The organism is Rhodococcus oryzae (genome assembly GCF_005049235.1).
Taxonomy (GTDB): domain Bacteria; phylum Actinomycetota; class Actinomycetes; order Mycobacteriales; family Mycobacteriaceae; genus Rhodococcus_G; species Rhodococcus_G oryzae.
In genome coordinates this window covers 1-56,299 of the sequence record NZ_SUMD01000012.1, presented here as the reverse complement: position 1 = coordinate 56,299, position 56,299 = coordinate 1, and the positions used below count along the sequence as shown (strand labels likewise).

Annotated in this window: 54 protein-coding genes (1 of these 54 cut by a window edge); 35 read left to right on the top strand and 19 right to left on the bottom strand. The window is 69.2% G+C overall.

From position 1 onward, the window contains the following. Positions 1–268: the 5' portion of a thioredoxin gene (gene trxA / locus FCG67_RS21280; RefSeq protein ID WP_077041823.1), read on the bottom strand. It extends 95 nt beyond the left edge of the window; only the first 268 of its 363 coding nucleotides appear in the window; the start codon lies at positions 266–268; its stop codon lies beyond the left edge, outside the window. Between the two features lie 94 nt (positions 269–362). After that, complete coding sequence (locus FCG67_RS21275) at positions 363–875, bottom strand: 2'-5' RNA ligase family protein (protein WP_136911635.1); 513 nt, start codon at positions 873–875, stop codon at positions 363–365. A 19-nt stretch (positions 876–894) separates the two neighbouring features. On the opposite strand from FCG67_RS21275, the gene FCG67_RS21270 reads away from it, so the two are divergent. The 6 genes from FCG67_RS21270 to FCG67_RS25095 all read left to right on the top strand — a co-directional run bounded on the left by FCG67_RS21270 (position 895) and on the right by FCG67_RS25095 (position 5,874). Continuing rightward, positions 895–2,016: an isocitrate/isopropylmalate dehydrogenase family protein gene (locus FCG67_RS21270; protein WP_246045203.1), complete on the top strand. Its 1,122-nt coding sequence runs from the start codon at positions 895–897 to the stop codon at positions 2,014–2,016. A 158-nt stretch (positions 2,017–2,174) separates the two neighbouring features. Further along, positions 2,175–3,047: an ABC transporter substrate-binding protein gene (locus FCG67_RS21265; protein ID WP_136911712.1), complete on the top strand. Its 873-nt coding sequence runs from the start codon at positions 2,175–2,177 to the stop codon at positions 3,045–3,047. A 20-nt stretch (positions 3,048–3,067) separates the two neighbouring features. Further along, a complete protein-coding gene (locus tag FCG67_RS21260) occupies positions 3,068–4,057 on the top strand; it encodes an amino acid ABC transporter permease (protein WP_136911633.1) in 990 nt (329 codons plus the stop codon). Then, positions 4,054–4,815, top strand: coding sequence for an amino acid ABC transporter ATP-binding protein (locus FCG67_RS21255; protein ID WP_136911632.1), 762 nt, complete (start codon positions 4,054–4,056; stop codon positions 4,813–4,815). Before FCG67_RS21260 ends, FCG67_RS21255 begins: the two co-directional genes overlap by 4 nt. A 47-nt stretch (positions 4,816–4,862) precedes the next feature. Further along, complete coding sequence (locus FCG67_RS21250) at positions 4,863–5,708, top strand: SPFH domain-containing protein (RefSeq protein ID WP_097213232.1); 846 nt, start codon at positions 4,863–4,865, stop codon at positions 5,706–5,708. Between the two features lie 4 nt (positions 5,709–5,712). Continuing rightward, positions 5,713–5,874, top strand: a complete 162-nt coding sequence (locus FCG67_RS25095) for a type II toxin-antitoxin system antitoxin (protein ID WP_169310583.1) — start codon at positions 5,713–5,715, stop codon at positions 5,872–5,874. Positions 5,875–5,885: 11 nt separating this feature from the next. Here the strand turns inward: FCG67_RS25095 and FCG67_RS21245 are convergent, their stop codons facing one another. Beyond that, complete coding sequence (locus tag FCG67_RS21245) at positions 5,886–6,779, bottom strand: class I SAM-dependent methyltransferase (protein WP_136911631.1); 894 nt, start codon at positions 6,777–6,779, stop codon at positions 5,886–5,888. A gap of 186 nt (positions 6,780–6,965) precedes the next feature. Here FCG67_RS21245 and rpsA point away from each other — a divergent pair, with 186 nt between their 5' ends. Then, positions 6,966–8,441, top strand: coding sequence for a 30S ribosomal protein S1 (gene rpsA, locus FCG67_RS21240; RefSeq protein ID WP_097213234.1), 1,476 nt, complete (start codon positions 6,966–6,968; stop codon positions 8,439–8,441). A gap of 74 nt (positions 8,442–8,515) precedes the next feature. Here rpsA and FCG67_RS21235 read toward each other — a convergent pair whose 3' ends face one another. Both FCG67_RS21235 and FCG67_RS21230 read right to left on the bottom strand, forming a co-directional pair. Further along, a complete protein-coding gene (locus FCG67_RS21235; RefSeq protein ID WP_077041818.1) occupies positions 8,516–8,761 on the bottom strand; it encodes a hypothetical protein in 246 nt (81 codons plus the stop codon). A 125-nt stretch (positions 8,762–8,886) separates the two neighbouring features. After that, positions 8,887–9,099 carry a hypothetical protein gene (locus FCG67_RS21230; RefSeq protein ID WP_027502000.1) on the bottom strand — a complete coding sequence of 71 codons (213 nt, stop codon included), beginning with the start codon at positions 9,097–9,099 and terminating at the stop codon, positions 8,887–8,889. 124 nt (positions 9,100–9,223) lie between these two features. Here FCG67_RS21230 and coaE point away from each other — a divergent pair, with 124 nt between their 5' ends. After that, on the top strand, positions 9,224–10,444 hold the full coding sequence (coaE, locus tag FCG67_RS21225; RefSeq protein ID WP_136911630.1) for a dephospho-CoA kinase: 1,221 nt from the start codon (positions 9,224–9,226) through the stop codon (positions 10,442–10,444). Positions 10,445–10,483: 39 nt separating this feature from the next. Here the strand turns inward: coaE and FCG67_RS21220 are convergent, their stop codons facing one another. Beyond that, positions 10,484–10,993 carry a ribonuclease FAU-1 family protein gene (locus FCG67_RS21220; protein ID WP_136911629.1) on the bottom strand — a complete coding sequence of 170 codons (510 nt, stop codon included), beginning with the start codon at positions 10,991–10,993 and terminating at the stop codon, positions 10,484–10,486. Positions 10,994–11,073: 80 nt separating this feature from the next. On the opposite strand from FCG67_RS21220, the gene uvrB reads away from it, so the two are divergent. Together uvrB and FCG67_RS21210 are read left to right on the top strand one after the other, a co-directional pair. Beyond that, complete coding sequence (gene uvrB, locus FCG67_RS21215; RefSeq protein ID WP_136911628.1) at positions 11,074–13,236, top strand: excinuclease ABC subunit UvrB; 2,163 nt, start codon at positions 11,074–11,076, stop codon at positions 13,234–13,236. A gap of 69 nt (positions 13,237–13,305) precedes the next feature. Continuing rightward, on the top strand, positions 13,306–14,172 hold the full coding sequence (locus tag FCG67_RS21210) for an SCO6745 family protein (RefSeq protein WP_136911627.1): 867 nt from the start codon (positions 13,306–13,308) through the stop codon (positions 14,170–14,172). A 15-nt stretch (positions 14,173–14,187) separates the two neighbouring features. Here the strand turns inward: FCG67_RS21210 and FCG67_RS21205 are convergent, their stop codons facing one another. After that, positions 14,188–15,099 carry an ABC transporter permease gene (locus tag FCG67_RS21205; RefSeq protein ID WP_246045202.1) on the bottom strand — a complete coding sequence of 304 codons (912 nt, stop codon included), beginning with the start codon at positions 15,097–15,099 and terminating at the stop codon, positions 14,188–14,190. After that, positions 15,096–17,909 carry an alpha/beta fold hydrolase gene (locus tag FCG67_RS21200; protein ID WP_136911626.1) on the bottom strand — a complete coding sequence of 938 codons (2,814 nt, stop codon included), beginning with the start codon at positions 17,907–17,909 and terminating at the stop codon, positions 15,096–15,098. The genes FCG67_RS21205 and FCG67_RS21200 overlap by 4 nt, the downstream gene beginning before the upstream one ends. 148 nt (positions 17,910–18,057) lie before the next feature. Here FCG67_RS21200 and FCG67_RS21195 point away from each other — a divergent pair, with 148 nt between their 5' ends. Continuing rightward, positions 18,058–18,510: a universal stress protein gene (locus FCG67_RS21195; protein ID WP_077041811.1), complete on the top strand. Its 453-nt coding sequence runs from the start codon at positions 18,058–18,060 to the stop codon at positions 18,508–18,510. A gap of 70 nt (positions 18,511–18,580) precedes the next feature. Here the strand turns inward: FCG67_RS21195 and FCG67_RS21190 are convergent, their stop codons facing one another. The 4 genes from FCG67_RS21190 to FCG67_RS21175 all read right to left on the bottom strand — a co-directional run bounded on the left by FCG67_RS21190 (position 18,581) and on the right by FCG67_RS21175 (position 23,046). Further along, positions 18,581–20,881: a HelD family protein gene (locus FCG67_RS21190; RefSeq protein ID WP_136911625.1), complete on the bottom strand. Its 2,301-nt coding sequence runs from the start codon at positions 20,879–20,881 to the stop codon at positions 18,581–18,583. Positions 20,882–20,999: 118 nt separating this feature from the next. Next, positions 21,000–21,413, bottom strand: coding sequence for a DUF4440 domain-containing protein (locus FCG67_RS21185; RefSeq protein WP_211243290.1), 414 nt, complete (start codon positions 21,411–21,413; stop codon positions 21,000–21,002). Further along, a complete protein-coding gene (locus tag FCG67_RS21180; RefSeq protein WP_136911624.1) occupies positions 21,410–22,303 on the bottom strand; it encodes a DoxX family protein in 894 nt (297 codons plus the stop codon). The genes FCG67_RS21185 and FCG67_RS21180 overlap by 4 nt, the downstream gene beginning before the upstream one ends. 53 nt (positions 22,304–22,356) lie before the next feature. Then, positions 22,357–23,046, bottom strand: coding sequence for an MBL fold metallo-hydrolase (locus FCG67_RS21175; RefSeq protein ID WP_136911623.1), 690 nt, complete (start codon positions 23,044–23,046; stop codon positions 22,357–22,359). A gap of 170 nt (positions 23,047–23,216) precedes the next feature. Between FCG67_RS21175 and uvrA the strand changes: the two genes are divergently transcribed. Further along, positions 23,217–26,141, top strand: a complete 2,925-nt coding sequence (gene uvrA / locus FCG67_RS21170; protein ID WP_136911622.1) for an excinuclease ABC subunit UvrA — start codon at positions 23,217–23,219, stop codon at positions 26,139–26,141. 769 nt (positions 26,142–26,910) lie between these two features. Here uvrA and FCG67_RS21165 read toward each other — a convergent pair. After that, positions 26,911–27,330 (bottom strand): DUF1801 domain-containing protein, encoded by a 420-nt coding sequence (locus tag FCG67_RS21165; RefSeq protein WP_246045201.1) that lies wholly within the window; start codon positions 27,328–27,330, stop codon positions 26,911–26,913. 72 nt (positions 27,331–27,402) lie between these two features. Beyond that, entirely contained in the window at positions 27,403–27,747 is a 345-nt protein-coding gene (locus tag FCG67_RS21160) for a DUF1844 domain-containing protein (protein WP_077041805.1), read from the bottom strand. Positions 27,748–28,042: 295 nt separating this feature from the next. On the opposite strand from FCG67_RS21160, the gene infC reads away from it, so the two are divergent. From infC to FCG67_RS21115, 9 genes are all read left to right on the top strand, one after another. Next, positions 28,043–28,747 carry a translation initiation factor IF-3 gene (infC, locus tag FCG67_RS21155; protein WP_097213247.1) on the top strand — a complete coding sequence of 235 codons (705 nt, stop codon included), beginning with the start codon at positions 28,043–28,045 and terminating at the stop codon, positions 28,745–28,747. A gap of 53 nt (positions 28,748–28,800) precedes the next feature. Then, positions 28,801–28,995 (top strand): 50S ribosomal protein L35, encoded by a 195-nt coding sequence (gene rpmI / locus FCG67_RS21150; protein ID WP_027503190.1) that lies wholly within the window; start codon positions 28,801–28,803, stop codon positions 28,993–28,995. Between the two features lie 67 nt (positions 28,996–29,062). Further along, complete coding sequence (gene rplT, locus FCG67_RS21145; protein WP_027503191.1) at positions 29,063–29,452, top strand: 50S ribosomal protein L20; 390 nt, start codon at positions 29,063–29,065, stop codon at positions 29,450–29,452. A gap of 23 nt (positions 29,453–29,475) precedes the next feature. After that, entirely contained in the window at positions 29,476–30,288 is an 813-nt protein-coding gene (locus FCG67_RS21140; protein ID WP_136911620.1) for a TrmH family RNA methyltransferase, read from the top strand. A gap of 64 nt (positions 30,289–30,352) precedes the next feature. Beyond that, complete coding sequence (gene pheS, locus FCG67_RS21135) at positions 30,353–31,423, top strand: phenylalanine--tRNA ligase subunit alpha (RefSeq protein ID WP_136911619.1); 1,071 nt, start codon at positions 30,353–30,355, stop codon at positions 31,421–31,423. 34 nt (positions 31,424–31,457) lie between these two features. Next, positions 31,458–33,944: a phenylalanine--tRNA ligase subunit beta gene (gene pheT, locus FCG67_RS21130; protein ID WP_136911618.1), complete on the top strand. Its 2,487-nt coding sequence runs from the start codon at positions 31,458–31,460 to the stop codon at positions 33,942–33,944. Positions 33,945–34,056: 112 nt separating this feature from the next. Next, positions 34,057–34,530, top strand: a complete 474-nt coding sequence (locus tag FCG67_RS21125) for a hypothetical protein (protein WP_136911617.1) — start codon at positions 34,057–34,059, stop codon at positions 34,528–34,530. A gap of 32 nt (positions 34,531–34,562) precedes the next feature. After that, complete coding sequence (locus FCG67_RS21120; RefSeq protein WP_246045200.1) at positions 34,563–35,117, top strand: DUF2332 family protein; 555 nt, start codon at positions 34,563–34,565, stop codon at positions 35,115–35,117. Positions 35,118–35,162: 45 nt separating this feature from the next. Then, positions 35,163–35,351 carry an adenylate cyclase gene (locus FCG67_RS21115; RefSeq protein WP_136911616.1) on the top strand — a complete coding sequence of 63 codons (189 nt, stop codon included), beginning with the start codon at positions 35,163–35,165 and terminating at the stop codon, positions 35,349–35,351. Between the two features lie 57 nt (positions 35,352–35,408). On the opposite strand, the gene FCG67_RS21110 is transcribed toward FCG67_RS21115, so the two are convergent. Both FCG67_RS21110 and FCG67_RS21105 read right to left on the bottom strand, forming a co-directional pair. Beyond that, the gene (locus FCG67_RS21110) at positions 35,409–37,061 is read right to left on the bottom strand and encodes an acyl-CoA dehydrogenase family protein (protein ID WP_136911615.1); all 1,653 of its coding nucleotides are present in this window, start codon (positions 37,059–37,061) and stop codon (positions 35,409–35,411) included. 29 nt (positions 37,062–37,090) lie between these two features. Further along, the gene (locus tag FCG67_RS21105; protein WP_136911614.1) at positions 37,091–37,711 is read right to left on the bottom strand and encodes a TetR/AcrR family transcriptional regulator; all 621 of its coding nucleotides are present in this window, start codon (positions 37,709–37,711) and stop codon (positions 37,091–37,093) included. Positions 37,712–37,838: 127 nt separating this feature from the next. On the opposite strand from FCG67_RS21105, the gene FCG67_RS21100 reads away from it, so the two are divergent. The 12 genes from FCG67_RS21100 (at position 37,839) to FCG67_RS21045 (ending at position 51,939) form a co-directional block, all read left to right on the top strand. Continuing rightward, positions 37,839–39,371 carry a class I adenylate-forming enzyme family protein gene (locus FCG67_RS21100; protein WP_136911613.1) on the top strand — a complete coding sequence of 511 codons (1,533 nt, stop codon included), beginning with the start codon at positions 37,839–37,841 and terminating at the stop codon, positions 39,369–39,371. 97 nt (positions 39,372–39,468) lie between these two features. Continuing rightward, positions 39,469–39,957: a DUF420 domain-containing protein gene (locus FCG67_RS21095; RefSeq protein ID WP_136911612.1), complete on the top strand. Its 489-nt coding sequence runs from the start codon at positions 39,469–39,471 to the stop codon at positions 39,955–39,957. 56 nt (positions 39,958–40,013) lie between these two features. Further along, on the top strand, positions 40,014–41,087 hold the full coding sequence (argC, locus tag FCG67_RS21090; RefSeq protein WP_136911611.1) for an N-acetyl-gamma-glutamyl-phosphate reductase: 1,074 nt from the start codon (positions 40,014–40,016) through the stop codon (positions 41,085–41,087). Then, complete coding sequence (argJ, locus tag FCG67_RS21085) at positions 41,084–42,322, top strand: bifunctional glutamate N-acetyltransferase/amino-acid acetyltransferase ArgJ (RefSeq protein ID WP_077041795.1); 1,239 nt, start codon at positions 41,084–41,086, stop codon at positions 42,320–42,322. Before argC ends, argJ begins: the two co-directional genes overlap by 4 nt. Continuing rightward, on the top strand, positions 42,319–43,230 hold the full coding sequence (gene argB / locus FCG67_RS21080; RefSeq protein WP_136911610.1) for an acetylglutamate kinase: 912 nt from the start codon (positions 42,319–42,321) through the stop codon (positions 43,228–43,230). The genes argJ and argB overlap by 4 nt, the downstream gene beginning before the upstream one ends. Beyond that, positions 43,230–44,408, top strand: a complete 1,179-nt coding sequence (locus FCG67_RS21075) for an acetylornithine transaminase (RefSeq protein ID WP_136911609.1) — start codon at positions 43,230–43,232, stop codon at positions 44,406–44,408. Before argB ends, FCG67_RS21075 begins: the two co-directional genes overlap by 1 nt. Continuing rightward, a complete protein-coding gene (gene argF / locus FCG67_RS21070) occupies positions 44,405–45,358 on the top strand; it encodes an ornithine carbamoyltransferase (protein ID WP_136911608.1) in 954 nt (317 codons plus the stop codon). The genes FCG67_RS21075 and argF overlap by 4 nt, the downstream gene beginning before the upstream one ends. A gap of 14 nt (positions 45,359–45,372) precedes the next feature. Continuing rightward, positions 45,373–45,873 (top strand): arginine repressor, encoded by a 501-nt coding sequence (locus FCG67_RS21065; protein WP_037178083.1) that lies wholly within the window; start codon positions 45,373–45,375, stop codon positions 45,871–45,873. A 69-nt stretch (positions 45,874–45,942) separates the two neighbouring features. Further along, on the top strand, positions 45,943–47,142 hold the full coding sequence (locus FCG67_RS21060; RefSeq protein WP_136911607.1) for an argininosuccinate synthase: 1,200 nt from the start codon (positions 45,943–45,945) through the stop codon (positions 47,140–47,142). A gap of 2 nt (positions 47,143–47,144) precedes the next feature. Then, positions 47,145–48,572, top strand: a complete 1,428-nt coding sequence (gene argH, locus FCG67_RS21055; protein ID WP_136911606.1) for an argininosuccinate lyase — start codon at positions 47,145–47,147, stop codon at positions 48,570–48,572. Positions 48,573–48,675: 103 nt separating this feature from the next. Next, complete coding sequence (locus tag FCG67_RS21050) at positions 48,676–51,651, top strand: acyl-CoA synthetase (protein WP_136911605.1); 2,976 nt, start codon at positions 48,676–48,678, stop codon at positions 51,649–51,651. 69 nt (positions 51,652–51,720) lie between these two features. Further along, positions 51,721–51,939 (top strand): Trm112 family protein, encoded by a 219-nt coding sequence (locus FCG67_RS21045; RefSeq protein ID WP_136911604.1) that lies wholly within the window; start codon positions 51,721–51,723, stop codon positions 51,937–51,939. A 1-nt stretch (position 51,940) separates the two neighbouring features. On the opposite strand, the gene FCG67_RS21040 is transcribed toward FCG67_RS21045, so the two are convergent. From FCG67_RS21040 to FCG67_RS21030, 3 genes are read right to left on the bottom strand one after another with little or no spacing between them, the layout of a single operon-like run. Then, a complete protein-coding gene (locus FCG67_RS21040) occupies positions 51,941–52,555 on the bottom strand; it encodes a TetR/AcrR family transcriptional regulator (protein ID WP_136911603.1) in 615 nt (204 codons plus the stop codon). Further along, positions 52,552–53,307, bottom strand: coding sequence for an ABC transporter permease (locus FCG67_RS21035; RefSeq protein WP_136911602.1), 756 nt, complete (start codon positions 53,305–53,307; stop codon positions 52,552–52,554). The genes FCG67_RS21040 and FCG67_RS21035 overlap by 4 nt, the downstream gene beginning before the upstream one ends. Continuing rightward, on the bottom strand, positions 53,304–54,047 hold the full coding sequence (locus tag FCG67_RS21030; RefSeq protein ID WP_136911601.1) for an ABC transporter ATP-binding protein: 744 nt from the start codon (positions 54,045–54,047) through the stop codon (positions 53,304–53,306). Before FCG67_RS21030 ends, FCG67_RS21035 begins: the two co-directional genes overlap by 4 nt. A gap of 109 nt (positions 54,048–54,156) precedes the next feature. Here FCG67_RS21030 and FCG67_RS21025 point away from each other — a divergent pair, with 109 nt between their 5' ends. After that, complete coding sequence (locus FCG67_RS21025) at positions 54,157–54,783, top strand: DNA-3-methyladenine glycosylase (RefSeq protein WP_136911600.1); 627 nt, start codon at positions 54,157–54,159, stop codon at positions 54,781–54,783. Further along, on the top strand, positions 54,780–56,054 hold the full coding sequence (gene tyrS / locus FCG67_RS21020) for a tyrosine--tRNA ligase (RefSeq protein ID WP_136911599.1): 1,275 nt from the start codon (positions 54,780–54,782) through the stop codon (positions 56,052–56,054). The genes FCG67_RS21025 and tyrS overlap by 4 nt, the downstream gene beginning before the upstream one ends. Positions 56,055–56,299: the final 245 nt, after the last annotated feature.

The following is a 56,299-nucleotide window of genomic DNA, read 5'->3' as shown; positions in this document are numbered from 1 at the left end:
CACCGGGCTGCGAGAAGACCAGGATGCCCTCACGGAAGGCCATGATCGTCGGGATCGATCGGATGTTGGCCGCGGCCGCGAGTCCCTGCTCGGCTTCGGTGTCCACCTTCGCGTGCACCACGTCGGGATGCTGCTCGGCGGAGGCCTCGAAGGTCGGGGCGAAGTTGCGGCACGGTCCGCACCACGACGCCCAGAAGTCGACGAGGACGACATCGTTCCCGCCGATGACTTCGTCGAAGTTCTGCTGGGTCAGGGTCTGCGTGGGCATCTGAATCCTCTCGTCAATGCGTATCGACCGGGTTCAACGCGGCCGCGTGTCCGATTCTTCCCGCCAGGGGCGCGCATGTGTGGGAGAACCCGGCTCAGGCGATGAGCCATTCCCGCTTGGCCTCGCCGTCCCACCGCCTGATCGAGACCGCGTGTCCGGTCAGATGGGTGGCCGAGACGGCGCAGATCGCGGTCCCGATCTGCTCGGGCAGCACCCGTCTGGCCAGTGTGACGTGCGGCGTCCAGTCCCCGGGATGGGTGTGCGCGGGTATCCCCTCGCTGTGGCGCATCAGGCGGAAGACGGTCCGTTGCAGCGACAGCAGACCGGCGGTCGGGACGACCAGGTGTGCCAGCGTCTTTCGATGACCGCCGAACACGACAAGGCCGCCGAGGGTGACCTGGAGGGCGGGGGCGAGCAGTCCCCGCTGCAGTTCGAGTTCGGTCTCGGGGTCGATGTGCTGGGCCACCGCGAGCGTGATGTGCGGGCGGTTCGAGACCTGCCGGACCGCGTCCTGCCCGCGGATCCCGGTTCCGGATACCTGGCGCCACTCACGGCGCACCGCTGCGTCGAGGCGGTCGTCGAGCAACAACTCCACGGACTGCACCATGGTGAGCAATGATTGTCGGGTGAACCCGACGAGCGCAATCACATCGGAGCCGGCCCGGCAGGCGACATCGGAGCCGACCCGCTTGGGCCTGCTGGTGGGAGACGGGATCGGCCACGAGATCGTGCCCGCGGCTCAGCGGATCGCGGACGCCGCCGTCGCGGCGGTGGGCGGCACGCCGGTGGCCTGGGTGCCCCTGGACGTCGGCCTCGACGCCATCGGCGAGCACGGCACGCCGATGCCGGAGTCGACCCTGGTGGCGCTCGCCGACCTCGACGGCTGGGTGCTCGGCCCGCACGACAGCGCCTCCTACCCGGATCCCTTCCGCGGTCAGTTGACTCCCGGCGGAACGATCCGGAAGCGATTCGACCTGTTCGCCAACATCAGGCCCGCACGTGCCTTTGCCGGGGTGCGCGCGGTGTCGCCCGAGATGGACCTGGTGATCGTCCGCGAGAACACCGAGGGCTTCTACGCGGACCGCAACATGTTCACCGGCAGTGGCGAGTTCATGCCCACACCCGATGTGGCGATGGCGGTCGGGGTGGTCACCAGGCGGGCCACCGAACGGATCGCCCGCGCCGCCTTCGAACTCGCCTCCAGGCGCCGCGGCCGGGTCACGGTGGTGCACAAGGCGAATGTGCTCGCGCTGACCACCGGACTGTTTCGGGATGTGTGCCACGAGATCGGGACGCAGTACCCGGGCGTCGAGGTGCGAAACGAACACGTCGACGCGATGGCGGCACACCTGGTGCGGCGGGGCGAGGACTTCGATGTGGTGGTCACCGAGAACATGTTCGGTGACATCCTCTCGGATCTGGCTGGGGAGCTGTCCGGTTCGCTCGGCACCGCGCCGTCGCTCAACGCGTCCGAGACCAAGGCGATGGCGCAGGCGGCACACGGGGCCGCCCCCGACATCGCGGGCCGCAACCGCGCCAATCCGACCGCGATGATCCTCTCGACCGCCATGCTCTTCGACTGGTTGAGCTCCCGCGGCGGCGACCCCGCGCTCGGTCGGGCCGCGGAGCGGATCCAGTCGGCGGTGGCGAACACCCTCCAGGCCGGGGTCGCGACCGCGGACCTCGGCGGGTTGGCGTCGACCGCGGAGTTCGCAGAGACGGTGACCGCCAGGGTGGTCCGGCACTGATCGCGGCGGCCGGTGTCGCCGTCGGGTGACGGCGGCGACCCGACCTTTCGTCCGGTTGGCTCCCGACCCAGTACTCTTTCCTGGTGATTCCTCGATCCAACTCGTGTTCCGCGGCGCCCGTTCGGGCCGGCCGCCAAGCACGCAGACGCACCAGGGGCATCGGTGCGGTCGTCGGGGCAACGCTCCTAGCGCTGGTGCTGTCCTCGTGCGTGACCAACAACGAGGGGCTGATCCCGGTCGCGGACAACGTGCACGTCGATCGGGTCGACGAGATCGCCGCGGACCTGCCGCGCGAGGTCGCCGCGTCCGGTCGGTTGATCGCCGGAACGAACATCCCGTACGCGCCCAACGAGTTCAAGGACGAGGCGGGCAATATCGTCGGCTTCGACGTGGACCTGCTGAACGCCGTCGGCAAGGTCCTCGGACTCACGGTCGCCTACAAGCAGGCGGACTTCGACAAGATCATCCCCGCCGTGCAGGCGGGCACCTACACGATGGGGATGTCGTCCTTCACCGATTCGAAGGAGCGCGAAGAGTCGGTCGATTTCGTCACCTACTACCGCGCGGGTATCCAGTGGGCGCAGCGGACCGGCGAGTCGGTGGACCCGAACAACGCGTGCGGGCTCCGGGTCGGCGTGCAGACCACGACCACCGAGGACATCGACGAGGTTCCCGCGAAGAGCGAGGCCTGCGTGGCGGCGGGTAGACCGCCGATCAAGAAGGTGAAGTTCGACAGCCAGGACGACGTCGCGAACGCGTTGATCCTCGGTCGGGTGGACGCCCTCTCCGCCGACTCGCCGGTGACCGCATACGCGATCAAGCGCAGCGGTGGCCGGCTGGAGGCGGCCGGTGAGGTGTTCGACTCGGCACCGTACGGTTGGCCGCTCGTCAAGGGATCGCCCCTGGCGCCCGTGTTGCAGCGGGCCATGCAGTACCTCATCGACGGCGGTCAGTACCAGCAGATCGCGGACAACTGGGGCGTCGGATCGGGCACGATCGCGCAGTCGCAGATCAACGGGGCGGCCGGTTGAGCCGGGAAAGGTGGACACCGATGCCAGCACTGAGTGAGAGCGACGCTCCCGAGACTGGGGGTTCAGCGGAGCCAGAGGCGATCAAGGCGATACCGCTGCGCAGGCCCGGCCGCTGGATCGCCGCGATCGTCGTCGTGACCCTGCTGGGTCTGTTCGTGTACGGCGCCGCCACCAACCCCGCGTTCGCCTGGGATGTCTACGGCCAGTACCTGTTCGACCGACGGATCTCGTCCGCGGCCTGGGTGACCATCCAGCTGACGGTGCTGTCGATGGCGCTCGCAGTGGTGCTTGGCGTCGTGCTCGCGGTCATGCGGCTGTCCCCGAACCCGGTGCTGCGGACGTCGGCGTGGGTCTACCTGTGGATCTTCCGCGGCACCCCGGTGTACGTGCAGCTGGTGTTCTGGGGACTGTTCTCGTCCATCTACAAGACGCTGGACCTGGGCATCCCGTTCGTGCACCAGTTCGCGCACATCGAGCTGCAGGGCCTCGAGGCGGCGTTCCTGTTCGCGATCATCGGGCTCGGGTTGAACGAGGCCGCGTACATGGCGGAGATCGTCAGGGCAGGCGTCAGTTCGGTCAGCGAGGGCCAGACCGAGGCGTCCACCGCGCTCGGCATGTCGTGGTCGCAGACGATGCGCCGGACCGTGCTGCCGCAGGCGATGCGGGTGATCATCCCGCCGACGGGCAACGAACTGATCAGCATGCTCAAGACCACCTCGCTGGTCACCGCGATCCCGTTCAGCCTCGAACTCTACGGCCGCGCGCGGGACATCTCTGGCGCGAACTTCCAGCCGATCCCGCTGCTGCTGGTGGCCGCGACCTGGTATCTGGCGATCACCAGCGTGCTCATGGTCGGCCAGTTCTACCTGGAGCGGCACTACTCGCGTGGCGTCTCGCGCACGCTGACCGCGCGTCAGCTGGAGGCGCTCGCCGACGCCCAGGGCAAACCGGTCACGATCATGCCTGCGCCCGACACCCTGCCCGACACGCCTGGAGGCGAGCGACGATGACCCTGATGGTGAAGGCGGACCGGGTCTGCAAGAACTACGGCGCCCTCAAGGTGTTGCGAGGGGTGTCCCTCGAGATCGAACGCGGCCAGGTGCTGTGCCTGGTCGGGCCGTCCGGGTCCGGGAAGTCGACGTTCCTGCGCTGCATCAACCACCTCGAGCAGGTCAATGCCGGCCGGCTCTACGTCGACGGCGACCTTGTCGGGTACTCCGAGCGCGGCGGCAAGCTCTACGAGCTGCACCCGCGGGCCGCGGCGCGGCAGCGCCGGGACATCGGCATGGTGTTCCAGCATTTCAACCTGTTCCCGCACCGTACCGCGCTCGAGAACATCATCGAGGCGCCGATGCAGGTGAAGAAGGTCCCCAAGAAGAAGGCCGTCGAACGCGCCCGCGACCTCCTCGATCAGGTCGGCCTGAGCGAGAAGGCGGACGCCTATCCGGCGCAGCTCTCCGGCGGCCAGCAGCAGCGGGTGGCGATCGCGCGGGCCCTGGCGATGGACCCGAAGTTGATGCTGTTCGACGAGCCGACCTCCGCGCTCGATCCGGAGCTGGTGGGGGAGGTGCTCGGGGTGATGAAGAACCTCGCCAAGGAGGGCATGACCATGGTGGTGGTGACCCACGAGATGGGTTTCGCCCGCGAGGTCGCCGACGAGCTGGTGTTCATGGACGGTGGGGTGGTCGTCGAGTCCGGCAACCCGAAGGAGCTGCTCGCCAACCCGCAGCACGATCGGACCAAGCTGTTCCTGTCCAAGCTGCTCTGACCCGCTTGCTATCGTAGTGATATCACTTCGATAGCAAAGGTGGGGACATGGAGCGTCGGGCGTTTCGGTTGAACGGGTTCGCGGTACTGCTCGGGCTGGTGGTGCTCGCGGCGGTGGCCGCGGCGGCCGCGTTCGCGGGCCCAGCGGGGGCGGTGGCGGCGATCGTGCTCGCGGTGGTGGTCGTGCTCCTGGCGACCGGCTTCACGGTGATCAACCCGAACGAGGCCAAGGTCGTCCAGTTCTTCGGACGCTACGTCGGCTCGGTCGCCGATGCGGGCTTCCAGTGGGTGCTCCCGCTGACCACCAAGCGCAGGGTCACCCTGCGGGTGCGCAACTTCGAGACCTCGAAGCTGAAGGTCAACGACGCGGCGGGTAATCCGGTCGAGATCGCCGCCGTCGTCGTCTACAAGGTCGTCGACAGCGGCAAGGCGACCTTCGCGGTCGACGACTACGAGGAGTACGTCGCGATCCAGTCCGAGGCGGCGGTCCGGCACCTGGCCACCACGCATCCCTACGACTCGGACCAGACGCAGGGCACGAGCCTGCGCGACGGCACCGAGGTGGCCGCCGAGCTCACCGCCGAGCTGAGGGACAGGACCGACCTGGCAGGCGTCGAGGTGATCGAGGCCCGCATCACCCATCTCGCGTACGCACCGGAGATCGCGCAGGCGATGCTGGTGCGTCAGCAGGCGGCCCAGGTGGTCGCGGCCCGCACCATGATCGTCGAGGGCGCCGTCGGGATGGTCGGCCTCGCGCTCGATCGCCTCCGTGAGCAGGGCGTCGTCGAGCTCGACGAGGAACGCAAGGCGAACATGGTGTCCAACCTGCTGGTGGTCCTGTGCGGCGACAAGGCCACCCAGCCCGTCGTCAACGCGGGCTCGCTGTACTCCTGATCCCATGGCCGAACGCAAGAAGGTGCTGCTGCGGCTGGATCCCGCCGTCTACGACGCCATCGCCAAGTGGGCGGCCGACGACCTGCGCAGCGTCAACGCGCAACTGGAGTACGCGCTGCGGCGGGCGCTCGACGAGGCCGGCCGCAGGCCCCGCGATCCCGACTGACCCGAGCGAGGTCAGTCGGGCTTGCGGCTGACGAAGATCGCGGTGCCGGGGAAGATCTGGCCGCGCAACGGGCTCCACTGACCCCACTCGCGGTCCAGCCACTCCGGCCAGTCGGGTTCGACGATGTCGCGCACCTCGAGGCCGGCCGCGACGAGCTCGCGCACCCGGTCGCCGATCGTGCGGTGGTGTTCCACGTAGGTCGGCGTGCCGTCGTCGTCGACCTCCACGTAGGGCGTCCGGTCGAAGTACGGCATCGTCGCGGTCAGGCCCTTCGGTCCGGGGTCGTCGGGAAAGATCCAGCGGATCGGGTGGTTCACCGCGAACACCCACAGCCCGCCGGGGCGCAGCACCCGGGCCACCTCGCGCATCACCAGCGCGGAATCTGCGACGAACGGGACCGCGCCGAAGGCGGAGCAGACGATGTCGAAGCTCTCGTCCGCGAACGGCAGCGACTCCGCGCCCGCCTGGACGAGCGGTACCCGCGGACCGCCCTTGGCCATTGCCTCCATGCCGCGGGTGAGCATGCCCATCGACAGGTCCAGCCCGACAGCCCGCGCGCCCTGGCCCGCGAGCCAGCGTGCGCAGGGCGCCGAGCCGCAGCCGACCTCGAGGACGTCCCGGCCCGCCACGTCGCCCAGCAGGCGGACATCGCCCTCGTGCAGGCCCTCCGGGCACCAGACGAACTCGCCCGCCGCGGAGTCCACGCCGAGGAAATCGCCGTGCGTGCGGTGGTAGTCGGCGGCGTCGGCATCCCACCAGGCGCGACTCGCGCGCTCGCTGTCGGCGGAGTCGAGGCGGTCGCGGCTCACGCCACTGGTTCCGAGGATGGAATTGGCCTCGCCGTGACGGTCGGCCGGATCGGTCGGCGGTGTGATGTCTGCTGCGTCATTCGTCGAGCCCGGCATGGGCTCAACAGTAGGGTTTCCCATCGACATCGGTGCATCCGGGTTTGCCCAGCTCGCTACAGGTCGCGTACCCTAATCCACGCGAGTGTCTGCCGTACGGTGCCGGATCCGGTATGGCGGTGGGGATTCGTGAGTCCGACAGAACACCATCAACCGACTACCCAACCGTCCGGAGCAACTCAACACATGCCCTCCACAACCGTTACCTCGCCACAGGTAGCCATCAACGACATTGGCTCCGCCGAGGATTTCCTCGCCGCCATCGACGCCACGATCAAGTACTTCAACGATGGCGACATCGTCGAAGGAACCATCGTCAAGGTCGACCGCGACGAGGTCCTGCTCGACATCGGTTACAAGACCGAAGGCGTCATCCCTTCCCGCGAGCTCTCGATCAAGCACGACGTCGACCCCAATGAGGTCGTTTCCGTCGGCGACGCCGTCGAGGCTCTTGTTCTCACCAAGGAGGACAAGGAAGGTCGACTGATCCTGTCGAAGAAGCGCGCACAGTACGAGCGCGCCTGGGGCACCATCGAGGAGCTCAAGGAGAAGGACGAGGCCGTCAAGGGCACCGTCATCGAGGTCGTCAAGGGCGGCCTGATCCTCGACATCGGCCTCCGTGGCTTCCTGCCCGCGTCGCTCGTCGAGATGCGTCGTGTCCGCGATCTGCAGCCGTACGTCGGCAAGGAGATCGAGGCCAAGATCATCGAGCTCGACAAGAACCGCAACAACGTGGTCCTGTCGCGTCGCGCATGGCTCGAGCAGACCCAGTCCGAGGTCCGCAGCGAGTTCCTGCACCAGCTCCAGAAGGGCCAGGTCCGCAAGGGCGTCGTGTCCTCCATCGTCAACTTCGGTGCCTTCGTGGACCTGGGTGGCGTCGACGGCCTGGTGCACGTCTCCGAGCTGTCCTGGAAGCACATCGATCACCCGTCCGAGGTCGTCGAGGTCGGCAACGAGGTCACCGTCGAGGTTCTCGACGTCGACCTGGACCGCGAGCGTGTCTCCCTCTCGCTCAAGGCGACGCAGGAAGACCCGTGGCGTCAGTTCGCCCGCACCCACGCGATCGGCCAGATCGTGCCCGGCAAGGTCACGAAGCTGGTTCCGTTCGGTGCCTTCGTGCGCGTCGAAGAGGGAATCGAAGGCCTCGTCCACATCTCCGAGCTGGCCGAGCGCCACGTGGAGGTTCCGGACCAGGTTGTCGGCGTCGGCGACGATGCCCTCGTCAAGGTCATCGACATCGACCTCGAGCGTCGTCGTATCTCGCTGTCGCTGAAGCAGGCCAACGAGGATTACAACGCCGAGTTCGATCCGTCCAAGTACGGCATGGCCGACTCGTACGACGAGCAGGGCAACTACATCTTCCCCGAGGGCTTCGATCCCGAGACCAACGAATGGCTCGAGGGCTTCGACAAGCAGCGTGAAGAGTGGGAAGGCCGCTACGCCGAGGCCGAGCGTCGCCACAAGATGCACACCGCTCAGATGGAGAAGACCGCTGCGGACGAGGCCGCCGAGGCTGCCAACGCCGCCGCAGGCTACTCCTCCGAGACCGGTTCGGCCGACGCCGGCGAGTCCGCCGGTGCCGCTCCGGAATCCGCTGGTGGCTCGCTCGCCAGCGATGCGCAGCTCGCCGCTCTCCGCGAGAAGCTGTCCGGCAACGCGTGACACGATGACCCGCTAGCCGGGTCTCACAGAACAACCCCGGTCCGTACAGGACCGGGGTTGTTTTGTCTCTCCGGTCAGGCCCCCGGGCTGGACACGAGTTCGTCGAGCATGGCGGCCTTCTCCACCAGATCGTGTTCGGTGGGGTTGTCGCCGTCCGGTAGTTCTCGGCGGAGGTCCTCGAGGGTGACGACCACCCACGAGGACCGCTTGGCCACCTCGTCTCCCGAGAGGACCTTGAGCGAGCCCTCCTCCAGCACCAGCGTGGGCTGCGAGAGGGAGCTGGCCAACAGCAGTCGCAGATCATCGGCTTTGACAGTCATGTCACCAACGGTAGGACGCCGTCGCGGCGACCGCATTCGAATCTGCGTACGCATGACAGACGAGTGCCCCCGCCCGAATTCGGGCGGGGGCACTCGTGGAGGTGGGGGAGTCGGGGGGAGCCCGATCAGCTCACTGCGGCAGGGGCCCAGGCGCTCTGCATCACGGCGGTGCGCTTGCGCATCGTCGCGAAGCTGTGGCGCGCGGGGCTGATCATCTGCGTGAACCAGTTGCGACGGTGCTCGGCCAGAGCGGTGGCGACCTCGGGAATCAGGATGCAATGCACACCATTGACGATGCCCAGACGGTGCCGACCCTGAAGGATGTAGTGGCTTTGCATGGAATTCCCTTTGTCTCGAGATGGGTGGCCTGGCGCGTCTGTCCGTAGGATACCGAGTCTCGGGTAAACCTGGTGCATTTGGGGCTGGTGTGCTTCGGCGTGTTCAGATGTCAGACTGGTGTGCGTGCTGAGAATCGGCCTCACCGGAGGTATTGGAGCGGGTAAGTCCACCGTATCGAGGATCCTGACGGATCTCGGTGCCGTGGTCGTCGACAGCGACCTGGTGGCCCGCGAGGTGGTGGAACCGGGAACCGAGGGGCTGGCCGCGCTGGTCGCGGAGTTCGGTGACTCGATCCTGCAGCCCGACGGCCGGCTGGATCGGCCCGCCCTTGCGGCTGTGGCGTTCGGGGACGACGAGGCACGGGCGCGGCTGAACGCGGTGGTCCATCCGCTGGTCGGCAGGCGCACCACCGAACTCGTCGAGTCCGCCGGGGCGGATGCGGTGGTGGTGCAGGACATTCCGCTCCTGGTCGAGGGCCGGATGGGCGCGCTGTTCAACCTGGTGCTGGTCGTCTACGTGGATGCCGAGGAGCGGGTGCGACGCCTGGTCGAGCTCCGCGGTATGCCGGAGCACGATGCGAGGGCGCGCCTCGCGGCGCAGGCGACCGACGACCAGCGGCGGGCCGCGGCGGATGTCTGGCTGGACAACAGCGGTCCACAGGGCGGCCTCGACGCCGAGGTGAAGGCCTTGTGGGAACAGCGGCTGGTGCCGTTCGAGGTGAACCTGCGGACCGGAACGGTGGTCCGGGTTCGGCCAGTTCTCGCGCCCGCCGACCCGACCTGGCCGGACCAGGCCCGCCGGCTGATCGAGCGCCTGTGGCTGGCCTGCGGTGCGGGCGCCCTTCGTATCGACCACATCGGCTCGACCTCGGTGCCCGGCCTGGAGGCCAAGGACGTGATCGACGTGCAGATCACTGTCTCGAGCATCGCCGCCGCGGATGCGCTCGCGGGACCGCTGGCCGCGGCCGGTTTCCCGCGGATCGAGTCGATCACCCGCGACGATCCGAAGCCGGAGTACGCCATCGGTGGTGAGTCCGATCCGGCCCTGTGGGACAAGCGGTTCCACGGCGGCGCCGATCCCGGCAGGCCCGTGGAGATCAGCCTGCGCGTCGACGGCTGGCCGGGCCAGCGCTTCGCGCTCCTGCTGCGCGACTGGCTGCGTGCCGACGCCGCTGCTCGGGCCGAATTCCTCGAGGTCAAGAGGGTTGCGGTCCGCTGGGCCGCCGCCGACGCGCACACGGGCGAGGCCACCGTGACCTATGCCGCGGCGCTCGCGCCGTGGTTCGATCTCGGCTACCAGCGGGCCTGGGAGTGGGCCGAGCGGAGCGGTTGGTCGCCCTCCTGAGGGGCGCGGTCGGCGCAGGCTGCTCGGCATCCCATCCGGTCAGCGCCAGCTGATCGGCATCCCGACCGAGGCGAGCCAGGCATCGAGATCGTGACCGTGCGCGGCGATCCCGTCCGCCGCGGTCACCGCCCGGTGGATCGCCAGCTCGGTCGTCGCGGCGTCGAGCAGGCCCGCCGCGTGCGCGGCGATCAGTTCGTCCACGTCCAGGAGTTCGGTGTCGCGCCCGGTCCGCACCACCAGGTCCAGGTAGTGGTCCTCGGATCGCCAGACCTCGGGTGCCGCGGTGAACTCGCCGATGTCGACGTAATGGTTCTGATCCCGTGCGTGATACGGGTGGTAGTGGAAGATCGATGCCCGCAGGCCCAGGTCCGGCAGCAGCCAGGACTCCAGGTAGTGGAAGTGGGCATGGTCCGAGGTCCTGGCCATGTACAGGCCCCACGGTTCGAGCCGGTAGTGGTCCACCGGTCGCACGAAGCCCTTGGGATCGGTGTTGGTCTTGTCCGCGAGCGAGAAGGACTCGATCTTCGGGGCGTGCACTTCGCCGTCCATGGCTGTTGAACCTACCCGGCGGGTCGGGCTCCCGACGACGATGCCGGGAGGATGTCGGTGCCCCGGCTTACTCTGGTTCCATGGCTTTCGCATCCGAGCATCCCGTGGTGGCGCACTCCGAGTTCCGGCCGGTCGGCGACATCGAACGGTCCGAGGCCCGGTTCGAGGTGGTGAGCCCGCACCAGCCCGCAGGGGACCAGCCCGCGGCGATCGCGGAACTCGAGAAGCGGATCCGGGCGGACGAGAAGAACGTGGTGCTCCTCGGTGCCACCGGCACCGGAAAGTCGGCGACGACGGCCTGGCTGATCGAGAAGTTGCAGCGGCCGACGCTGGTGATGGCGCCGAACAAGACCCTCGCCGCCCAGCTCGCGAACGAGCTGCGAGAGATGTTGCCGAACAACGCAGTCGAGTACTTCGTCTCGTACTACGACTACTACCAGCCCGAGGCGTACATCGCGCAGACGGACACCTACATCGAGAAGGACTCGTCGATCAACGACGACGTGGAGCGGCTGCGACACTCCGCGACCTCGAGCCTGCTCTCGCGTCGTGACGTGGTGGTGGTCGCGTCGGTCTCGTGCATCTACGGTCTCGGCACCCCGCAGTCCTATCTGGACCGGTCGATCCAGCTCGACGTCGGCGTCGAGGTGCCCCGCGACGCGCTGCTGCGCCTGCTGGTCGACGTGCAGTACAACCGCAACGACCTGTCCTTCACCCGCGGTTCGTTCCGGGTGCGCGGGGACACGGTGGAGATCATCCCGTCGTACGAGGAGCTCGCGATCCGCATCGAGTTCTTCGGCGACGAGATCGAGGCGCTCTACTACCTGCACCCGCTGACCGGCGACGTGGTCCGCCAGGTCGATTCGCTGCGGATCTTCCCGGCCACCCACTACGTGGCGGGTCCGGAGCGGATGGAGCGCGCGGTCAAGGACATCGAGGCCGAGCTCGAGGAGCGGCTCGCCGACCTGGAGGGGCGGGGCAAGCTGCTCGAGGCGCAGCGGCTGCGGATGCGGACCAACTACGACATCGAGATGATCAAACAGGTCGGGTTCTGCTCCGGGATCGAGAACTACTCGCGGCACATCGACGGCCGCGGTGCAGGCACCGCGCCCGCCACCCTCATCGACTACTTCCCCGAAGATTTCCTGCTGGTCATCGACGAGTCGCACGTCACCGTTCCGCAGATCGGCGCGATGTACGAGGGCGACATGTCCCGCAAGCGCAACCTCGTCGAGTTCGGGTTCCGGCTGCCCTCGGCAACGGACAACCGTCCTCTCACCTGGGAGGAGTTCACCCAGCGGATCGGACAGACCGTGTACCTGTCGGCCACCCCGGGCAAGTACGAGCTCGGCCAGGCCGGCGGCGAGTTCGTAGAGCAGGTCATCCGGCCGACCGGGCTGGTGGACCCGGAGGTGGTGGTCAAACCCACCAAGGGCCAGATCGACGACCTCGTGCACGAGATCAGGGAGCGCACCGACAAGGACGAGCGGGTCCTCGTCACCACCCTCACCAAGAAGATGTCCGAGGATCTGACCGACTACCTGCTGGAACTGGGGATCCGGGTGCGGTACCTGCACTCGGACATCGACACCCTCCGCCGGGTCGAGCTGCTCCGACAGCTGCGGCTGGGGGAGTACGACGTGCTCGTCGGCATCAACCTGTTGCGCGAGGGCCTGGACCTGCCGGAGGTGTCGCTCGTCGCGATCCTGGATGCCGACAAGGAGGGCTTCCTGCGCAGTTCCACCAGCCTGATCCAGACCATCGGCCGCGCGGCCCGCAACGTCTCCGGTCAGGTGCACATGTACGCGGACAAGATCACCGACTCGATGGCCCACGCGATCGAGGAGACCGATCGCCGCCGCGAGAAGCAGATCGCCTACAACCGGGAGATGGGTGTCGACCCGCAGCCCCTGCGCAAGAAGATCGCCGACATCCTCGACCAGGTCTACGAGGAGGCCGATGACACGGCCGCGGGCGTGGACGTCGGCGGTTCGGGGCGCAACGCCAGCCGCGGGCGTCGTGCCCAGGGCGAGGCGGGCCGGGCCGTCAGTGCGGGCGTGTACGAGGGCCGCGACGTGAAATCGATGCCGCGAGCGGAGCTGGCGGACCTGGTCAAGGAACTGACGGACCAGATGATGAACGCCGCACGCGAGCTGCAGTTCGAGCTGGCCGGGCGGTTGCGCGACGAGATCCAGGACCTGAAGAAGGAGCTTCGGGGGATGGACGCCGCCGGCCTCTCGTAGAGCGAGCCGGGCGCGGGTCGTTCACCGACCGGACGGTGACGTTCGCTTGCGCCCGCTACGGTCGAGCACATGGACGCACGGACGGCGGGGCAGACAGCCCGAACCCTTGACCTGATCCACGGCATGTCGTATTTCGCGCCGGAGGTGAACGAGAGCCTCGTCGCGGCGGGCCTGACCCCGGGCCGGATGTGCTACTTCGCCGGACGGTCCGCCGCGATGGGCGCGGTCGGGGCCGGGGTGGTCGCGGCGACCTTCTACAACTTCAACCCCGAGGCGATCACGTCGGTGATCCCGGTCGCCTGGACGCAGGCAGGGCCTGCGGCCGTCGTGGCGGCCAGGTACCGCGGGGTCGACGCGGCGATGCGGCGGATCTACGGCGCCGAGGCGATCAGCTCCTCGGCATTCGACGAGGCCGCAGCTCTGGCGGCCACCGCGGCGCGCGCCACCCCGGAGGCGTCCGGTCGGCCGCTCTATGCCGGGCACGCCGAGATCGAGTGGCCGTCTGAGCCGCACCTGGTGCTCTGGCACGCGCTGACGCTGCTCCGCGAGTACCGAGGTGACGGACACATCGCCGCCCTGCAGACCGCGGGACTCTCCGGGATCGAGGCGCTGGTCTCGCACACCGCGACCGGCAACGGGTTCCAGGAGCAGTTCGCCAGGTCCCGCCGCGGCTGGTCCGACGAGCAGTGGCGCGGCGCGGTGGACTCCCTCACGGACCGGGGTCTGCTCGGGGACGACGGGGAGCTCACCGGTGCCGGCTGGGAATTGCGCGAGTGCGTCGAGGAACTGACCGACGAGATGGCGGTCGCCCCGTGGGCGGCGCTGGGCGAGGACGGTGCGGCGCGTCTGCTCGAACTCGGCACCGATCTGCGCGAGGTCCTGGTGGACCAGGGCGTGTTCCCGGACGGGGTCTACGGGTCCGCGGTCTCGCGCTGACCGTGGCGGGCGCGGTCAGCTGGTGATGTCCTTGACCGCGAACCGCTGCCAGGCCAGCAGTCCGAACACCGCCGCGTAGGCCAGCGCCGAGAACGACCCGACCACGATGTCGTGCCAGTCCACCGTCGGTGCCAGGAGTCGGGTCCAGGCGAACGAGAAGTGCCCCGGCAGATAGTCGCGCCAGTGCCCGAGAGCGGTGATCTGATCGAGGATCTGCACGAGGATGGACACCATCACCGTGCCGCCGACCGCGCCGAGCGGGGCGTCGGTGAGCACGGAGAGCAGAAGGGCCAGACCCGCCACCCAGGTCAGGTTCACCGCGATGAACGCCAGCGCGACCAGCAGTCGTCCCACCGCCTCGCCGTACCCGAGGGAATCGCCGAACGGGGTCACCAGCGGCCCCGTCCCGTACAGGGCGGTGCCGAGCGTGAGCGCCACCCCGAACAGGATCAGGATCGCCAGCGCGGACAGCGCCGCGGACACGATGGCCTTCTGCTGCAGCAGCCGGCTGCGGGGGACCGGGATTGCCAGCAGGTACCGCAGCGAGGACCAGGACGCCTCGCTCGCGACGGAATCGCCGAAGAACAACGCCACCACCACGATCAGCAGGAAACCGACCGACATGAACAGGCAGAACACGGTGAAGTTCACCCCGCCCGTGGTGCCGAGTTCGATCAGGTCGACCCCGCCGGATCCAGAGGAGTCCGACCCGCCGATGGCGAACGCGATCGCGAGGATCACCGGCAGCAACGCCAGGAAGCCGAGCGCCAGGTGGGTGCGCCTGCGTTTGAACTGTCGCTTGAGCTCGGTGCGCAGCGGCAGGGTGTGCGTCGCTCGGTAGCCGACCGCCCTGCCGTCGGGATGTGACGGCACGGCTCCGCCGTCGGGATGAGACGTGACGGCACCGCCGTCGTCATGGCTGGTCATGCGTCCTCCCTGTCGTGCTCGCGATGGTCGGAGATGTCCACCAGTCGGAGGAACACGTCCTCCAGGCGGGTGGTCTTCGACAGGCCCCGGACGCCGATGCCCGCGCCGACGAGGGTGCGCACCAGCGCCGCCGGGTCGGTTTCGCCGAGATCGACCCGCAGCCGGGGATTCTCACCCTCGATCAGGCGTACCGGCCCGAGCCCGTCGACCGACTCGAGGACCACGGCCGCCCGGGCGGGGTCGTCGACCCGCAGTTCGGTGGCGCCCTCGGCGGAGGTGAGCTCCTCGACGGTGCCGGAACTGATCACCCGGCCGTGGTTCATCACCACCACGTCGGTGCAGGTCTGCTCGACCTCGGCCAGCAGGTGGCTGGAAACGAGGACGGTGCGCCCGGTGCGTGCATAGTTGATCAGCACCTCCCGCATGGTGCGGATCTGCGGCGGGTCGAGCCCATTGGTGGGTTCGTCCAGGACCATCAGATCCGGCAGGCCGAGCATCGCCTGCGCGATCGCGAGCCGCTGACGCATTCCCTGGCTGTAGGAACGGACCTTCCGTTCGATCGCATCGCCGAGATCCGCGATCTCGAGGGCCTCGTCCATGCGGGCCTCACCGGCAGGCCGTCCGGTGGCCTCCCAGTACAGCCGCAGATTGTCGATGCCGCTCAGGTGCGGCAGCAGGCCCGACCCCTCGACGAAGGACCCGAGCCGGGAGAGCACGGGCGCACCCGGGGTGACCCGGTGGCCGAAGACGCGGATCTCGCCCTCGGTCGGCGTGATCAGCCCCATCAGCATCCGCAGGGTGGTGGTCTTGCCGGCGCCATTGGGACCGAGCAGCCCGAGGACCTGGCCGCGCCGGACGGTGAAGCTCACCCCGTCGACCGCGCGGAAGCCGTTGTCATAGGTCTTGTGCAGGTCGGTGATCACCAGCGGGGTGTCGACGAGGGCGGGGTCGACCTCGGCCGCCACGCGGCGACGGCGCCGGATCACGCCGATGGTGACCAGGACGGCCGCCCCGCCGAGGATGCAGGCGATCCCGATCAGCGGGCCGATCGGCAGCGAACGGCTGGAGCTGGCAGCGGGCACGCTCGGGACCAGGAGGCCGGCGTCGTCGGCGAGGGCCACCGAGAACTGAGCCGGGCTGAGTGGGTTCGCGTAGGCCTGGTCGGTGGTCGTGACGACCACTTCGAGGTGGTGCCCCTGCGGCACCTGGAACGCAATACCCGGCAGGGCCACCGCGATCGGGTGCGGTCCGGGGCCGTCGGGCAGCCGGATCGCGGAGACCGCACCGCCGGGCAGGGTGCGCCTGCCGTCGGGGCTCACGTCGTACAGCTTCGCGAACAGCACGGCGTCCCCCGGCGCGGAGGCTGCGGTGACGGTGAGCCGGGTCGTGGAGACACCCGTGATCGTGAGCGGATGGTCGAGCGGCGCGGTGGCGAACGCGGCGGACTGGCCGGGCGGGTCGGCCACCAGACCCGCGGCCGGCCCGCCGACGGCACCCAGGCTCGACAGCGCCGAGCCGAGGCCGGGCACCGCCGACAGCGCGGCAGGCGCCGCGCCGGGCGGCCGGAGGATGCTCTGTGATGCCGGCCCGGCGAGCGGGAGATCGATCGTCGGTGTCGGCGGCGCGTCCGCGCTCAGGCCGGGGTAGCCGGCGGCGGTCATCCGCCGATAGGAGGGGCGACCCTGATCGGTCGGGGTGCCCGGGAGCGAGAACACGAACTCCTCATCCACCTCGCCGGACCCGCGGAGTTGCTCGGACAGGAACCGCGATGTCGCGGACTCGCTGAAGCGGGTGCCCTCGCCCCCGGCGTCGTGCCCACCGGGAAACCAGCGCACCTGGACGGGTGTGCCTGCCGCGGTGATCTGGCGCGCGGTTGCGTCGGACTGGTCCAGTCCGAACAGGGTGTCCTGTTCGCCCTGGATCAGCAGTGTTGGCGCGGTGATCGCGCCCGCGACCGCCGCGGGCGAGTGCGCACGGAGCAGGTCCAGCAGTTCCTGGCTCGGTTTCCCGGATACCGCGGCCGCGGCGTACTCCCGGCAGAACTCCAGCGCGAACCGTCCGCATGGTCCCGGTTCCGGCCGCGGTTCGGACGCGTCCGCTCCTGCCTCGGATGGGGCCGCGCCCGCGCCCGCGCCGAAGAAGATGCCGGCCCAGCCGCGTTTGAGCACGCCAGGGCCGCCGTACCCGGCCGCGGCCGGCGTCGACGGTGGCAGCGATTCGTCCGTGCCGAAGTTCGGAAACAGGGCGTGGCCCAGGTCATTCCAGGTGATCGCCGCGGCGATCGCATCGATACGCGAGTCGAGTCCGCCGAGCATCAAGGCCAGTGCGCCGCCGTAGGATCCGCCCGCAACGCCGATCCGCGGGTCGCCGGGGCTGTCCCGCTCGACCTCGCCGCGCGCGGCCAGCCAGTCGACGAGGCCGCGAGCGTCCGCCACCTCGCGATCCGGGTCGTTCAACGAGATCTGACCGGTGCTCTGCCCGAAACCCCTGGCGCTGTATGCCAGCACCACGAACCCGTCCTCCGCGAGTGCCCCCGCCTGGGCGGCGACGGAGTCCTTGCTGCCGCCGAACCCGTGCGCGAGGAGTACGGCAGGTGCCGGGGTGTGCTGCGGAAGATACAGGCGGGCATCGATTTTGACCTGATCCGACTCCGAGGGGCCCGCGGGCATCGTCACCGCGACATCCTCGGTCACCGGCGCGGGCGGCTCAGTGATCGACCTGGTCACGGCGATGGCACCGGCGCCGACGACAACGAGGGCGACGGCCACGACGATCCGGGTCCTGATTCCCTGCGGCCGGGGGATTCGCATGAGATCTAATGTAGCGATGCGGCGCCGATGTGCGTTGTGCCGCAATTCCCCCTAACCCGATCGCGATCCGGCTAGGGTCTTTCCCAGCGGCCGGGCTGTCCGTGATTCTGCGGCGCTCCGGTCAGACCTGAGCACCTTGGAGGAATGAATGAGCGCCTACCGCACCATCGTCGTCGGAACCGATGGCTCGGATTCGTCCCTGAAGGCAGTGGACAAGGCCGCGTCGTTGGCGGCGGATGCCGGCGCGAAACTGGTCATCGCCTGCGCCTACTACCCCGCGGACCCGAAGGATATCGAGGCCGCGCAGGACACCCTCCGTGAGGACGCGTACCAGATCACCGGTTCCGCGCCCACCTTCGAGATCCTGCGGACCGCTCGCGAGCGGGCGCATGCGGCTGGCGCGGCCGATATCGTCGAGCGCGCCGTCGTCGGCGCTCCCGTGGACTCGCTGCTCGCGCTCATCGACGAGGTCGAGGCCGACCTGCTGGTGATCGGCAACCGCGGACTGAACACGCTGACCGGGCGTCTGCTCGGATCGGTCCCCTCGGACGCGGCGCGCAAGTCCACCTCCGACGTCCTGATCGTGCACACGGTCCGCTAGTCGCGTCCGAACAAATCCCGCCCCCGCCGGCCTCGCCGACGGGGGCGGTTTGTCATTGCGCCCGTGAAAACTATTCGAGTGCAGACAGTTTCGACAGTCCGTCCGGGAGCGGGTGCGCATGCACGACGCCGAGCCGTTGCGTGGCGCGGGTGAGCGCGACGTAGAGGTCGTTCATCCCGCGCGGTGACTCGTCCACGATCTGACCGGGCTCCACGATGAGGACCGAGTCGAACTCGAGCCCCTTCGCCTGCCGGACCGAGAGCACGCTCACCGAATCCGAGATCAGGTCGAGGTACTCGTCGACCCCGGACTCGCTGGTCAGGACCGCGACGAGACCCGGCCCGGTCTCCGCGGCTACCAGCCGACGGACCTGCTCGGCGACGTCGCCCTCGGGCACCCGCCGTGCCCATGGCCGCGTCCCCGAGTCGCGCACCGAACGGGGCACCGTCTGGTCGGGGTCGATCCGGGCCAGCACGTCCTGCGCGACCTCCATGATCTCCGACGGCGTGCGGTAGTTCACCGTCAGCTCGGTCAGCTTCCAGCGCCGGGCGACGTACGGCTCGAGCACCGTCTGCCAGGACGAGCTGCCCGCCGGATCGCCCGTCTGGGCGGTGTCGCCGACCAGGGTCATCCACCGATTCGGGATGCGCCGCATCAACATTCGCCAGGCCATCTCCGAGAGTTCCTGCGCCTCGTCCACGATGACGTGCCCGTAGGTCCAGGTGCGGTCGGCCGCCGCGCGCTCGGCTGCGGTCTGGGACTGCCGCAGGTCCTGACGCTGCGCGAGCTGGCCCGCGTCGATCAGGTCGTACGCCATCAGGATCTCGGGATCCAGCTCGTCCTCGAGGTCCTGCGGGGCCGAGCCGGTGAGAATGTCCAGCGCGCCCTGGGCATCGGCGATCTGTGCCCGCCATTCGCGGTCCGCGCGTTCGCGTTCCGCCGCATCGTCGACGCCGAGCAGCTCGGCGAGCTCGTCGAGCAGGGGAGCGTCGGCGGCACTGAACCCCGCGACACCGGTGCGGTGCAGCAATTCGCGCTGCTCGGCGGTGAGTTGGCGTGCCGCCGTGTCCAGCCGCTTCCGGGAACCGAGCAGGTCCGCGAGCACCCGCTGGGGTGTCAGCTGCGGCCACAGCCCGTCGATCGCGGCCATCACCTCGGGATCGCCGCGCATCTCGTCCCTGATGTCGGCGATGTCGTCGCGGCTGAGCAGGTTCGCCCCGCCCAGCACGTTCGACCCGATCCGGGCCGCATGCTGATCGGCGAGGGCCTCGATCACCGCCGAGACGAAGATCGGCCGGGCGAGGTTGTGCGGGCGCCGCGACGAGCGGGCCCGCCCGCGCGCGCGGGTGACGACCTTGCGATCGAGGGAGATCGGGTAGGAGTCGAACCTCAGCCGGATCGGCTCCGGCGGGGTCTCCTGCCGGTCCCTGACCGCCTGCTTGAGCACCTCGACCATCGCGAGCGAACCCTTGACCTCGCCACACTCGAGCGAATCCTGATGCGTGGCACGCACTCCCGGATAGAGGTCGCCGATGGTGGAGAGCAGCACGCCGGTCTCGCCGAGCGAGGGGAGCACCTGGCCGATGTAGTCGAGGAAGGTGTCGTTGGGCCCGATGATCAGCACGCCGCTCTTCGCCAGCTGCTGCCGGTAGGTGTAGAGCAGATACGCCGCGCGGTGCAGTGCCACCGCGGTCTTTCCGGTTCCCGGCCCGCCCTGCACGACCATCACCGACTTGTGCTCGGACCGGATGATCGCGTCCTGCTCCGACTGGATGGTCTCGACGATGTCGTTCATGTGGCCGGTCCTGGCCGCGTTGAGCGCGGTGAGCAGGGCGCTCTCACCCGCAACGCCGTCGGCGCCGTCGAGTGCCCCCGCGCGCTCCGCGGTCGCGAGGTCCAGGTACTCGTCGCCGAGCCCGGTGACCTTCCTGCTGCGGGTCCTGATGTGCCTGCGCCGGGTGACGCCCTCGGGCGCGGCCGGGGTCGCCAGGTAGAACGGCCGGGCCAGCGGCGCCCGCCAGTCCAGCAGCAGCGTCTCGTAGTCGTTTGCCTCGTCGAGGATGCCCACCCGGCCGATATAGCGCCGCACGTCGCCGTCGAGGGCTTCCTCGTCCGGATCCTGCCCGTCGAGATCGATCCGCCCGAAGCAGAGGCCGTTCTCCGCGGCGTCGTACTTGGCGATGTCCTCGGTGTACATCAGGCTGAACGACTCGCGCTCGCTGCGAGCCTGCGGGGTACCGCCGGTCTCGAGGAGCACCTTGCGCAGGCGGGTCGCGGCGTAGTCACGCAGCGAATCCAGACGGTCGTACAGCATCGACACGTATTGCTGCTCGCGCTCACGTTCGTCGTGCTGCAGCGCCTCGTCCGGCAAGTGGTCTCCTCGGGCGGTAGGGGAGGGAAAAGTGCCAAGCGAGTCTAGTGGGCGGGTGGCTTGGACGCAGAAGGGCCAGGTCAGAGCGCTGTCCGGCGCGTCATCCGCGGCGCCTGGTTCAGTCGGTGCGGAGGGTCTCGTGCACCGAGCGCCAACGGAGTCCGTTACGAGCGGCCGGCGCGGGGATCAGGACGGCGGTGACCACCCGGACGCCGGACCCGGTTCCGGTCTCGGTGTGATGTGTCTTGGTGAACCGGGCGATCGCCACCTCGGCGGTGGCGACCTGTACCTCGACCGCCGTGATGACGATCCGGAGGCCGGGGACTGCGCCCCGCGCCCCGCGGAGCGAATCGGTGAGCTGGTCGCGGGACACGACGTGCCCGTCGGTGGTGACGAGTGAGAAGTCCGCGGTGTGGGCGCCGATGAACTCGGTCAGCAGCGCCGGGTCCGCGACGGTCCCGAGCCACCGTTCGAGTACCGCGTGGTGATCCTCGATCTCCCGGATGATCCGGGGTTCCGTGGCAGTGATCACGAGTCCAGGTTCGCGACGGCCCGTCGGGCCCGCCGCACGGCGCGTTCGGTGCCGACGCCGACCGTGTGACCCAGTCGGGCGCCGCGCTCGGTCGCCGTTTCGGTCCACTCGGCGCCGTGTTCGCGGGCGAGTGCGAGGAGCTCGGGGGCGCGTTCCTGTGCCGTCTCCGCGAGGGCTGCCCCGCGTTCGCGGGCGAGTGCGAGGAGTTCCGGGGCGTGTTCTTGTGCTGTTTCCGCGAGGGCTGTCCCGCGTTCGCGGGCGAGTGCGAGGAGTTCCGGGGCGTGTTCCTGCGCCGTCTCCGCGAGGGCTGCCCCGCGTTCGGCCGCCTCGGCCGCGAGCTCACGGATCCGTTCCGATGCGGACTGGAGTCGCTCACCGACCGCTCCGTGCGCTTCGCTCTCCTTGGCCGTCGGCAGCGCCGCCAGCACCGCATCGGAAGCCTGACGGGCCGCTCGGCGGCCCCGCCAGCCGAGCGATGGCTTGCCTTCGGTGTCGACGCCTGCGATCAGCAAACCGCCGAGCAGGCTCATGTTCTTGAAGAACTGGGTCCGGTGCGCGGCCCGCTGCACCGGGTCGGACTCCCTCCAGAAGGCGTGGCCGGCGAGCGTGGTCGGTAGCAGGCTGCCCGCCAAGGTCAGCGACGCGACGCGCGGAGCCTTGCCGATGGCCAGCAACGCGCCCGCACCGACCTGGATCGCCCCGTTCAGGCGCACCAGGTTCGTGGGGTCAGAGGGCACCAGCGCCGCGACGCTGTCTGGGAGAGCGCCATGGGCTTGCTGGATGATCGGCTCCGCGACGTCTGCTTTCCCGGCGGGATGTCGGAGTGCATCGATGCCGCCGGTGATGAACACCGTTGCGAGCAGGGGGCGTGCGATTCGACGGACCAACATGGTGTGGCCTCCCTCGTGGTCGGGTGCACCTCCACCCTAGCCAGTGCCGGGCGTCACCAACCGCGATCCTGCCACTCCGCGAGGAACGGCCGCTCGGCGCCGATCGTGGTGTCCTTGCCGTGTCCCGGGTACACGACGGTGTCGTCGGGGAACCGCTCGAAGAGCTTGGTCGTCACGTCACGGTAGAGCGAGGCGAACTTCTCCGCATCGGCGGTCTTGCCGACGCCGCCGGGGAACAGCGAGTCCCCGCTGAAGAGGTGGACCTGGCCGGTCGCCGGATCCGTCAGCGCCAGCGCGATCGACCCCGGGGTGTGACCCGCGAGGTGGATGACCTCGAGTGAGAGTCGGCCCACCTCCACCAGGTCGCCGTCGGTGACGGTGCGGTCGGGCGTGACGGGCAGCGGGCCCGCGTCGAGTGCGTGCGCCATGGTGGGGACGCCGGTCTTGTCGACCACCTCGGCGAGCGCCAGCCAGTGGTCCGGATGCTGGTGGGTGGTGACGATCGAGGTGAGCGTCGGCGCCGCGGCCGCGACCAGGCTCACGAGCCGGTCCGCGTCGTTCGCGGCGTCGATGAGCAGGGATTCGCCGGTCTCGGAACAGACCACGAGATAGGCGTTGTTGTCCATGGGGCCGACGGAGATCTTGGTGATGCTGGCGCCCGCGAAGGATCGCCGCTGCGGATCGGAATCCGCGGTGAGCTCTCCGGTGTAGTGGTCGTCGATTGTCATCTGCTGCCCGTCCATGGTGGGGACGCTACCGTCGAATGTGTGCGGACGAGGGTTCGGGCACGCGATCGGCCACAGGTGGACCCGGGGTCGTTCGATCGCGGCTCCACCGATGATGTCGGTACCCCGGCCTACCATGTGCAGCGCGTGAGGACTATCGCCTCTGCGTCGACGAGAAGGGACATCGAGTGGCGGACCGCTTGATCGTGCGAGGAGCGCGTGAGCACAACCTGCGAGGCATCGACATCGACCTGCCACGGGACAGTCTCATCGTCTTCACCGGGTTGTCCGGCTCGGGCAAGTCGTCGCTCGCGTTCGACACCATCTTCGCGGAGGGCCAGCGGCGCTACGTCGAATCGCTGTCGGCCTACGCCCGCCAGTTCCTCGGTCAGATGGACAAGCCCGATGTCGATTTCATCGAGGGCCTCTCGCCCGCGGTGTCGATCGACCAGAAGTCGACCAACCGCAATCCACGATCCACCGTCGGCACCATCACCGAGGTGTACGACTACCTCCGTCTGCTCTACGCCCGTGCCGGCACCCCGCACTGCCCGGTGTGCGGCGAGCAGATCGCGAAGCAGAGCCCCCAGCAGATCGTCGACCAGGTGCTCGCCATGGAGGAGGGCACCCGCTTCCAGGTGCTGGCACCGGTGGTCCGCACCCGTAAGGGTGAGTTCGTCGACCTCTTCGACCAGCTCAACACCCAGGGGTACGCACGGGTCCGGGTCGACGGCGTGGTGCATCAGCTGACCGACCCGCCGAAGCTCAAGAAGCAGGAGAAGCACGACATCGAGGTGGTCGTCGACCGCCTCACGGTCAAGGCGAGCTCGAAGCAGCGGCTCACGGACTCGGTGGAGACCGCGCTTCGCCTGGCCGACGGCATCGTCGTCCTCGACTTCGTCGATCGGGACGAGAACGCGCCGGACCGGGAACGCCGCTTCTCCGAGTCGCTGGCCTGCCCGAACGGGCATGCCCTCTCGATCGACGATCTCGAACCGCGGTCGTTCTCGTTCAACTCGCCGTACGGCGCCTGCCCCGAGTGCACCGGACTCGGCATCCGCAAGGAGGTCGACCCGGACCTGGTGGTGCCGGATCCCGAGCTGAGCCTCGAGGACGGGGCGATCGCGCCGTGGTCGATGGGGCAGACATCGGAGTACTTCGGCCGCCTGCTGTCCGGACTCGCCGACATCATGGGCTTCGAGATGTCGACCCCATGGAACGAACTGCCGGCCAAGGCACGCAAGGCGGTGCTCGAGGGCAGCGCGGACCAGGTGCACGTCAAGTACAAGAACCGGTACGGGCGGACGCGCTCGTACTACGCCGAGTTCGAGGGCGTGATGCCCTTCCTGCACCGTCGGCTCGAGCAGACCGAGTCCGAGCAGATGAAGGAACGCTACGACGGGTACATGCGCGACGTGCCGTGTCCGGCGTGTGACGGTGCCCGGCTCCGGCCGGAGATCCTCTCGGTCACCATCGCGGCGGGCGAGCACGGCAAGAAGTCCATCGCCGACGTCGCCGAGTTGTCGATCTCGGACTGCGCGGATTTCCTGAACAGCCTCACGCTCGGAGCCCGGGAGGAGGCCATCGCCGGTCAGGTCCTCAAGGAGGTGCAGGCTCGGCTCGGCTTCCTGCTCGATGTCGGTCTCGAGTACCTGTCGCTCTCACGTGCGGCAGGCACCCTCTCCGGCGGCGAGGCCCAACGGATCCGGCTCGCCACCCAGATCGGTTCCGGCCTGGTGGGCGTCCTGTACGTGCTGGACGAGCCATCCATCGGGCTCCATCAGCGCGACAACCGGCGGCTGATCGAGACACTGACCCGGTTGCGGGATCTCGGCAACACGCTCATCGTCGTCGAACACGACGAGGACACCATCCGGACCTCGGACTGGGTCGTCGACATCGGCCCGCTCGCGGGTGAACACGGCGGTCGGGTGGTGCACAGCGGCCCGTACGAGGAGCTGCTGACCTGCGAGGAATCCCTCACGGGCGCATACCTTTCCGGCCGGTCGACGATCGACGTGCCTGCTATTCGCAGGCCCGTCGACAAGAAGCGTCAGGTCACGGTGATCGGGGCCAAGGAACACAACCTCAAGAACATCGACGTCAGCTTCCCGCTCGGCGTCCTCACCTCGGTGACCGGTGTCTCCGGATCGGGCAAGTCGACTCTGGTCAACGACATCCTCGCGACCGTGATGGCGAACAAGCTCAACGGCGCGCGTCAGGTCCCCGGCAGGCACACCCGGATCAACGGGCTGGACCAGCTCGACAAGCTGGTCCAGGTGGACCAGTCGCCGATCGGCCGGACACCGCGCTCGAACGCGGCCACCTACACCGGCGTGTTCGACAAGATCCGCACCCTGTTCGCCGCGACGACCGAGGCGAAGGTGCGCGGCTACCAACCGGGACGGTTCTCCTTCAACGTCAAGGGTGGCCGGTGTGAGGCCTGCTCGGGAGACGGCACGCTCAAGATCGAGATGAACTTCCTCCCGGATGTGTACGTCCCGTGCGAGGTGTGCCACGGGGCCCGCTACAACCGGGAGACCCTGGAGGTGCACTACAAGGGCAAGACCATTGCCGAGGTGCTCGACATGTCCATCGAGGAGGCCGCCGACTTCTTCGAGGCGATCACCTCGATCCACCGCTATCTCAAGACGCTCGTCGAGGTCGGGCTCGGCTACGTGCGTCTCGGCCAGCCGGCGCCGACCCTGTCGGGCGGCGAGGCGCAGCGGGTGAAGCTGGCCGCCGAGCTGCAGAAGCGTTCCACCGGCCGCACCGTGTACGTGCTCGACGAGCCGACGACCGGACTTCATTTCGAGGACATCCGCAAGCTTCTCGGCGTCGTCAACGGCCTGGTGGACAAGGGCAACACGGTGATCGTGATCGAGCACAACCTAGACGTGATCAAGACGTCGGACTGGGTGGTCGACATGGGGCCCGAGGGCGGATCGGGCGGCGGAACCGTGGTGGGGGAGGGCACCCCCGAGCAGATCGCGGCGGTGCCTGCCAGCTATACCGGCAGGTTCCTGCGGGACGTGCTCGACGGCGCGCCCGTCGCACCCGCGGCGCCGCCGAAGCGCAAGCGGGCGCCGCGGAAGGTCGCCGCGAAGGTGTGACGGAGCGAGGGCCGGGACCGCATACGGTCCCGGCCCTCCGGCTGTGAGCGGTCGGCGAGTTTACTAGCCGGCGCCCGGCATCGGTGTCGGTCCCAGTGACCAGCCAAAGGCGGCCCCCAGGTCGAGAAGCAGCGCGTAGATCGGGGTGTCGAAGACCAGGGACACGGAATCTCTTTGATGGTGCTGTGCTGGTGGCGAGCGGTGCGCAGCTTCCCGCTGTGCGGTAGGAATCGCGGTGAGACGGAGCGAGGGCCGGGACCGAACTCGGTCCCGGCCCTCGCCGGCAGACAATCGTGTCGAGCTAGACGCCCGTGGTTGGGGGGGTCTGGGCCGACCCGCTGGCAGCGCCCGAGAGCAAGGAGTTGACGATGTTGGCAATCGATCCGAACAGGCCGTCGATGTCACCGGGGTTGGGCATGTGAGCTCCTTCATTGCGATGTGCGGTGTTCATTACAGAGGCGCTGAAGCCAGCGTTCTCGTTGGCTGGAGACGAATCGAGCTGGTGTCGCATCCGGAGATGGCGACGGGCAGAACGAATGTGATCCCCCGACTGCAGCGAACCCCGAACATCCGACCGGTCGAGCGTCGGCGGATCCGCCCGGACGGGGTGTCCCTCACTGCATTCGGACTCTTTTTACACGAACCGGACTGGACGCATGTACGGAATCTGATGCCCGCCTTCGTCGAACGATTGTGACGTCCGTCACAGCGCGCTGCGGGGTTCGCCGATTGGCGGAACTGTGCTGCTCAGCGCGCTGATTACGTCCGCTCAGGAGTCGGCGGACAGCGTGCGGGCGGCGCGCACCGAGGCCTCGATCAAACCGCGGAGTTCGGACTCGTCGATGTCGGCGAGTCGCTTGACGTAGAGGCAGCCCTTGCCGGTCCGGTGCTTGCCGAGACGCTGCAGGGCGTCGCGGTGGTCATCCAGGTTCAGGCTCAGATAGAGGGTGAGGGCCGTCGATCGGGGGGCGAAGCCGATCAGCGCCGTATTGCCGGTGTGCCCGCTGGCATAGCGATAGGCGCGGTCGCCGAACCCGATGATGCTCGAACCCCACATCGCGGCCGGTTCGCCGGTGGCGGCGCGCATCAGGTCGATCAGGCGTTCGCAGTCGGCACGCTTTGCGTCGTCGGTCAGTGTGCCGAGGAACGCGTCGACGTCGGCGCCGGTCGGCTGGGTCTTGTTCGCCACGGGATCAGTATCGCCGCTCACCCCGGCCGCCATCGCGTGAACGGGTCACTCGACGGCGGCAGGGGGCGGGGATCAGTAGACGGGGCCGGTGTACTTCTCGCCCGGGCCGTTGCCGGGCTCGTCGGGATGGGCGGAGGCCTCACGGAAGGCGCGCTGGAGCGCCTGCAGTCCCTCGCGGATCGGACCCGCATGCGGTCCGAGGTACTCCACCGAGGCGGTGACCAGGCCTGCGAGTGCGGTGATCACCCGGCGGGCCTCGTCCAGGTCGAGGTGGTCGCTCTCGTCGGGGTCGGGTGAGGAGAGGCCGAGCTTCTCGGCGGCCGAGCTCATCAGCATCACTGCGGCGCGGCTGATGACCTCCACTGCGGGCACATCGGCCAGCTCGCGGACGTCGCCCGTGTGAGTTTGCTCTGTCATGCCTGCTAGACTTCCATACACGACCGCCCCCGACGACGTTGGGGGCAGCAAGTGGAGTCCGACTCCCACCGCTATCTGGCGCCTCAAACACGCTGGTCAGCGGTCCGGTCGCCCGCCCTCAAGGGCTTGGCCTCGACACGGTGTTCCGTGTGGAGATCATGCCAGGGGATGGGTTCCCTCTCGAGAGGGGATGAAGGCTGCGAGCGATCGCAGCGGACATCGAACCGGTCGACATCGGGCCTCGCATGGTGAAAATCCAGCGGGGCTCTTTTGTTGGGAGAGAGCGGGCAACGGGCTGCCGGCGGTCAGGACGACCACGCCGCTCAACCTAGGAGGCCCCATCAGCACTGAGACCCGCATCAACGATCGCATCCGTGTACCCGAGGTTCGACTCGTCGGACCTGGCGGTGAGCAGGTCGGGATCGTGCGTGTTGAAGATGCACTCCGCTTGGCCCTCGAGGCCGATCTCGACCTGGTCGAGGTGGCGCCCGACGCCCGTCCGCCGGTGTGCAAGATCATGGACTACGGCAAGTTCAAGTACGAGGCCGCGCAGAAGGCGCGCGAATCGCGCAAGAACCAGACCCTGACCGTGATCAAGGAGCAGAAGCTCCGTCCGAAGATCGACGACCACGACTACGAGACCAAGAAGCGCAACGTCGTTCGCTTCCTCGAGGCCGGGTCCAAGGTCAAGGTCACCATCATGTTCCGCGGTCGCGAGCAGTCCCGCCCCGAGCTGGGCTTCCGGCTGCTGCAGCGCCTCGGTGCCGATGTCGCCGACCTCGGCTTCGTCGAGACCTCGGCGAAGCAGGACGGCCGCAACATGACGATGGTCCTCGCCCCGCACAAGGGCGCGAAGACCCGCGTCAAGGCGCAGGAGAGTGCGCAGGCTCCGGTGCCCCAGGTTCCGAGGCCCGCCTCGGCGCCGCCCGTGCCGGAGGCCCCCGCTGCCGCACCCGAGGCTCCGGCCGAAGGCGCAGCACCCGAGGCGCCGACCAGCTAGCAAGACCGTCTCGACCGAACGCAGTACCGAAGAAACACAGAACTGAGGACTCCATGCCCAAGATGAAGAGCCACAGCGGCACCTCGAAGCGATTCAAGGTGTCCGGCAGCGGCAAGATCCTGCGCCAGAAGGCCGGCCGTCGCCACCTGCTCGAGCACAAGCCCACCAAGGTGACCCGTCGCCTCGATGGCAAGGCCGTCGTCAGCAAGGCTGACACCCCGCGCATCAAGCGCCTGCTCGGCATCTGATCGAGACCAGCACTTTTTGACCAACCCAGGAGCGCCCGTCGCGCTCCGAGATTGACAGGATTTCCCAGTGGCACGCGTAAAGAGGGCGGTCAACGCCCAGAAGAAGCGTCGTTCAATTCTTGAGGCCTCCAAGGGCTACCGTGGACAGCGCTCGCGCCTGTACACCAAGGCCAAGGAGCAGCAGCTCCACTCGCTCACCTACGCGTACCGGGACCGCCGCGCGCGCAAGGGTGACTTCCGCAAGCTGTGGATCACGCGTATCAATGCCGCCGCGCGCGCGAACGACATGACCTACAACCGCTTCATCCAGGGCCTGAACGCCGCGGGTGTCGAGGTCGACCGCAAGATCCTCGCCGAGCTGGCCGTCTCCGACGCCGAGGCGTTTGCCGGCCTGGTGGCCATCGCCAAGGCCGCTCTGCCTGCCGACGTGAACGCCCCCGCCGGGGAAGCAGCCTGAGCAAGCTGAACCAGGAGCGACCCGTGGACCCGTTCACCGAGCGGACTCCACGGGTCGTTTCTGCTGTCAAGCTGCTGCGCGGCGCCGAGCGCAAGAAGGCGGGGCGCTTCCTCGCCGAGGGCGCGAACTCGGTGACCGCGGCGCTCGCGACCGGTCGCGTGGAGGAACTCTTCTTCACCGACGAGGCCGCCGCCAGGTACGGCGACCTGATCGCCGGGGCAACCGCCGCAGGCGTGCGGGTCTCGCCGATCACCGAGCGGGCAGCCAGGTCACTGAGCGACACGGTGACCCCGCCGGGGCTGGTCGCGGTCTGTGCCCTCTTGGACGTTCCGCTCGGCGAGGCGTTGGACGGATCGCCCAGGTTGCTGGCCGTCCCGGTCTCGGTGTCCGAGCCGGGTAACGCGGGAACGGTGATCCGGGTCGCGGACGCGGTCGGAGCCGACGCGGCGATCCTGGCAGGCGACAGCGTCGACCCGCACAACGGCAAGTGCGTGCGCTCCTCGGCGGGCAGCGTGTTCCACCTGCCGATCGCGCGGGAGCGGGACGTATCCCTGGTGCTCGAGCAGATCACCGCCGCGGGTGTGCAGATCCTGGCGACCGCGGCGGACGGCGAGGTCGACCTCGACGACGCGGACGAGTTGCTGGCCCGGCCGACCGCCTGGCTGTTCGGCAACGAGGCCCATGGGCTGGACCCGGCGATCGCCGCGAGGGCCGACCATCGGGTGCGGATTCCCATCCACGGCCGCGCGGAGAGCCTGAACCTGGCGACCGCCGCCGCCATCTGCCTGTACGCGAGCGCGCGGGTGCAGCACCGGCAGGACCGACCGACAACCTAGGATTGTTCTGCTGTGCGCCGGGTGCGCACGGCGCGACGACCATCGACGAGGAGTTTGACCAGCCGTGGCAAAGAACGAGGCCGAGAGTTCAGGACCGATCGACACCGAGGCTCTGACCGAAGACGCGCTCGGTGCCGCGGCCGAGCGGGCCGAGTCGGCGTTCGCCGCCGCGGGTGATCTCGATGCGTTGGCCAAGGCGAAGATCGACCACCTGGGTGACAAGGCGCCGCTGTCGCTCGTCCGCCGTGCCCTCGGCGCTTTGCCCGGTAAGGAGAAGGCGGACGCGGGCAAGCGGGTCAACGCGGCGCGTACCAGGGCCACCACAGCATTCGATGCCCGTCGTGAGGTGCTGCTGGCCGAGCGCGACGCCGCCGTGCTGGTCGCCGAGGCGATCGATGTGACGCTGCCCGCCCAGCGCCGCCCGGTGGGCGCCCGCCACCCGATCACCATCATCTCCGAGCAGGTCTCCGACGTGTTCGTCGCGATGGGCTGGGAGGTCGCCGAGGGTCCCGAGGTCGAGACCGAGCACTTCAACTTCGACGCGCTCAACTTCCTGCCGGACCACCCTGCCCGCACCATGCAGGACACCTTCCACATCGCGCCCGAGGGCTCGCGGCAGGTGCTGCGCACGCACACCTCGCCGGTGCAGGTCCGCACCATGCTCTCGCGGGAGGTGCCGATCTACGTCGTGTGCCCGGGGCGCACCTTCCGGACCGACGAGCTGGACGCCACGCACACGCCGGTCTTCTCCCAGCTGGAGGGCCTCGCGATCGACAAGGGCCTGACCATGGCACACCTGCGTGGCACCCTCGACGCGTTCGCGCGGGCGCTGTTCGGCCCGGACACCCGGACCCGGATGCGGCCCAACTACTTCCCGTTCACCGAGCCGTCCGCCGAGGTGGATGTGTGGTTCCCGGGCAAGAAGGGCGGCGCGGGCTGGGTCGAGTGGGGCGGCTGCGGCATGGTCAACCCGAAGGTGTTGCGGGCCAGCGGAATCGACCCTGACGAGTATTCCGGATTTGCGTTCGGCATGGGCCTGGAGCGGACCCTGCAGTTCCGCAACGGCATCCCGGACATGCGCGACATCGTCGAGGGCGACGTGCGATTCACGCTGCCCTTCGGTGTCCAGGCCTGACGAACTTCATCACGAGCGAAAGAGCTGAGAAGACGTGCGAGTAGCGCAATCGTGGCTGACCGAGATCCTGCAGCGGGCGACCCCCGACTGGGAGGTGACGGCCGAGGAGTTGGACGCCGGTTTCGTGCGCGTCGGCCTCGAGGTCGAGGAGGTCGACGTCCTGCACCGGGTGCCGGGGCCGCTGGTGGTCGGCCGGGTCGTTTCGATCACCGAGCTCACCGAGTTCAAGAAGCCGATCCGGATGTGTCAGGTCGACGTCGGAGAGTCCGAGCCCCGCGGAATCGTCTGCGGCGCCAGGAACTTCGCCGAGGGCGACCTGATCGTCGCGGCTCTGCCCGGCGCGGTGCTGCCCGGTGACTTCAAGATCGCCGCGCGCAAGACCTACGGTCAGGTGTCCGACGGGATGATCTGCTCGGTCGCCGAACTCGGGATCGGCAAGGACCATTCGGGCATCCTGGTGCTCGAACCCGGTACTGCCGAGCCCGGTGCCGACGCCAACGACCTGCTCGGCCTCGGCGACACGATCATCGAGCTGAACATCACCCCCGATCGCGGTTACTGCTTCTCGGTTCGAGGGCTGACCAGGGAGCTGGCCTGCGGGTTCGACCTCGAGTTCGCCGATCCCGCGGTGCTGCCCACGCACGGGGCGGACGGGGAGGCGTGGCCGCTGACCGTGCTGCCCGAGTCGGGGTCGCCGCGATTCGCGCTGCGTCGCGTCACCGGGATCGACCCCGCTGCGGTCTCCCCGTGGTGGTTGCAGCGCAGGCTGCTGCTCTCCGGCGTGCGTCCGATCTCCCCGGCGGTCGACGTCACCAACTACGTGCTGCTCGAGCTGGGACAGCCGCTGCACGCCTTCGACGCGAACAAGCTGACCGGTGGCCTCGTCGTGCGCCGGGCCGCCGCTGACGAGAAGCTGACCACCCTCGACGGGGTGGAGCGGACCCTCGACGCCGAGGACGTGGTGATCGCCGACGACACGGGCGCGGTCTCTCTCGCCGGTGTCATGGGCGGTGCCAGCACCGAGGTCGGCGCCGGGACCACCGAGGTGCTGCTCGAGGCCGCGATCTGGAACCCGCTCGCGGTATTCCGGACCTCCCGCAGGCACAAGCTGATCAGCGAGGCCAGCAAGCGGTACGAGCGCGTGGTGGACCAGGCCCTGCCCGTCGCCGCGCTCGACCGTGCGGCCGCGCTCCTGGTGGAGATCGCGGGCGGCCGGATCGAATCGGTGCTGACCGATGTCGGCGGCGTCAACGACCCAGCGCCCATCCGCATGGACATTGACCTGCCCGATCGGGTGGCGGGCGTGGCGTACCCCAACGGCACCGCGGCCAGGAGGCTGACCCAGGTCGGCTGCGCCGTGGACGTGGGGGTCAGCGAGTCCGGCCACGGCCAGCTCGTGGTCACCCCGCCCACCTGGCGGCCGGACCTGGAGCAGCCCGCGGACCTGGTGGAGGAGGTGCTGCGCCTCGAGGGCCTCGAACAGATCCCGTCCGTGCTGCCCGCCGCACCCGCAGGCCGCGGCCTGACCCCTCAGCAGCGTCGCCGCCGCGCCGTCGGTCGGGCGCTCGCGTTCGACGGGTACGTCGAGGTGCTGCCGACGGTGTTCCTGCCCACCGGGGTGTTCGACACCTGGGGCCTCGACGCCGACGATCCGCGCCGCACGACCTCGAAGGTGCTCAACCCGCTCGAGTCCGATCGTCCCGAGCTGGCAAGCACGCTGCTGCCGGGCCTGTTGGAGATCCTGTCCCGCAACACTTCTCGTGGCCAGCGCGACCTCGCGTTGTTCGGCATCGCGCAGGTCGTCCTGCCGGGACCCGACACCAAGCCGGTGCAGGCGCTGCCGGTGGACCGTCGCCCGACCGACGACCAGATCGCGGATCTGCTGAAGTCGCTGCCCGCGCAGCCGACCCACGTCGCCGCGGTGCTGACCGGGCTCAGGGTGCCGAGCGGGCCGTGGGGCTCGGGCCGCGCGGTCGAGGCCTCTGATGCCTTCGCGGCCGCGGAGACGATCGCCGAGGCGGCTGGCGTGAACCTCGAGCGCAGGGCGGCTCAGTACCTGCCCTGGCACCCGGGCCGCGGCGCCGAACTGCTGGTCGACGGAATCGTCGTCGGGTACGCGGGTGAGCTGCACCCGGCGGTGCTCGAGCGCAGCGGGCTGCCGCCGCGCACCTGCGCGGTGGAGATCGACCTGACCGCGCTGCCGATCGCCGAATCGCTTCCGGCGCCTCGGGTCTCGCCGTTCCCGGCGGTCCTCCAGGATGTCGCGGTCGTGGTCGAGGCGAGCGTGCCCGCCGCCACCGTCGAGGCGGCGCTGCGCTCCGGCGCGGGCGAGCTGCTCGAGGAGATCCGCCTGTTCGACGTGTTCGAGGGTGCGCAGGTCGGTGAGGGTCGCAAGTCCCTGGCCTTCGCGCTGCGGTTCCGCGCCGCGGATCGGACGCTCACCGAGGACGAGGCCTCAGCGGCACGGGACGCGGCGGTAGCCGCGGCATCCGCCGCCGTGGGTGCGCAGCTTCGGGCCTGACCGCATTGTCGAGAGTGCACCTACCGGGGCATCGGCCGAGTAGGCCGTCCGGCAGGTGCACTCTCGACGCGGGCTGACGTAGCCTTGCGGCAAGTCGACGGAATGAGGTGTCATGACCGATTCCCAGAGCGTTGCCGATGGGCTGAGCCGGCTCACCGACCAGGAACTGGTGCGGGTGATCGCCGCCGCGACCGCGGGCCGACCGGGGCTCGCATCGATCGCAGCCGCCGCGAACGCGATCGGCGGCGAGGTCCCGGCTTCGCCGGATGTACCGATCCCGGCCGAGGTGCCCTTCCCTGCCGACGTGCCGATCCCGCCTGACCCGACGGTGGTGGCGGGAGTCCCGGCGACGACGGCGGGAACCGGGCTGCCGACCGCGATGCCCGCGCCCGACTACACCGACTCCGGTGTGCCGACATTCGACTCGGTGCGCGAGAAGATCGAGACCCGCGCCGGGACCGCCGCGGGTGCCACCGAGCTCGACGCCGAGTCCCCTGCGGGTCGCACTGTCGCGGAGCAGTGGGAAGAGCGGCAGAAGGCGGCGAAGAGCAAGCTGGACGAGATCCGAAAGACCATGGACTCCTAGGTTTGTCGTTCACTGGCCAGAATTCGACTTCGATGCCGACCGCGGGAAGCGCCGCACCCGCCGGAAGGGCCCGCACTCTCGCTCAGGTGTACCGACGTTTCGGTGAGGTCGACGCCGCCGGTACATCGCCGCTGTACGAGCGCGTCGCCGTCGCGCTGAGCGGGTCCGACGAGGCACTGCGCGCCATCGGGGCGGCGCCGGCCCGCAAGCGGCATCCCACGCGCGCCGTAAGACGCGGACCGGCGAGACCGGACACGGCGGCGTGCTGTATCCGGCCATTGCCGAGGCGGCGCATCGGGTGGGTGCGACGGCGGTCTCCGTTGCTGGTGCACGGGGATGCCGTCGAGGTGTTGCCCGACGCCTTCGCCCGTGTGCCCGCGGACGCCCTGCCCGTCGTCACCACGACGTGGGCGCTGTCGCGCCTCCGGCCACAGCGTCATCGGCCTGGCGGTGTTCGACGGGTCGATGCGCAGGGTCGAGGCCATCGGGCGCTGCTGGTCGCGGGGCCGCATGCTGGCCTGGCTGACAGAGTCCCAGTGTCCGGCGGATTCGAGGCGCTTCCCGGGGTCGTTCGGCGTACGGTGTAGCCGTCCCACTGTGCAACTTCACAACCAAAACGTGGAGGTAGTGCCATGGTCTGGTCGGATATCGGGGTCGTGTTCGGATTCGCGGTCGTCATCACCACCGTGGCCGTCGTCCTCATCGGGGTCACGATGCTGTTCATCGTGTCGATCTGGGAGAACTTCGGGCAGCGCAAGCCCCGCGGATTCCCCGACGAACCGGACGGCCGGGGCCGATCGGCGGCACTGCGCCTGGAGTGAGCGAGAACGGCCGGCCCGGTCGGACCTGGGTCCGCCACCGAGCCGGCCGTCCTCGAACTACTGGCGGTCCAGGATCGTCCCGAAGTCGGTGCCGACGGGGAGCGTGCCGTATTCGAGGTCGCGCTCGGGTCCGAGCCGCGCCGCCAGAAACGCCTCGGCGACCGCGGAAGGCGCGGTGCGCAGGAGCAGTGCGCCCTGCAGTCCGAGGGCCATTGCCGCGGCCACGGGACGCGCGCGCAGCTGGGCCTGCGCGGTGTCCAGGGTCGCGAGTTCGGCCAGTGCGCCCCGAATCCGGGTGAGGTGGTCGTCGAACAACCGCGACGTACCGGACGCCAGCGCGAGCTCCGCGTCGAAGGCGGCGACGGACTCGGGTTCGCGCGTCATGGCGCGGAGCACGTCGAGGGCGATCACGTTGCCGGAACCCTCCCACACGGCCATCACCGGCTGCTCGCGGTACCGGCGCGCCAGCGGGAACGCCTCGGTGTAGCCGTTGCCGCCCAGGCATTCGAGCGCCTCGTAGGCGTGATGCGGTCCGCGCTTGCAGATCCAGTACTTGCTGACGGCGGTGGCGAGCCGGCGGAACGCCTTCTCGGCGTCGTCGGCGTCCTCGTCGTGGGCGCGGGCCAGGCGGAGCGCGGTCGCGGTGGCGGCCTCCGACTCGAGCGCCAGGTCCGCGGCGACCGCAGTCATCGCGGGCTGGTCGATCAGCGTCGCGCCGAATGCGGCCCGGTGGCGCACGTGCCACAGTGCCTCCGCGACCGACTGGCGCATGCCCGCGGCCGAGCCGTACACGCAGTCCAGGCGGGTGCGCGAGACCATCTCGATGATGGTGCGGACGCCGCGGCCCGGTTCGCCGACCAGATGTCCGATCGTGCCGTCGAGCTCGATCTCCGACGAGGCGTTGGACTTGTTGCCGAGCTTGTCCTTGAGGCGCTGGATCCGGAAGACGTTCCTGGTGCCGTCCTCGAGCACCCGCGGGACCAGGAAGCAGGACATCCCCTCGTCCGTGTACGCCAGGATCAGGAAGCCGTCCGACATCGGCGCCGAGCAGAACCATTTGTGCCCGGTCAGCGACCAGGTGCCGTCGGAGTTCGGGACCGCGCGGGTGGTGTTGGCGCGGACATCGGATCCGCCCTGCTTCTCGGTCATCGCCATGCCGAACAGCACGCCCGGCTTGCTGCCGGGCGCGGCGAGGCCGCCGTCGTACCCGCGGGCGTAGAGGCGTGGCAGCCACAGCTCGGCCAGTTCAGGGGAGAAGTCCAGGGCGGGCACCACCGAATGGGTCATGGAGACCGGGCAGGAGTGGCCGGGCTCGACCTGGGCGAACATCATGAACGTGGCGGCGCGGGCGACGTTGGCGCCGGGCTTCGGGTCGGCCCACGCGGAGGTGTGGGCGCCGTGCTCGACGGCCGCTCCGATGATCCGGTGGTAGCTCGGGTGGTACTCGACCTCGTCGATCCGATGGCCGTACTTGTCGTGTGTGTGCAGGGTCGGGAGCACGGTGTTGGCCAGATCCGCGTCGTGCTGGAACTCCGCTGTGCCGACCAGCTCGCCGACCTCGGTGAGATCGCTTTGCGCCCAGTCGGCGTCGTACCGGCGCACGCCCTCCACGAGCGGGACGTTCGAGGTGTACTCGTTGACCTCCACCCGCGGGGGTGCCTGGTTGAAGACCTCGTGGGTGCGGTGCGGCGAGGCGACTGTGTTCGTCATGTTGATTCCTTGTTGGGTATCGGCTGCGGTCAGGCGGCGAAACCGACCGCGCGCAGGCACAGTTGGAGGATGGCGTCGACGATGTCGTCGTCGGAGAAGGTCTCGGGCAGCTCCACCGGAACGGGGGAGAGCCTGCCGGTGAGGGACTCGCTGATGGCGCCGATCAGCGCGGCCGCGGCGATCCCGACGTGCTGGTCGGGCAGTTCGCCCTCCTCGATGCCGTCGCGCAGGATCGCGGTGGTCAGCTCGGCGTAGGAGCCGCGGTAGATGAGCCGCTCCTCGTCGACCCGGGGATCGACCGGTTCGAACAGCAGCGACCAGGCCATCTGGCGGCCCCGGATGGCGCGGCGGGCGAACGTCTCGACGAGCGCGCGCAGTCGGTCCGCCGCGCCCGAGTGTTCGGCGACGGCCATCCGCACTTCGTTCAGTTCCTGGTCGGCGCCGCGGCGGAACACGGCGGCCAGCAGGTCGGACCTGCCGTCGAAGTACGAGTACACCGAGCCGACACTCACGCCGCAGTTCTCCGCGATGGCCTTGACCGAGGCCGCGGAGAATCCGCCGGCCGCGACCAGTTTCCCGGCCTCGGCGAGCAGCACCTCCCGACGCTCCGCCTGGGCAGCGCGGGTCTTCTCCGTCGCTCGGTAGGCCATCTCGTCGGTGCCTTTCGCAAAACTATGAATCGTGATTCAATCCTTGACGATCCCGACTGTAGAACGAATCGCCGTAGACGGCAATCCGGCCGCAACGACAAGCCGGGCGCCACCCCGAGGAGGACCCATGGACCTGACGACGATGCTGGAGAGCACCTGCCGGAAGTTCCCGGACAAGGAGGCGGTGGTCTACGGGGCCGAGCGCCTCAGCTATCGCGAACTCGTCGCCGCGTCGAAGCGGGCGGCCGAGGTGCTGCGCGGTCGGGGTGTCCGGCGCGGCGACCGGGTCGCGGTGATGACGTACAACACCCCCGGCTTCGTGATCGCGGCCTTCGGGGCGTGGCGGGCGGGCGCAGTGCTGGTGCCGGTAAACCACAAGCTGGCGCCCCCGGAGGTCGAGTACACGCTCACGCACTGCGGCGCGAAGGTGGGTGTGGTCTCCGCAGGCCTCCGGGTGAACGCGGAGGCCGGCGCACCGCAGGTGGACTGGCTGCTGACCGAACTCGGTGACGACGCCGAGGGGCAGGCGGATCGGGACTTCGACGCGCTGGTGGACGTCGCCGACGAGTGGGACGGCGTCGCAGTCGACGAGACCGAGATCGCCCAGGTGCTCTACACGTCGGGGACCACCAGTGCCCCCAAGGGCTGTCTGCACACGCATCGCTCGATCACGACCGTCGCGCCGTACATCGCGACCACCCTCGGCCTTGACCGCGACGAACGGGTGCTGATCGCGATGCCGATCTGGCACGCGGCCCCCCTCAATGTCTGGTTCGTCCCGACGATGTTCCTCGGCGGGACGGTGGTGTTGATGCGCGAGTACGCGCCGCTGCCCTTCCTCGAGATCATCGGCGCCGAGAAGATCACCGCGTTCTTCGGCGCTCCGATCGCGTACCTGGCTCCGCTGCAGGTCGCCCGCGCCGCAGGCATCGACATGTCCACCTACGACTTCTCGACCATGCGGCGATGGACCTACGGCGGTGCGCCGATCGGTGCCGAGGTGGCGCGGCAGCTGCAGCAGGCGTACAGGTCCGAGGCCTTCTATCAGGTGTACGGGATGAGCGAGATGGGCCCGACCGGCACCGCGCTCTACCCGCACGAGCAGATCGCGAAGGCCGGGTCGATCGGGCGCGGCGGCATGCCCGGTGTCGACCTGCGGGTGGTCCGGCCGGATGGCCGCGACGCCCAGCCGGGGGAGACGGGTGAAATCTGGCTCGCGAGCGACACCCGCATGGTCGGCTATCTCGACAACGACGAGGCGACCGACGAGGTGTTCGAGGGCCGCTGGTACCGCTCCGGCGATGTCGCGCGGGTCGACGAGGACGGCTACCTCTACATCGTGGACCGAACCAAGGACGTCATCATCACCGGCGGCGAGAACGTCTACTCGCAGGAGGTGGAGGAGGCGATCCGCCCGCGTGCGGACATCGTCGACGTCGCGGTGATCGGTCGGCCGCACCCGCAGTGGGGCGAGACGGTGGTCGCGGTGGTGGCGACCGTCGGCGGCGCGAACCTAGAGCTGGACGAGTTGCGGGACTACCTGGCCGACAAGCTGGCCCGCTACAAGATCCCGCGGGAGCTGGTCGTGGTCGACGAACTGCCGCGCAATCCTTCCGGGAAGCTCACCAAGCACGTGATCCGGGAGGCTGTGCTGTCCTGACCGGCGCCGGGCACGCCTGCGCGGCCTGATACGTTGCGAACCACGCATCTTCCCGACAGTGTGTCGGGAAGATTGGAACAAAGGTGTGGTTTCGGCGATGAACGAGTTCAGTGGGATCGACGGCTTCCTCGGCACGAGGGCCTCCTCGGCCATGGACATGATGGTGCTGTTGATGGCGCTGGTGGTGGCGGTCCTCGGCTGGAGCGTCTATCAGGTCAGGGTCGGCAGGCGTTTTCGGTTGCACAGGTCGGTGCAACTGGCGCTCGGCGTCGCGCTGCTCGTGGCCGTCGTCCTCTTCGAGTTGGACGTGCGCTTCAACGGGTGGGAGGAACGGTCGGCGGGTGCTGTCGGCGGCTCGGCGTCGAGCCTGGTGTGGTCGGTGCTGGCCGTCCACCTGGTCTTCGCGGTCTTCTCGGTCCTGCTGTGGCCGGTGGTGATCGTTCGGGCGATGCGGAACTTCGGCAGGTCGCCGCAGCCAGGGGCGCACAGTGCGTGGCACCGGCGATGGGCCCGGATCGCCGCGATCGACATGGCCCTGACCGCGGTGTCCTGCTGGGTCTTCTACTGGGTTGCCTTCGTCGTCTGACGGCCGCCCGCGACCTGGCTATGAATGGGCTTGCATGATGATGCATAATCAATCGTATGGTCACTTCTGCAGCTTCCTCAGGCCCGGCGTCCACGCCGATCCGGGTCGCCATCGCCGGTGCGAGCGGCTACGCGGGCGGTGAGGTCCTCCGACTGCTGTTGGGTCACCCCGCCTATCGCGACGGCTCGCTGACCATCGGTGCGCTCACCGCGGGAAGCAACGCAGGCAGCACGCTCGGCGAACATCATCCGCACCTGCTGCCGCTGGCCGATCGCGTCCTCGAGCCGACGACCGTCGAGCAGCTCGCCGGCCACGACGTGGTGTTCCTCGGTCTGCCGCACGGCAATTCGGCCGAGATCGCCAAGCAGTTGCCGGAGAGCACCGTCATCATCGACTGCGGCGCCGACTTCCGGCTGGCGAGTGCGGCGGACTGGGAGAAGTACTACAAGAGCGAGCACGCCGGGACCTGGCCGTACGGCCTGCCGGAGCTGCCGGGCCACCGGGAGAAGCTCGTCGGCGCGACCCGGATCGCGGTCCCCGGCTGCTACCCGACCGCGGCCAGCCTGGCCCTCGCTCCCGCGGTCGCGGCCGGGATCGTCGAGCCGCGGGTGACCGTGGTCGCGGTCAGCGGCACCTCCGGCGCGGGCCGCGCGCCCAAGGCCGACCTGCTCGGCTCGGAGGTGATGGGATCGGCCAGGGCGTACGGGGTCGGCGGCGTGCACCGGCACACTCCCGAGATCATCCAGAACCTCTCACCCCTCGCGGGCACCGAGGTCACCGTGTCCTTCACCCCGGTGCTGGCGCCGATGCCCCGTGGCATCCTGGCCACCTGCACCGCACCGACCACCGTCGCCGAGGCGGAGGCCCGCGCGGTGTACGAAAAGGCCTACGCCGATGAGCCTTTCGTGCATGTGCTGCCAGAGCACGTCTTCCCGCAGACCGGCGCCGTGATCGGATCCAATGCCGCCCAGATCGGCGTCACGGTCGACGCCGACGCGGGCCTGCTCGTCGTCATCGCCGCCATCGACAACCTCACCAAGGGGACCGCGGGCGGCGCCGTGCAATCGATGAACCTTGCCCTTGGCCTGCCCGAGACCGATGGTCTCTCGACAGTGGGAGTAGCCCCGTGAACACCACCCCCGTCATCCCCGACTCGGTCGCCGTCGCGGGCGGCAAGCTCGTGCGCACCCAGGGCGTCACCGCGCCCGCCGGGTTCCGCGGCGCAGGCATCGCAGCGGGCATCAAGGTCAGCGGACGCCAGGACCTGGCCCTGGTCTTCAACGAGGGCCCGGACACTGCCGCCGCCGGGGTGTTCACCAGCAACAAGGTCAAGGCTGCGCCGGTGCTGTGGTCGCAGCAGGTGCTGACCGGCGGCAGGCTCCGCGCGGTCGTGCTGAACTCCGGCGGCGCCAACGCCTGCACCGGCGCGCCCGGATTCCAGGACACCCATCAGACGGCCGAGCATGTCGCCGCGACACTGAGCGACTGGGGCACCGAGACCGGCGCCGGTGAGGTCGCGGTGTGCTCGACCGGACTGATCGGCGACCGGCTGCCGATGGACAAGCTCCTCGCGGGCGTCACCGAGATCGTGCACGAACTGGCGGGCGGGATCTCCGGCGGCACCGACGCCGCCTACGCGATCATGACCACCGACACCGTGCCGAAGCAGGCTGCGCTGCACCACACGAACAAGTGGAACGTCGGTGGCATGGCCAAGGGTGCGGGCATGCTCGCCCCCGCGCTGGCCACCATGCTCTGCGTCGTCACCACCGACGCGATCGCCACCGCCGAGCAACTCGACGAGGCGCTCCGCAACGCGACTCGGCTGTCCTTCGACCGGCTGGACGTGGACGGCGCGACCTCCACCAACGACACCGTGCTCCTGCTCGCCTCGGGTGCGAGTTCCGTTGCGCCCAGTCAGGAAGAGCTCAACGCCGCCGTGCTCGCGGTCTGCGATGACCTGGCCGACCAGCTGATGGCCGACGCGGAGGGCGTGACCAAGCGGGTCACCGTCACGGTGTCCGGTGCGGCCTCCGAGCAGGACGCGCTCGTCGCCGCGCGGACCGTTGCCCGCGACAGTCTGGTCAAGACGGCGCTGTTCGGCTCCGACCCGAACTGGGGCCGCGTCCTCGCTGCCGTCGGTATCGCCCCGATCGAGCTCGACCCGAACCGGATCTCGGTGTCCTTCAACGGAAACCCGGTCTGCATCGACGGGGTCGGCGCGCCCGGCGCCCGGGAGGTCGACCTCTCCGGCATCGACATCGCGCTGCGGATCGAGCTCGGCGTCGGTGATGCGGAGGTCTCCATCCGCACGACCGACCTCTCGCACGCGTACGTGGAAGAGAATTCGGCGTACTCGTCATGACCGGGCGCATCGACAGCATCGAGCACATCACGGCCACCGAGAAGGCGCACGTCCTCGCGGAGGCGCTGCCCTGGCTGGAGCGGTTCCACGGCAAGATCGTGGTGGTCAAGTACGGCGGCAACGCGATGATTGACGACGACCTCAAGCGGGCCTTCGCCGCGGACATGGCGTTCCTGCGCACCGTCGGCATCCACCCCGTCGTGGTGCACGGCGGCGGCCCGCAGATCAACGCCATGCTCAAGCGTCTCGGCATGGAGGGCGAGTTCCGCGGGGGCTTCCGGGTCACCACCCCCGAGGTGATGGACGTGGTCCGGATGGTGCTGTTCGGCCAGGTGGGGCGCGAGCTCGTCGGCCTGATCAACAGCCACGGCCCGTACGCGGTCGGGATCTCGGGCGAGGACGCGCACCTGTTCACCGCGACCAGGCGCACGGTCCAGGTCGACGGGGTGGCCACCGACATCGGGCTCGTCGGCGATGTCACCACGGTCAACCCGGACGCGGTGCTCGACCTGATCGAGGCCGGCCGGATCCCGGTGGTCTCCACGATCGCTCCCGACGCGGACGGGGTCGTGCACAACATCAACGCCGACACCGCTGCCGCGGCGCTGGCCGAGGCGATCGGCGCGGAGAAGCTGGTGATGCTCACCGACGTCGAGGGCCTCTACACCGACTGGCCGGACCGCTCCTCCCTCGCCAGCGAGATCGACTCGGCCGCACTGGAACTGCTGTTGCCGACGCTCGACGCGGGGATGGTCCCCAAGATGGAGGCCTGCCTGCGGGCGGTGCACGGCGGGGTGTCGTCCGCGCACGTGATCGACGGCCGGGTCGCGCACTCGGTGCTCCTGGAACTGCTCACCGGCGAGGGCATCGGCACCATGGTCACCCATACGAACAAGGAAGGGCAGTGATGACCGAACCTCTGCAGCAGCGCTGGTCGAACGCGTTGATGGACACCTACGGGGTCCCGCGACTGGCCCTGGTCCGCGGCGAGGGCGCGGTGGTCACGGACGCCGACGGCAAGCAGTATCTCGACCTGCTGGCCGGGATCGCCGTCAACATCCTCGGACACGCGCACCCCGCAATCGTCGAGGCCGTCACCGCGCAGCTCTCCACGCTCGGCCACACGTCCAACCTGTACGCCACCGAGCCGGGCATCGCGCTCGCCGAGCAGCTGCTCGCGCATCTGGGTGCACCGGGCCGGGTGTTCCTGTGCAACTCGGGCACCGAGGCCAACGAGGCCGCGTTCAAGCTCGCGCGGGCCACCGGCAGGCCCAACATCATCGCCGCGGAGAATGCGTTCCACGGCCGCACCATGGGGGCGCTCGCGCTCACCGGGCAGCCCGCCAAGCGGGCGCCCTTCGAGCCGATGCCGCCCGGTGTCTCGCACGTGCCGTACGGCGACATCGAGGCGCTCGACCGTGCGGTCGACGCCGACACCGCCGCGGTGTTCCTGGAACCGATCATGGGGGAGAGTGGCGTCGTCGTGCCGCCGGACGGCTACCTGGCCGCGGCCCGGCAGATCACCGCTGACCGCGGCGCGCTGTTGATCCTCGACGAGGTGCAGACCGGGATCGGCCGCACCGGCTGGTTCTACGCGCACCAGGCGGTCGGGATCGTGCCGGACGTGATGACCCTGGCCAAGGGACTCGGCGGCGGCATGCCGATCGGGGCCTGCATCGCGACCGGTGCGGCGGCCGAGCTGTTCGGGCCCGGCAAGCACGGCACCACGTTCGGCGGCAATCCGGTGTGCGCGGCGGCCGCCCTGGCGGTGCTGCGGACCGTCGCCGATCAGGACCTGATCAGTCACGCGGACACCCTCGGCAAGTCGATCACGCACGGGATCGAGAACCTGGGTCACCCGCTGGTCGACCACGTCCGCGGTGCCGGCCTGCTGCTCGGCGTCGTGCTGACCCGGGACGTGGCCCCCGCGGTGGAGGCCGCGGCCCGTGATGCCGGGTTCCTGGTCAATGCACCGGCGCCCGGCGTGATCCGGCTGGCGCCGCCGCTGATCCTCACCGAGGAGCAGGCGAACGGATTCGTCGCGGCGCTGCCCGCGATCCTCGATGTGGTGGAGGAACAGAAATGAGCACGACCATCAAGCACTTCTTGAGGGACGACGACCTGACGCCCGCTCAGCAGGCCGAGGTCCTCGCGCTCGCCGCGGAGCTGAAGCGGTCCCCGTTCGCGAAGCGGACGCTGGAGGGCCCCCGTGGCGTCGGCGTGATCTTCGAGAAGAACTCCACCCGGACGCGCTTCTCCTTCGAGATGGGCATCGCCCAGCTCGGCGGGCACGCGGTCGTCGTCGACGGCCGCAGCACCCAGCTCGGTCGCGAGGAGACGCTGCAGGACACCGGTCGGGTGCTCTCGCGGTACGTGGACGCGGTGGTCTGGCGCACCTTCGGACAGAAGCGGCTCGAGCAGATGGCGGCGGGGGCGACGGTGCCGATCGTCAACGCGCTGTCCGACGAGTTCCACCCGTGCCAGGTGCTGGCGGACCTGCAGACGCTCGCCGAGCGCAAGGGCGAGCTCAGGGGCCTCAAGCTGACCTACCTCGGCGACGGTGCCAACAACATGGCGCACTCGCTGCTGCTCGGCGGCGTCACCGCGGGCATCGACGTCACGATCGCGGCGCCTGCCGGCTTCGCGCCGCTCGACTACATCGTCGAGGCGGCCAGGGCCCGCGCCGAGCTGACCGGCGCGACGATCACGCTGACCGACGACCCGGTCGCGGGCGCCAAGGGCGCCGACGCCCTGGTCACCGACACGTGGACGTCGATGGGCCAGGAGAACGACGGCCTCGACCGGGTCGGGCCGTTCCGGCCGTTCCAGATCAACGCCGCGCTGTTGGCGCACGCGGCCCCGGACGCGACGGTGCTGCACTGCCTGCCCGCGCACCGCGGCGAGGAGATCACCGACGAGGTGATCGACGGGCCGCAGAGCGCGGTCTGGGACGAGGCGGAGAACCGGTTGCACGCGCAGAAGGCGCTGCTGGTGTGGCTGCTCGAGCAGCAGGGCGGACCGGGGACCCGGCCGTGACCACCGCTAAGCCGATGGCTGTCGCGTCGGCGAAGGTCGCCGTCGCGCCGACCCGAGCGGGCAGGCAGGCCCGGATCACCGCGCTGCTGTCGGTGCACGAGGTGCGCAGCCAGCCGGAGCTCTCGGCGCTGCTCGCGGCCGAGGGCATCGAGGTCTCCAACGCCACGCTGTCGCGCGACCTCGAGGAGCTCGGGGCCGTGAAGCTGCGGGCCGCGGACGGGGGCGCGGGTGTCTATGTGGTGCCCGAGGACGGCAGCCCGGTCCGCGGGGTATCCGGGGGTACCGACCGGCTCTCACGGCTGCTCGGCGAGCTGCTGGTGTCCACCGATGCCAGTGGAAACCTGGCGGTGTTGCGGACGCCGCCGGGTGCCGCGCACTACCTCGCGAGCGCCCTCGACCGGGCTTCGCTGCCCGAGGTTGTCGGAACCATTGCCGGGGATGACACCATTCTTGTTATCGCCCGCGAACCACTCACCGGCGCGCAGCTGGCGGAGATGATCGAGAAACTTGCTTGACGGATACGAATCCGCCGGCTGACAACTGAAGATCTGTGAAGAGTTACAACCTGAAGGAGCACAAAGACCATGGCTGAACGCGTCGTACTCGCCTACTCGGGCGGGCTGGACACCTCAGTGGCCATCAGCTGGATCGGCAAGGAGACGGGCAAAGAGGTCGTCGCTGTCGCCATCGATCTCGGCCAGGGCGGCGAGGACATGGAGGTCGTGCGTCAGCGTGCCCTCGACTGCGGCGCGGTGGAGTCCGTCGTGGTCGACGCCCGCGACGAGTTCGCGAACGAGTACTGCCTGCCGACGATCCAGGCCAACGCGCTGTACATGGACCGGTACCCGCTGGTCTCGGCCATCAGCCGGCCGCTGATCGTCAAGCACATCGTCGAGGCCGCGCGCGCCCACGGTGGCACGGTCGTCTCGCACGGCTGCACCGGCAAGGGCAACGACCAGGTCCGCTTCGAGGTCGGCTTCGGCGCCCTCGCGCCCGACCTCGAGGTCATCGCGCCGGTCCGCGACTACGCGTGGACCCGCGAGAAGGCGATCAAGTTCGCCGAAGAGAACAACATCCCGATCAACGTCTCCAAGAAGTCGCCGTTCTCGATCGACCAGAACGTCTGGGGCCGCGCCGTGGAGACCGGGTTCCTCGAGGACCTGTGGAACGCGCCGACCAAGGACGTCTACGACTACACCCAGGACCCCACGGTCAACTGGAACGCACCCGACGAGCTGATCATCAGCTTCGAGGCGGGCAAGCCCGTCGCGATCGACGGCAAGCCGGTCACCGTGCTCGAGGCCATCCAGGAGCTCAACAAGCGCGCCGGTGCCCAGGGCGTCGGCCGCCTCGACGTCGTCGAGGACCGTCTCGTCGGCATCAAGAGCCGCGAGATCTACGAGGCCCCCGGCGCGATGGTGCTCATCACCGCCCACCAGGAGCTCGAGCACGTCACCCTCGAGCGCGAGCTCGGTCGCTACAAGCGTCAGATGGAGCAGCGCTGGTCCGAGCTGGTCTACGACGGCCTCTGGTTCTCCCCGCTCAAGGACGCGCTGGACACCTTCGTCGCCAAGACCCAGGAGCGGGTCACCGGCGACATCCGGCTGTTCCTGCACGGTGGCGCGATCACCGTCAACGGACGTCGCAGCCCGGAGTCGCTCTACGACTTCAACCTCGCCACCTACGACGAGGGCGACTCGTTCGACCAGTCCTACGCCAAGGGCTTCGTCAACATCCACGGCCTGTCCTCGAAGGTCGCGGCCAAGCGGGACCTGGGTCTGTAGGCATGTCGGAGAGTTCGCACGGTACGAATGAAGGCGCCCTGTGGGGCGGCCGGTTCGCCTCCGGTCCCGCCGAGGCCATGGCCGCGCTGAGCAAGTCGACGCACTTCGACTGGGTGCTCGCGCCCTACGACGTGCGCGCCTCGCAGGCGCACGCCAGGGTGCTGCACAAGGCCGGCCTGCTCAGTGATGCCGACCTCGCGACGATGCTCGACGGGCTGACCCGCCTGGCGGACGACGTGGCCAGCGGGGCGTTCGTGCCTGCGGACTCCGACGAGGACGTGCACGGCGCCCTCGAGCGTGGCCTGATCGAACGGGTGGGCACCGAGGTCGGGGGACGCCTGCGCGCGGGCCGTTCCCGCAACGACCAGGTGGCCACCCTGTTCAGGATGTGGCTGCGCGACGCGGCCCGCCGGGTGGCGGCCGGGGTGCTCGACGTCGTCGACGCCCTCGCCACCCAGGCGGCCGCGCATCCCGACGCGGTGATGCCCGGCAAGACGCACCTGCAGGCCGCGCAGCCGGTGCTGCTCGCGCACCACCTGCTGGCGCACGCGCATCCGCTGCTGCGTGACGTGCAGCGCCTGGAGGACTTCGACAAGCGGGCGGCCGTGTCCCCGTACGGTTCGGGGGCACTGGCCGGTTCGTCGCTCGGGCTCGATCCGGAGGCCATCGCGGCGGAGCTGAACTTCGACTCCTCCGCGGACAACTCCATCGATGCCACCTCGTCGCGGGACTTCGCGGCGGAGGCGGCGTTCGTGTTCGCGATGATCGCGGTCGACCTCTCCAGGATGGCCGAGGAGGTCATCATCTGGAGCACCCCGGAGTTCGGCTACATCACCCTCGCCGACGCCTGGTCGACCGGTTCGTCGATCATGCCGCAGAAGAAGAACCCGGACGTCTCGGAGCTCACCCGCGGCAAGGCGGGCCGACTGATCGGAAACGTCACCGGCCTGCTCGCGACGCTCAAGGCTCAGCCGCTGGCGTACAACCGGGATCTCCAGGAGGACAAGGAGCCGGTGTTCGACTCGGTGGCGCAGCTCGAGCTGCTGCTGCCCGCGATCACCGGTCTGGTCTCGACCCTCGAGTTCCACACCGACCGGATGGCGGAGCTGGCCCCGGCCGGGTTCACGCTCGCCACCGACATCGCGGAATGGATGGTGCGGCAGGGGGTTCCGTTCCGGGTCGCGCACGAGGCGGCAGGTGCCTGCGTACGGGTCGCCGAGGGCAGGGGAGTCGGGCTGGAGGAGCTGACCGACGAGGAGCTGGCGGCCGTGGATCCGGCGCTGACCCCCGCGGTGCGGGAGGTCCTCACGGTCGCCGGTTCGATCGCCTCGCGTAACGCGCGGGGTGGCACAGCCGGTGTACAGGTCGCCCGTCAGCTCGGCGGCGTCCGCGAGACCTCGCGCGTGCGGCGTGCCTGGATCGACCGGTAGGTCATCCCGAGGAGAGCGTGCGGCGGGGTGCGTTCACCGGCTGCGCGCGGGGAATATAGTGTGATCTGAGTCACCATCGATCATCCCTTGGGGGGACGCAGAAGTGAGTTGGTATCCAGAGGTTCTGAACGGCTCGGTGCGTCGTGTCGTGGCCACCGCTCAGAACGGCCTCGAGGTGATTCGGCTGGGTGGCCTGGAGACGGAAGCCCGTCCCTCGCAGTTCCGGGTGGTCGAGCGGGAGCCGATGTTCCGGCTGCGCCGGTACTTCGCGGACGAGGCCACCGACGGCTCGCGGCCGCCGATCGTGCTCGTGCCGCCGATGATGATGTCGGCGGACGTGTACGACGTCGCACAGGATCAGGGCGCGGTCGGTGTCCTGCACGCAATGGGTCTCGACCCGTGGGTGGTCGATTTCGGGTCGCCGGACAGTGAGGACGGCGGCTGGAACCGCACACTCGCCGACCACGTCGTCGCCATCAGCGACATCATCGACCGGGTGCACGAGCACACCGGCCGGGACGTGCACCTCGCCGGATACTCCCAGGGTGGAATGTTCTGCTACCAGGCTGCGGCCTACCGGCGGTGCAAGAACCTGGCCAGCGTGATCACCTTCGGGGCACCCGTCGACACGCTCGCGGCGCTCCCGCTCGGCATCCCCGAGGGCGTCGCGACCAGGGCAGCCGACTTCCTCGCCGATCACGTGTTCACCCGGCTCTCGATCGCGGGATGGATGGCGCGCACGGGCTTTCAGCTGCTCGACCCCGTCAAGACCGCGAAGTCCCGGCTCGACTTCCTGCGTCAGCTGCACGACCGGGAGGCCCTGCTGCCGCGCGAGCAGCAGCGGCGCTTCCTGGCCACGGAGGGATGGGTCGCCTGGTCGGGCCCCGCCGTCGCGGAACTGCTCAAGCAGTTCATCGTGCACAACCGGATGATGTCCGGTGGCTTCGTGATCCAGGAGCGGCTCGTCACCCTTGCGGAGCTGAGTTGCCCGATCCTGGCCTTCGTCGGTGAGGTCGACGACATCGGCCAGCCGGTGGCGGTGCGTGGCATCCGGAAGGCGGCGCCGCGCGCCGAGGTCTTCGAATCCACCTTGCGTGCAGGTCACTTCGGGCTCGTCGTCGGGTCCGCCGCGGCCACCCAGACCTGGCCGACGGCAGGCGAATGGGTGCGCTGGCGGGAGGGGCTCGGCCCGCGCCCGGAGACTGTCGACGAGATGACCTACGAGGATCAGCCGGCGACGGAGACCGGGGTCTCGGTGAGTGACCGGATCCTGCACACCGGGGCGTCCATCGCCGAGGTGGGTGTCGGGATCACCAGGGGCGTTCTGGACATCACCTCGCACACGATGCGCGGGACGAGGGAGTTGTCCGCCGAGGCAATCCGGGTGCTGCCCCGGCTGGCCCGGCTCGGACAGATCCAGCCGCACACCACGATCTCGCTCGGCAAGCTGCTGGCCGAGGCGGGAGCCAAGTCGCCCAAGGGTGAGTGCTTCCTGTTCGACGATCGGGTGTACACCAACGAGGCCGTCAACACCCGGATCGACAACGTGGTGCGGGGGCTGATCTCGACGGGTGTCCGTCCCGCGGAGCGCATCGGCGTGCTCATGGAGACCAGACCGAGCGCGCTCATTGCGATCGCGGCGCTGTCGCGGATCGGCGCCGTCGTCGTCATGCTGCCGCCGACCGCCGACCTGTCCGCGTCGGTGCGCCTCGGCGGGGTCCAGACGATCATCACGGACCCGGACAACCTGCGCTCCGCCACCTCGCTCGGGGTCGACGTGCTGGTCCTCGGCGGCGGTGAGTCGCGTGTCCTGGACACCGAACCGGACTCGGCCACCATCGATCTCGAGAAGATCGACCCGTCGAAGGTGAAGTTGCCCGCGTGGTACCGACCGAATCCCGGACGCGCACAGGAGCTCGCCTTCGTGTTGTTGAGCCGGTCCGGCGGCCATCTCGAGGCGAAGCACATCACCAATCACCGCTGGGCGCTGTCCGCCTTCGGTACCGCGACCGCGGCGAATCTGGGCCGCGGCGACACGGTGTATTCGATTGCTCCGCTTTACCATTCGTCCGTCCTCCTGGCCACGCTCGGCGGCGCGATCGCCGGTGGATCGAGGATCGCGCTCACCCGCGGCCTCGATCCGGCGCAGTTCGCCGCCGAGGTGCACCGCTACGGCGTGACCGTGGTCGCCTACACGTGGACGATGATGCGTGAGCTGGTGAACTGCGAGGACCTGCCCATCGGCCCCGGGCACCCGATCCGGCTGTTCATCGGTTCGGGCATGCCGCGCGGCCTGTGGTTGCGGACGATGGAGCGATTCGAGCCGGCACAGGTGCTCGAGTTCTATGCCTCCACCGAGGGCGCGGTGGTCCTCGCGAACGTCTCGGGTGCCAAGCCGGGCTCGAAGGGACGCCCGCTGCCCGGCAGCACCCCGGTCCGGATCGCCGCATACGACCCGATCCGTGGCGAGTACCTGGTCGACGAGCAGGGTCTGGTTCGTGAGTGCGGGGTCGGGGAGGTCGGGCTGCTGCTCGGTCACGCGACCCACAACGAGGCGATCAGCGGCGCCATGCGCGGGGTGTTCGGTGCCGGCGACGCCTGGGTGCCGACCGAGCACCTGTTCACCATGGACGCCGACGGCGACTTCTGGATGATGGACGAGAAGGACGCCGTGGTCCGGGCCAAGCGCGGACCGGTGTTCGGGCAACCGATCGTCGACGCCCTCGGCGGGATCGAGCGGGTGGACAACGCGGTTGCCTACGGGGTCGCCGTCGGGGACGAGGAGCTGGCGGTGGCCGCGCTGACGCTGCTCCCCGACAGTTCCCTCAGTGCAGTCGATCTGGCGGATGCCCTCGCCGACCTCGACCCCTCGCAGCGCCCGGACCTGATCCACGTCGTCCCGGAGATCGCGATCAGCAATTCGTACCGGCCCAGGCGCAGCGCCCTCAAGGCGGCCGGACTGCCCAAGCCCGGTGTGCGCTCGTGGTACTACGACCCGGAGAAGGACGGCTATCGGCGCCTGACCCGGGCGGTGATCGCGGAACTGAAGGAGCAGGGGAGTCGGGCACTGACCGGATAGCCGGGTAGCGTTACCGACGACATCGGTTGTTGCCGATCCCGCCCTTCGCACGCTCGAGAGGACCTTTCCGTGGCGCTTGATCCCACCCTGCTGAGCATCCTGGCCTGCCCGCAGGACAAGGGTCCCCTGCTGCTCGTCGACGACGAGCTGCTCTACAACCCTCGGCTGCACCGCGCGTACCCCATCGAGGACGGCATCCCGGTCCTGCTGGTGGACGAGGCGCGGATCGTGGGCGAGGACGAGCACGAGGCGCTGCTCGCGCGTGCCTCGGGGCCGGCAGCCGACTAGATCAGCCAACCGCTCCGGTCAGGTAGCGCTGCACCGTCGGTCCGATCAGGACGACGACCTCGTCGACGGACAGCGAGGCGATCGGTTCGAGCCGGAGCAGGTACCGGGTGATCAGCAGCCCGGACAGTTGCGATGCGACCAGGGTGGCCCGAAGCGGGCTGCTTCCCGGTGGGTCGTCGAACCGCCCGACGAGCTCGCGCAGGATCACCTCGGTGAGGAAGTTGCTCACCAGCCCGGTCGACTCGCCGGAGATCGCGGCGCGGAAGGCGGCCAGCACGGCGGTGCCCTGCGGCGACTCCCAGACCCCGAGGACGCCGCGCAGCAGCAGCTCGCCGATCTCCTCGATCGGGGCGTCGAGCACCGCGCCCAGGATCACCTGGGGATCGACCGGCATGTCGACAGCGGCGAGGAACAGCGCGCGCTTGGTGCCGAAGTAGTGATGCACCAGCGCCGAGTCGACACCTGCCTCCGCGGCGATCGAACGCACCGAGGTCCTCTCGAAACCGCTGTCTGCGAACTGATTCCGGGCAGCGGTGAGGATGAGCTCCTTGGTGTCCGGGTTGCCGGGCCTGCGTCCGGACCGCGCCGCGGCCTCGGTGGGACCGCGAGAGGTCATGGCGTTCGCCTGCGCAGCGTCGCCGCGGCGAGGCACAGCGCCACGACCGCGAAGCCGGCGACAACGCCGAGGTCGCGCCACATCACCGCGGTGCTGCCGGGGTACCGCGCGACCTGCTGCAGGGCCTCGACGGCGTAGCTCAGAGGCATCACGTTCGAGATCCATTCCAGCCACTGCGGCAACTGGTCGCGGGGCACCAACAGGCCGCACAGGAACAGCTGCGGGATCACGATCACCGGCATGAACTGGACAGCCTGGAACTCGGTCCGGGCGAAGGCGCTGCAGAGCAGACCGAGCGCGACGCCGAGCGTCGCGTCGAGCACCGCGATCAGCACCACCAACCCGACGCTGCCCGAGGTGGTCAGGCCGAGCAGCCCGAACGTCACCAGGCAGGCGACGATCGCCTGCGCCGCGGCGGCGAGCGAGAACGCGGTGCCGTAACCGCCGAGCAGGTCCAGCTTGGACATCGGCGTGGTGAGGAGTCGTTCGAGGGTGCCCGAGCTCCGTTCGCGCTGCATCGCGATCGAGGTGACCAGGAACATCACCACGAACGGAAGGATCCCGAGCATGGTGACCGCGATCCGGTCGAACAGCGGCTCCTGGCCGGGTGGCGTCGGCACGTTCACGTACAGGAAGTAGAGCAGCGTCATCAGCAGCGCGGGGACCAGCAGGATCATCGCGACCGTTCGGTGATCGGCGCGGAGCTGGCGGAGGATCCGTCCGGTGCTGGCGGTATATATCCGCGCGTTCATGACTGCTGCGCTCCTACGGTGCGGGTGCGGATCAGGGTGAGGAAGGCGTGCTCGAGGCTCGATTGCCCGGTCTCGGTGCGCAGTTCGTCGGGGCTGAGCTGGGCGATCAGGCTGCCCTCGCGCATGAGCAGCAGCTCCGGGCAGTGCTCGGCCTCGTCCATCACGTGGCTGGAGACGAGCAGCGTGGTGCCCGCGGCCGCCAGGTCGGCGAACTGATCCCACAGGTCGGCGCGCAGCACCGGATCGAGCCCTACGGTCGGCTCGTCCAGGATCAACAGCTCGGGGTTCCCGACCAGGGCGCAGGCCAGGGACACGCGGGCGCGCTGGCCGCCGGAGAGCTGTCCGGCCTGTTGGTCGGAGTAGCCGCCGAGCGCCACCGCGTCGATGGCCTCGGCCGCGGCGGCCGCCGGGCGGCCGTACAGGGCGGCGAAGTACCGGACGTTGTCGCGGACCGAGAGGTCGAGGTAGACGGTGGGGGACTGGGTGACGTACCCGACCCGGCGGCGCAGCGAGGCCGATCCGGCGGGTTCGCCGAGCACGGTGACCGAGCCCGATTCGACGATCTGCGTCCCGACGATCGCCCGCATCAGGGTCGTCTTTCCGCAGCCTGATGGTCCGAGCAGCCCCGTGATGGATCCGCTTGTGACGCTCAGGTTCAGCGCGTGCAGCACTTCGCTTCTGCCTCGCCGGACGACGAGATCGGAGATCTCGATCGCTGGGCGGGTCGTCGATCCGGGCATCGAAGCCTCAATTCATCGTGTGATGAAATCATCCTTGGATGAATTCTCTGCCCGTGGTGGGTGGGTGTCAACACCCCGGTGGGCACGACTTCGAGGCACAATCGGCGAGATGTCGGAGCGAGAGCTGGCCGCCGCGGATCCCCTCACGGCGGCACGTCTGGTGCTCGGGGCCCGACTCAGCGCGGGCGGGGTCACGGTGCGAGTCGTCGAGGTGGAGGCGTACGGCAGTGACCCGGCGGGGCCGTGGCCGGATCCGGCCGCGCATTCCTATCCTGGGCCGACTCAGCGCAATGCCGTGATGTTCGGGCCCGCGGGCCGGCTGTACGTCTACCTCAGTCACGGGCTCCATCTGTGCATGAACGTCTCCTGCGCCGGCGTCGGCACCGCGGGCGCGGTCCTGCTCAGGGCGGCCGAGGTGATCGAGGGCGAGGACGTCGTGCGGCAGCGCCGCGGTCCGGACAAGCGCGATCGCGACCTGGCGCGAGGTCCGGGCAACCTCGGGCAGGCGCTCGGAATCACCCTGGCGGACAACGGAACCGATCTTTTCGCAGCCGGATCCCCGATCCGGTTGCGGCTCGATCCGCTGCTCGATCACGAGGAGGGGCCGCGCGTCGGGGTGAGTCGGGCGGCCGAGTGGCCCTGGCGACTGTGGGATCCCACCTCGTCAGCGGTTTCCGCGTACCGCCGCAGCCCGCGTGCGTCCGTCGTCCCTGGTGCGGGAGAATCGAGGACGTGACTGTGAACATCATCGACGAACTCCACTGGCGTGGCCTCATCCAGCAATCCACGGATCTCGACGCGCTGCGGCGCGACGCCGATGCCGGTCCGGTCACGCTCTATGCCGGCTTCGACCCGACCGGCCCAAGCCTGCACGCCGGGCACCTGGTGCCGCTGCTGGCGCTGAAGCGATTCCAGATGGCCGGCCACCGGCCGATCGTGCTCGCAGGCGGTGCGACCGGACTGATCGGCGATCCGCGCGACGTGGGGGAGCGCACCATGAACTCCGCCGACACCGTCGCCGAGTGGGCTGGCCGTATCCGCGCCCAGCTCGAGCGCTTCGTGGAGTTCGAGGGTCCCGGCGCAGCCGTGATCGAGAACAACATGAACTGGACCGGCAAGCTGACCGCCATCGACTTCCTGCGCGATATCGGCAAGCACTTCTCGGTCAACGTCATGCTGGCCAGGGACACGGTCAAGCGCAGGCTCGACTCGGACGGCATGTCGTACACCGAGTTCAGTTACATGCTGCTGCAGGCGAACGACTACCTGCAGCTCCGTCGCGAGTACGGCTGCACGCTCCAGGTCGGCGGGTCCGATCAGTGGGGCAACATCATCGCGGGCGTCGAGCTCAATCGACGGGTGGACGGGGAGTCGGTGCACGCGCTCACGGTCCCGCTGGTCACCTCGGCCGACGGCAAGAAGTTCGGCAAGTCGACCGGTGGCGGCAGCCTGTGGCTCGACCCGGAGATGACCAGTCCCTACGCCTGGTACCAGTACTTCGTGAACACCGCGGACGCGGACGTCGTCCGGTACCTCCGCTGGTTCACCTTCCTCACGCAGGAGGAGCTCGCCGAGCTCGAGCAGGAGACGCTCGCGCGGCCGCAGGCCCGTGCAGCGCAGCGCCGGCTCGCGGCAGAGATGACGACCCTGGTCCACGGCGAGCACAACACCGCCGCCGTCGAGCTCGCCAGCCAGGCGTTGTTCGGCAGGGCCGAGCTCTCCGAGCTGGACGAGTCGACCCTCGCCGCGGCGCTGACCGAGGCAGCGGTCGCACAGGTGCGGCCCGGCGACGCGACGACCATCGTCGACCTGCTGGTGACCAGCGGTCTCTGCGAGAGCAAGGGCGCTGCGCGACGCACCATCAAGGAGGGCGGTGCTTCGGTGAACAACCAGCGCATCAGCGCCGAGGAGTGGGAGCCGCAGGCCACCGATCTCCTGCACGGACAGTGGCTGGTCATCCGTCGAGGAAAGCGGAACTTCGCCGGCATCCAGGTACTGCCCTCCTGAGCCGATCGTCAGGGGTGGCGCGGGTCACATCGATGTGATTCGATGGATGCGCGCCCCCAGGGCGGTGCGCGCGGCCCGCGACCTGCGGGAGTTCCGCGACGCGCGCAGCTGACCTGGGGATTTGACGCTGTGTTCTTGTTCGCGTAACTTTTGTCGAGTCAGAGCGACACGGACACCGACCCGGCCGAGAGGCGCGGGACACGAGGTTGGACGTCAGGCGCCTGGCAATCCCGAAGTTTGTAGCC

What these genes read in the sequence shown, in the direction of transcription:
- FCG67_RS21275 (WP_136911635.1), bottom strand. Translation starts at nt 875, where the DNA reads ATGGTGCAGTCCGTGGAGTTGTTGCTCGACGACCGCCTCGACGCAGCG.
- FCG67_RS21260 (WP_136911633.1), top strand. Translation starts at nt 3,068, where the DNA reads ATGCCAGCACTGAGTGAGAGCGACGCTCCCGAGACTGGGGGTTCAGCG.
- FCG67_RS21255 (WP_136911632.1), top strand. Translation starts at nt 4,054, where the DNA reads ATGACCCTGATGGTGAAGGCGGACCGGGTCTGCAAGAACTACGGCGCC.
- FCG67_RS21250 (WP_097213232.1), top strand. Translation starts at nt 4,863, where the DNA reads ATGGAGCGTCGGGCGTTTCGGTTGAACGGGTTCGCGGTACTGCTCGGG.
- FCG67_RS25095 (WP_169310583.1), top strand. Translation starts at nt 5,713, where the DNA reads ATGGCCGAACGCAAGAAGGTGCTGCTGCGGCTGGATCCCGCCGTCTAC.
- FCG67_RS21245 (WP_136911631.1), bottom strand. Translation starts at nt 6,779, where the DNA reads ATGCCGGGCTCGACGAATGACGCAGCAGACATCACACCGCCGACCGAT.
- rpsA (WP_097213234.1), top strand. Translation starts at nt 6,966, where the DNA reads ATGCCCTCCACAACCGTTACCTCGCCACAGGTAGCCATCAACGACATT.
- FCG67_RS21235 (WP_077041818.1), bottom strand. Translation starts at nt 8,761, where the DNA reads ATGACTGTCAAAGCCGATGATCTGCGACTGCTGTTGGCCAGCTCCCTC.
- FCG67_RS21230 (WP_027502000.1), bottom strand. Translation starts at nt 9,099, where the DNA reads ATGCAAAGCCACTACATCCTTCAGGGTCGGCACCGTCTGGGCATCGTC.
- FCG67_RS21220 (WP_136911629.1), bottom strand. Translation starts at nt 10,993, where the DNA reads ATGGACGGCGAAGTGCACGCCCCGAAGATCGAGTCCTTCTCGCTCGCG.
- uvrB (WP_136911628.1), top strand. Translation starts at nt 11,074, where the DNA reads ATGGCTTTCGCATCCGAGCATCCCGTGGTGGCGCACTCCGAGTTCCGG.
- FCG67_RS21210 (WP_136911627.1), top strand. Translation starts at nt 13,306, where the DNA reads ATGGACGCACGGACGGCGGGGCAGACAGCCCGAACCCTTGACCTGATC.
- FCG67_RS21205 (WP_246045202.1), bottom strand. Translation starts at nt 15,099, where the DNA reads ATGACCAGCCATGACGACGGCGGTGCCGTCACGTCTCATCCCGACGGC.
- FCG67_RS21200 (WP_136911626.1), bottom strand. Translation starts at nt 17,909, where the DNA reads ATGCGAATCCCCCGGCCGCAGGGAATCAGGACCCGGATCGTCGTGGCC.
- FCG67_RS21195 (WP_077041811.1), top strand. Translation starts at nt 18,058, where the DNA reads ATGAGCGCCTACCGCACCATCGTCGTCGGAACCGATGGCTCGGATTCG.
- FCG67_RS21180 (WP_136911624.1), bottom strand. Translation starts at nt 22,303, where the DNA reads ATGTTGGTCCGTCGAATCGCACGCCCCCTGCTCGCAACGGTGTTCATC.
- FCG67_RS21175 (WP_136911623.1), bottom strand. Translation starts at nt 23,046, where the DNA reads ATGGACGGGCAGCAGATGACAATCGACGACCACTACACCGGAGAGCTC.
- FCG67_RS21160 (WP_077041805.1), bottom strand. Translation starts at nt 27,747, where the DNA reads ATGACAGAGCAAACTCACACGGGCGACGTCCGCGAGCTGGCCGATGTG.
- rpmI (WP_027503190.1), top strand. Translation starts at nt 28,801, where the DNA reads ATGCCCAAGATGAAGAGCCACAGCGGCACCTCGAAGCGATTCAAGGTG.
- FCG67_RS21125 (WP_136911617.1), top strand. Translation starts at nt 34,057, where the DNA reads ATGACCGATTCCCAGAGCGTTGCCGATGGGCTGAGCCGGCTCACCGAC.
- FCG67_RS21120 (WP_246045200.1), top strand. Translation starts at nt 34,563, where the DNA reads ATGCCGACCGCGGGAAGCGCCGCACCCGCCGGAAGGGCCCGCACTCTC.
- FCG67_RS21115 (WP_136911616.1), top strand. Translation starts at nt 35,163, where the DNA reads ATGGTCTGGTCGGATATCGGGGTCGTGTTCGGATTCGCGGTCGTCATC.
- FCG67_RS21110 (WP_136911615.1), bottom strand. Translation starts at nt 37,061, where the DNA reads ATGACGAACACAGTCGCCTCGCCGCACCGCACCCACGAGGTCTTCAAC.
- FCG67_RS21105 (WP_136911614.1), bottom strand. Translation starts at nt 37,711, where the DNA reads ATGGCCTACCGAGCGACGGAGAAGACCCGCGCTGCCCAGGCGGAGCGT.
- FCG67_RS21100 (WP_136911613.1), top strand. Translation starts at nt 37,839, where the DNA reads ATGGACCTGACGACGATGCTGGAGAGCACCTGCCGGAAGTTCCCGGAC.
- FCG67_RS21095 (WP_136911612.1), top strand. Translation starts at nt 39,469, where the DNA reads ATGAACGAGTTCAGTGGGATCGACGGCTTCCTCGGCACGAGGGCCTCC.
- argC (WP_136911611.1), top strand. Translation starts at nt 40,014, where the DNA reads ATGGTCACTTCTGCAGCTTCCTCAGGCCCGGCGTCCACGCCGATCCGG.
- argB (WP_136911610.1), top strand. Translation starts at nt 42,319, where the DNA reads ATGACCGGGCGCATCGACAGCATCGAGCACATCACGGCCACCGAGAAG.
- FCG67_RS21075 (WP_136911609.1), top strand. Translation starts at nt 43,230, where the DNA reads ATGACCGAACCTCTGCAGCAGCGCTGGTCGAACGCGTTGATGGACACC.
- argF (WP_136911608.1), top strand. Translation starts at nt 44,405, where the DNA reads ATGAGCACGACCATCAAGCACTTCTTGAGGGACGACGACCTGACGCCC.
- FCG67_RS21065 (WP_037178083.1), top strand. Translation starts at nt 45,373, where the DNA reads ATGGCTGTCGCGTCGGCGAAGGTCGCCGTCGCGCCGACCCGAGCGGGC.
- FCG67_RS21060 (WP_136911607.1), top strand. Translation starts at nt 45,943, where the DNA reads ATGGCTGAACGCGTCGTACTCGCCTACTCGGGCGGGCTGGACACCTCA.
- argH (WP_136911606.1), top strand. Translation starts at nt 47,145, where the DNA reads ATGTCGGAGAGTTCGCACGGTACGAATGAAGGCGCCCTGTGGGGCGGC.
- FCG67_RS21040 (WP_136911603.1), bottom strand. Translation starts at nt 52,555, where the DNA reads ATGACCTCTCGCGGTCCCACCGAGGCCGCGGCGCGGTCCGGACGCAGG.
- FCG67_RS21035 (WP_136911602.1), bottom strand. Translation starts at nt 53,307, where the DNA reads ATGAACGCGCGGATATATACCGCCAGCACCGGACGGATCCTCCGCCAG.
- FCG67_RS21030 (WP_136911601.1), bottom strand. Translation starts at nt 54,047, where the DNA reads ATGCCCGGATCGACGACCCGCCCAGCGATCGAGATCTCCGATCTCGTC.
- FCG67_RS21025 (WP_136911600.1), top strand. Translation starts at nt 54,157, where the DNA reads ATGTCGGAGCGAGAGCTGGCCGCCGCGGATCCCCTCACGGCGGCACGT.